41 protein-coding genes and 2 tRNA genes are annotated in these 45,529 nt (G+C 68.3%); 21 read left to right on the forward strand and 22 right to left on the reverse strand.

The window, feature by feature from the left end; translation table 11 throughout:
• From BFF76_RS26120 to pknB, 6 genes are all read left to right on the forward strand, one after another.
• The coding region (locus BFF76_RS26120) for an FHA domain-containing protein (protein ID WP_141695659.1) at nucleotides 1-318 on the forward strand (318 nt) is incomplete at its 5' end.
• A 10-nt stretch (nucleotides 319-328) separates the two neighbouring features.
• The gene (locus tag BFF76_RS26125) at nucleotides 329-844 is read left to right on the forward strand and encodes an FHA domain-containing protein FhaB/FipA (RefSeq protein ID WP_031090454.1); all 516 of its coding nucleotides are present in this window, start codon (nucleotides 329-331) and stop codon (nucleotides 842-844) included.
• Between the two features lie 129 nt (nucleotides 845-973).
• Entirely contained in the window at nucleotides 974-2,479 is a 1,506-nt protein-coding gene (locus tag BFF76_RS26130) for a Stp1/IreP family PP2C-type Ser/Thr phosphatase (protein ID WP_031090452.1), read from the forward strand.
• 21 nt (nucleotides 2,480-2,500) lie between these two features.
• A complete protein-coding gene (locus BFF76_RS26135; protein ID WP_065849183.1) occupies nucleotides 2,501-3,901 on the forward strand; it encodes an FtsW/RodA/SpoVE family cell cycle protein in 1,401 nt (466 codons plus the stop codon).
• Nucleotides 3,898-5,352 carry a peptidoglycan D,D-transpeptidase FtsI family protein gene (locus tag BFF76_RS26140; protein WP_031090447.1) on the forward strand — a complete coding sequence of 485 codons (1,455 nt, stop codon included), beginning with the start codon at nucleotides 3,898-3,900 and terminating at the stop codon, nucleotides 5,350-5,352. The genes BFF76_RS26135 and BFF76_RS26140 overlap by 4 nt, the downstream gene beginning before the upstream one ends.
• 171 nt (nucleotides 5,353-5,523) lie before the next feature.
• Nucleotides 5,524-7,512, forward strand: a complete 1,989-nt coding sequence (gene pknB / locus BFF76_RS26145) for a Stk1 family PASTA domain-containing Ser/Thr kinase (protein WP_053929542.1) — start codon at nucleotides 5,524-5,526, stop codon at nucleotides 7,510-7,512.
• 83 nt (nucleotides 7,513-7,595) lie between these two features.
• On the opposite strand, the gene BFF76_RS26150 is transcribed toward pknB, so the two are convergent.
• The 5 genes from BFF76_RS26150 to BFF76_RS26170 form a co-directional block, all read right to left on the reverse strand.
• The gene (locus tag BFF76_RS26150; protein WP_031090443.1) at nucleotides 7,596-8,324 is read right to left on the reverse strand and encodes a class E sortase; all 729 of its coding nucleotides are present in this window, start codon (nucleotides 8,322-8,324) and stop codon (nucleotides 7,596-7,598) included.
• Nucleotides 8,325-8,360: 36 nt separating this feature from the next.
• Nucleotides 8,361-9,731: a class E sortase gene (locus BFF76_RS26155; protein ID WP_065849184.1), complete on the reverse strand. Its 1,371-nt coding sequence runs from the start codon at nucleotides 9,729-9,731 to the stop codon at nucleotides 8,361-8,363.
• Nucleotides 9,728-10,366 (reverse strand): aminodeoxychorismate/anthranilate synthase component II, encoded by a 639-nt coding sequence (locus tag BFF76_RS26160; RefSeq protein ID WP_031090439.1) that lies wholly within the window; start codon nucleotides 10,364-10,366, stop codon nucleotides 9,728-9,730. The genes BFF76_RS26155 and BFF76_RS26160 overlap by 4 nt, the downstream gene beginning before the upstream one ends.
• Nucleotides 10,363-10,551, reverse strand: coding sequence for a hypothetical protein (locus tag BFF76_RS26165; RefSeq protein WP_031090437.1), 189 nt, complete (start codon nucleotides 10,549-10,551; stop codon nucleotides 10,363-10,365). The genes BFF76_RS26160 and BFF76_RS26165 overlap by 4 nt, the downstream gene beginning before the upstream one ends.
• A gap of 129 nt (nucleotides 10,552-10,680) precedes the next feature.
• Entirely contained in the window at nucleotides 10,681-11,406 is a 726-nt protein-coding gene (locus BFF76_RS26170) for a DUF881 domain-containing protein (protein WP_053929544.1), read from the reverse strand.
• Between the two features lie 179 nt (nucleotides 11,407-11,585).
• Here BFF76_RS26170 and crgA point away from each other — a divergent pair, with 179 nt between their 5' ends.
• The gene (gene crgA / locus BFF76_RS26175; RefSeq protein WP_031090433.1) at nucleotides 11,586-11,840 is read left to right on the forward strand and encodes a cell division protein CrgA; all 255 of its coding nucleotides are present in this window, start codon (nucleotides 11,586-11,588) and stop codon (nucleotides 11,838-11,840) included.
• Nucleotides 11,841-12,083: 243 nt separating this feature from the next.
• Here crgA and BFF76_RS26180 read toward each other — a convergent pair whose 3' ends face one another.
• Both BFF76_RS26180 and BFF76_RS26185 read right to left on the reverse strand, forming a co-directional pair.
• Entirely contained in the window at nucleotides 12,084-12,998 is a 915-nt protein-coding gene (locus tag BFF76_RS26180; protein ID WP_031090431.1) for a rhomboid family intramembrane serine protease, read from the reverse strand.
• 207 nt (nucleotides 12,999-13,205) lie between these two features.
• Nucleotides 13,206-13,733, reverse strand: coding sequence for a peptidylprolyl isomerase (locus BFF76_RS26185; protein WP_031090429.1), 528 nt, complete (start codon nucleotides 13,731-13,733; stop codon nucleotides 13,206-13,208).
• A 358-nt stretch (nucleotides 13,734-14,091) separates the two neighbouring features.
• On the opposite strand from BFF76_RS26185, the gene BFF76_RS26190 reads away from it, so the two are divergent.
• A complete protein-coding gene (locus BFF76_RS26190; protein ID WP_031090428.1) occupies nucleotides 14,092-14,811 on the forward strand; it encodes a DUF5324 family protein in 720 nt (239 codons plus the stop codon).
• Between the two features lie 172 nt (nucleotides 14,812-14,983).
• Here BFF76_RS26190 and bla read toward each other — a convergent pair whose 3' ends face one another.
• Nucleotides 14,984-15,919, reverse strand: a complete 936-nt coding sequence (gene bla / locus BFF76_RS26195) for a class A beta-lactamase (RefSeq protein ID WP_065849185.1) — start codon at nucleotides 15,917-15,919, stop codon at nucleotides 14,984-14,986.
• A 54-nt stretch (nucleotides 15,920-15,973) separates the two neighbouring features.
• Nucleotides 15,974-17,551 (reverse strand): penicillin-binding transpeptidase domain-containing protein, encoded by a 1,578-nt coding sequence (locus BFF76_RS26200; RefSeq protein ID WP_244167344.1) that lies wholly within the window; start codon nucleotides 17,549-17,551, stop codon nucleotides 15,974-15,976.
• 299 nt (nucleotides 17,552-17,850) lie between these two features.
• Here BFF76_RS26200 and BFF76_RS26205 point away from each other — a divergent pair, with 299 nt between their 5' ends.
• Together BFF76_RS26205 and BFF76_RS26210 are read left to right on the forward strand one after the other, a co-directional pair.
• Complete coding sequence (locus BFF76_RS26205; protein ID WP_065849186.1) at nucleotides 17,851-18,726, forward strand: LysR family transcriptional regulator; 876 nt, start codon at nucleotides 17,851-17,853, stop codon at nucleotides 18,724-18,726.
• A gap of 44 nt (nucleotides 18,727-18,770) precedes the next feature.
• Entirely contained in the window at nucleotides 18,771-19,637 is an 867-nt protein-coding gene (locus BFF76_RS26210; protein ID WP_079122492.1) for a serine hydrolase, read from the forward strand.
• A 113-nt stretch (nucleotides 19,638-19,750) separates the two neighbouring features.
• Here the strand turns inward: BFF76_RS26210 and BFF76_RS26215 are convergent.
• Nucleotides 19,751-19,823: transfer RNA gene (locus BFF76_RS26215), tRNA-Ala, on the reverse strand.
• A gap of 170 nt (nucleotides 19,824-19,993) precedes the next feature.
• Here BFF76_RS26215 and BFF76_RS26220 point away from each other — a divergent pair.
• Complete coding sequence (locus tag BFF76_RS26220) at nucleotides 19,994-20,542, forward strand: helix-turn-helix domain-containing protein (RefSeq protein ID WP_031090420.1); 549 nt, start codon at nucleotides 19,994-19,996, stop codon at nucleotides 20,540-20,542.
• A 97-nt stretch (nucleotides 20,543-20,639) separates the two neighbouring features.
• Nucleotides 20,640-22,037 (forward strand): serine/threonine protein kinase, encoded by a 1,398-nt coding sequence (locus BFF76_RS26225; protein ID WP_031090418.1) that lies wholly within the window; start codon nucleotides 20,640-20,642, stop codon nucleotides 22,035-22,037.
• Nucleotides 22,038-22,042: 5 nt separating this feature from the next.
• Here the strand turns inward: BFF76_RS26225 and BFF76_RS26230 are convergent, their stop codons facing one another.
• The 3 genes from BFF76_RS26230 to BFF76_RS34085 all read right to left on the reverse strand — a co-directional run bounded on the left by BFF76_RS26230 (nucleotide 22,043) and on the right by BFF76_RS34085 (nucleotide 25,629).
• Nucleotides 22,043-23,380, reverse strand: a complete 1,338-nt coding sequence (locus BFF76_RS26230; protein WP_031090416.1) for a hypothetical protein — start codon at nucleotides 23,378-23,380, stop codon at nucleotides 22,043-22,045.
• Complete coding sequence (locus BFF76_RS26235; protein ID WP_031090415.1) at nucleotides 23,377-25,257, reverse strand: vWA domain-containing protein; 1,881 nt, start codon at nucleotides 25,255-25,257, stop codon at nucleotides 23,377-23,379. Before BFF76_RS26235 ends, BFF76_RS26230 begins: the two co-directional genes overlap by 4 nt.
• 237 nt (nucleotides 25,258-25,494) lie before the next feature.
• Nucleotides 25,495-25,629: a DLW-39 family protein gene (locus BFF76_RS34085; RefSeq protein WP_003958712.1), complete on the reverse strand. Its 135-nt coding sequence runs from the start codon at nucleotides 25,627-25,629 to the stop codon at nucleotides 25,495-25,497.
• Nucleotides 25,630-25,912: 283 nt separating this feature from the next.
• On the opposite strand from BFF76_RS34085, the gene BFF76_RS26240 reads away from it, so the two are divergent.
• Nucleotides 25,913-26,272: a DUF6344 domain-containing protein gene (locus BFF76_RS26240; protein ID WP_031090413.1), complete on the forward strand. Its 360-nt coding sequence runs from the start codon at nucleotides 25,913-25,915 to the stop codon at nucleotides 26,270-26,272.
• Between the two features lie 221 nt (nucleotides 26,273-26,493).
• Here the strand turns inward: BFF76_RS26240 and BFF76_RS26245 are convergent.
• From BFF76_RS26245 to dnaA, 9 genes are all read right to left on the reverse strand, one after another.
• Nucleotides 26,494-26,570 (reverse strand) — tRNA-Ile (locus tag BFF76_RS26245).
• A 71-nt stretch (nucleotides 26,571-26,641) separates the two neighbouring features.
• Nucleotides 26,642-27,238 (reverse strand): DUF3566 domain-containing protein, encoded by a 597-nt coding sequence (locus BFF76_RS26250; protein ID WP_031090411.1) that lies wholly within the window; start codon nucleotides 27,236-27,238, stop codon nucleotides 26,642-26,644.
• 93 nt (nucleotides 27,239-27,331) lie between these two features.
• Nucleotides 27,332-29,959 (reverse strand): DNA gyrase subunit A, encoded by a 2,628-nt coding sequence (gyrA, locus tag BFF76_RS26255; protein ID WP_031090409.1) that lies wholly within the window; start codon nucleotides 29,957-29,959, stop codon nucleotides 27,332-27,334.
• A gap of 46 nt (nucleotides 29,960-30,005) precedes the next feature.
• On the reverse strand, nucleotides 30,006-32,075 hold the full coding sequence (gene gyrB / locus BFF76_RS26260; RefSeq protein WP_031090407.1) for a DNA topoisomerase (ATP-hydrolyzing) subunit B: 2,070 nt from the start codon (nucleotides 32,073-32,075) through the stop codon (nucleotides 30,006-30,008).
• Nucleotides 32,076-32,477: 402 nt separating this feature from the next.
• A complete protein-coding gene (locus tag BFF76_RS26265; protein WP_234316654.1) occupies nucleotides 32,478-33,038 on the reverse strand; it encodes a DciA family protein in 561 nt (186 codons plus the stop codon).
• Nucleotides 33,035-34,165, reverse strand: coding sequence for a DNA replication/repair protein RecF (gene recF, locus BFF76_RS26270; protein ID WP_031090403.1), 1,131 nt, complete (start codon nucleotides 34,163-34,165; stop codon nucleotides 33,035-33,037). The genes BFF76_RS26265 and recF overlap by 4 nt, the downstream gene beginning before the upstream one ends.
• A gap of 58 nt (nucleotides 34,166-34,223) precedes the next feature.
• Entirely contained in the window at nucleotides 34,224-35,102 is an 879-nt protein-coding gene (gene gnd, locus BFF76_RS26275) for a phosphogluconate dehydrogenase (NAD(+)-dependent, decarboxylating) (protein WP_031090401.1), read from the reverse strand.
• Nucleotides 35,103-35,247: 145 nt separating this feature from the next.
• The gene (gene dnaN / locus BFF76_RS26280) at nucleotides 35,248-36,378 is read right to left on the reverse strand and encodes a DNA polymerase III subunit beta (RefSeq protein WP_065849188.1); all 1,131 of its coding nucleotides are present in this window, start codon (nucleotides 36,376-36,378) and stop codon (nucleotides 35,248-35,250) included.
• A 974-nt stretch (nucleotides 36,379-37,352) separates the two neighbouring features.
• Nucleotides 37,353-39,134: a chromosomal replication initiator protein DnaA gene (gene dnaA / locus BFF76_RS26285; protein ID WP_079122491.1), complete on the reverse strand. Its 1,782-nt coding sequence runs from the start codon at nucleotides 39,132-39,134 to the stop codon at nucleotides 37,353-37,355.
• A gap of 381 nt (nucleotides 39,135-39,515) precedes the next feature.
• Between dnaA and rpmH the strand changes: the two genes are divergently transcribed.
• From rpmH to BFF76_RS26310, 8 genes are all read left to right on the forward strand, one after another.
• Nucleotides 39,516-39,653 (forward strand): 50S ribosomal protein L34, encoded by a 138-nt coding sequence (gene rpmH, locus BFF76_RS31725; RefSeq protein ID WP_078850492.1) that lies wholly within the window; start codon nucleotides 39,516-39,518, stop codon nucleotides 39,651-39,653.
• Between the two features lie 18 nt (nucleotides 39,654-39,671).
• The gene (gene rnpA / locus BFF76_RS31730) at nucleotides 39,672-40,043 is read left to right on the forward strand and encodes a ribonuclease P protein component (RefSeq protein ID WP_078850491.1); all 372 of its coding nucleotides are present in this window, start codon (nucleotides 39,672-39,674) and stop codon (nucleotides 40,041-40,043) included.
• A complete protein-coding gene (gene yidD / locus BFF76_RS31735; RefSeq protein ID WP_078850490.1) occupies nucleotides 40,040-40,399 on the forward strand; it encodes a membrane protein insertion efficiency factor YidD in 360 nt (119 codons plus the stop codon). The genes rnpA and yidD overlap by 4 nt, the downstream gene beginning before the upstream one ends.
• 3 nt (nucleotides 40,400-40,402) lie before the next feature.
• Nucleotides 40,403-41,665 (forward strand): membrane protein insertase YidC, encoded by a 1,263-nt coding sequence (gene yidC / locus BFF76_RS26290; protein ID WP_031090396.1) that lies wholly within the window; start codon nucleotides 40,403-40,405, stop codon nucleotides 41,663-41,665.
• 14 nt (nucleotides 41,666-41,679) lie between these two features.
• A complete protein-coding gene (locus tag BFF76_RS26295) occupies nucleotides 41,680-42,189 on the forward strand; it encodes a Jag family protein (RefSeq protein ID WP_031090395.1) in 510 nt (169 codons plus the stop codon).
• A 99-nt stretch (nucleotides 42,190-42,288) separates the two neighbouring features.
• Nucleotides 42,289-43,005, forward strand: a complete 717-nt coding sequence (gene rsmG, locus BFF76_RS26300; protein ID WP_031090394.1) for a 16S rRNA (guanine(527)-N(7))-methyltransferase RsmG — start codon at nucleotides 42,289-42,291, stop codon at nucleotides 43,003-43,005.
• A gap of 303 nt (nucleotides 43,006-43,308) precedes the next feature.
• On the forward strand, nucleotides 43,309-44,403 hold the full coding sequence (locus BFF76_RS26305) for a ParA family protein (RefSeq protein ID WP_078850489.1): 1,095 nt from the start codon (nucleotides 43,309-43,311) through the stop codon (nucleotides 44,401-44,403).
• A complete protein-coding gene (locus tag BFF76_RS26310) occupies nucleotides 44,400-45,500 on the forward strand; it encodes a ParB/RepB/Spo0J family partition protein (protein WP_078958834.1) in 1,101 nt (366 codons plus the stop codon). Before BFF76_RS26305 ends, BFF76_RS26310 begins: the two co-directional genes overlap by 4 nt.
• Nucleotides 45,501-45,529 lie beyond the last annotated feature (29 nt).

The following is a 45,529-nucleotide window of genomic DNA, read 5'->3' on the forward strand; positions in this document are numbered from 1 at the left end:
CGCCGTACCTGCGCGTCCGGCGCCATGCCGGACGCGCAGGTACGGCGCTGGATCGAGATCAACGGCACCCGCCATCAGATCTCCCGCCCGACGTTGGTGATGGGACGAAGCACCGACGCCGACGTGCGGATCGACGACCCCGGCGTATCGCGCCGGCACTGTGAGATCCGGACCGGAACGCCCTCGACGATCCAGGATCTCGGGTCTACCAACGGCATCGTGGTAGACGGGCAGCACACAACCCGCGCTACGCTCCGCGACGGCTCGCGGATCGTCGTGGGCAGCACCACCATCGTTTACCGGCAAGCCGAAGGGTGAAGCGGGGGCAATGTCAGAGCTGACCCTGACGGTCATGCGGCTAGGTTTCCTAGCTGTTCTGTGGCTATTCGTAATCGTGGCCGTCCAGGTCATTCGCAGCGACCTGTTCGGTACGCGCGTCACGCAGCGCGGCTCACGCCGCACTGCTGGTGACGCACGCCCGCAGCAGGGACGCCAACAGCAAGCAGCGCCGCCACAGCAGCGCCAGCAGTCCGGGCGCCAGCGCCGTGGGGCACCCACGAAGCTGGTCGTCTCCGAAGGCACGCTCACCGGCACCACCGTGGCCCTCCAGGGCCAGACCATCACCCTGGGCCGGGCGCACGACTCAACGATCGTGCTGGATGACGACTACGCGTCCAGCAGGCATGCCAGGATCTATCCGGACCGTGACGGCCAGTGGATCGTCGAGGATCTCGGGTCCACCAACGGCACCTATCTGGACCGGACCCGGCTCACCACCCCGACACCTGTTCCGCTGGGCGCGCCGATCCGCATCGGCAAGACCGTCATCGAGCTGCGGAAGTAGTACGACAATGAGCGAGCGGAGCGAGCGAGCCGCGGCGGTCCTGACGACGGACCCGGCCCGGCTCCCGACCGGAGGGTGGGCAGTGTGGCTCGAGACCGGCTGTACCCCGAGCCGACGGGCGAGGTGCGCATGAGCTTGTCCCTGCGCTTCGCCGCCGGATCGCACAAGGGCATGATCCGGGAAGGCAACGAGGACTCCGGCTACGCCGGTCCCCGTCTTCTCGCCATCGCCGACGGCATGGGCGGCCAGGCGGCCGGCGAGGTCGCCAGCTCCGAGGTGATCTCCACCCTCGTTCAGCTCGACGACGACGTCCCGGGCTCCGACATCCTCACCGCGCTGGGGACGGCGGTGCAGCGGGCCAACGACCAGCTGCGCGTCATGGTCGAGGAGGACCCCCAGCTGGAGGGCATGGGCACCACGCTCACCGCCCTGCTCTGGACCGGTCAGCGCCTCGGCCTCGTCCACGTCGGGGACTCCCGCGCCTACCTCCTGCGTGACGGCGTCCTGACGCAGATCACCCAGGACCACACCTGGGTGCAGCGGCTCGTCGACGAGGGCCGGATCACCGAGGAAGAGGCCACAACCCACCCGCAGCGTTCTCTGCTGATGCGAGCTCTGGGCAGCGGCGACCACGTGGAGCCGGATCTCTCTGTCCGGGAGGTCCGCGCCGGTGACCGCTATCTGATCTGCTCGGACGGACTCTCGGGCGTCGTCTCCCACCAGACGATGGAGGAGACCCTGGCCAGCTACCAGGGCCCGCAGGAGACCATCCAGGACCTCATCCAGCTCGCCCTGCGCGGTGGCGGCCCCGACAACATCACCTGCATCGTCGCCGACGTCCTGGACGTCGACAGCAACGACACCATGGCCGGGCAGCTCAACGACACCCCGGTCATCGTCGGCGCGGTCGCCGAGAACCAGGCCGCGCAGGCGAGCGACGGCCGGGCGATGGAGACGCCGGCGGGACGCGCGGCCGGCCTCGGCCGCCCCGTGCCGCCGCCGGCCGGAGGCTTCGGCCCCCCCGGCAGCGGCGACGACGTCGGCTACGGCTCCGGTCCCGACAACGCATTCGACTCGTACTCCGAAGACGACTTCGTCAAGCCCCGCGGCCGCCGCAGGTGGCTGAAGCGGTCGTTCTACACCGTGCTCGCCCTGGCCGTGATCGGCGGAGGCGTCTACGGCGGATACCGCTGGACCCAGACCCAGTTCTACGTGGGCGCGAAGGACGACAACGTCGCGCTGTACCGCGGAATCAGCCAGGATCTCGCCTGGGTGTCCCTCTCGAAGGTCGAGGAGGACACCAAGATCGAACTCAAGTACCTCCCGCCTTACTGGCGCAACGAGGTCGAGGCGACCATCTCCCAGGGCAGCCTCGCCGACGCCCGCAAGAAGATCAGCGAGCTCAACGCGCAGGCCTCCGCCTGCAAGAAGGACGCGCAGCGCCGCGCAGCCGAGGCGGACGCCAATGCCGCCGCGGACAGCAATGCCGCCAAGGACCAGGGCGAGGCCGGCACCGCCTCCGACAGCACGTCCGCCACGTCTCCCGCCAAGGGGACCAAGACCGCGACTCCCACTCCCGGCCCCAGCCTCTCGGAGGAAGAGAAAAAGCTGGCCCTGCAGTGCGGTAAGCAGTAAGCCGTAGGGGGCCTTCAGCACATGAGCGTTGTCACCAACACCACGACCATCGGCGCGATCGACGCGCCGAGCCGCCGTAACACCGAGCTGGCACTGGTCGCCTTCGCCGTCCTGATCTCGGTGTTCGCGTACGCCAACGTGGGCCTCGCCCTCCACGGCGAACTGCCCGCAGGCATGCTCGGCTACGGCCTGGGCCTCGCGCTGCTCGGCGGTGTGGCACACATCGCCGTACGGAGATTCGCCCCGTACGCCGACCCGCTGCTGCTTCCCCTGGCGATCCTGCTGAACGGGATGGGGCTGGCCCTCATCTGGCGGCTCGACCAGTCGGAGCGGTTCCAGGCGACCCGGGACTTCGCACCGGCGGCTTCCAAGCAGCTGCTGTTCTCGGCTGTGGGTGTGGCGTTCCTGGTCATCGTCCTGATCGTCCTCAAGGACCACCGCATCCTGCAGCGCTACACCTACATCTCCATGCTGGTGGCGCTGGTCCTTCTGATCCTCCCGATGTTCTTCCCTGCCGTGAACGGCGCCAAGATCTGGATCAAGATCCCCGGCGTCGGCACGATCCAGCCCGGGGAGTTCGCGAAGATCATCATCGCGGTGTTCTTCGCCGGCTACCTCATGGTCAAGCGTGATGCGCTGGCCCTGGCCAGCCGCCGTTTCATGGGCCTTTACCTGCCCCGCGGCCGTGACCTGGGACCCATCCTCATGGTCTGGGCCTTCTCGATCCTGATCCTCGTCTTCGAGACCGACCTCGGATCCTCGCTGCTGTTCTTCGGCATGTTCGTAGTCATGCTGTACGTCGCCACCGAGCGCACCAGCTGGATCGTCTTCGGCCTTCTGATGTCCGGCGCCGGCGCTGTAGGTGTGGCGACGTTCGAGCCCCACGTCCAGGACCGCGTCACCGCCTGGCTCGACCCGTTCGCCGGCTGGGACAAGATTGCCGCCAGTGAGCAGATGGCCAAGTCCCTCATGGCCTTCGGATCCGGCGGCACGCTCGGCACCGGTCTCGGTCAGGGCAACTCCGACCTGATCGGCTTCGCCGCCAACTCCGACTTCATCCTCGCCACCGTCGGCGAGGAGCTGGGCCTCGCCGGCATGATGGCCGTCCTGCTCATCTACGGTCTGATCGTCGAGCGCGGCGTCCGTACGGCGCTCGCCGCCCGGGACCCCTTCGGCAAGCTCCTGGCGATCGGCCTCTCCGGCTCCTTCGCCATCCAGGTCTTCGTCGTCGCCGGCGGTGTCATGGGGCTCATCCCGCTGACCGGTATGACCATGCCGTTCATGGCGGCCGGTGGTTCGTCCGTCATCGCCAACTGGGCCCTCATCGGGATCCTGATCAGGATCAGCGACACGGCCCGACGTCCCGCACCGGCCCCCGCACCGTCCCCGGACGCCGAGATGACCCAGGTGGTCCGACCGTGAACAAGCCGCTGCGCAGGATCGCGATGTTCTGCGGGATCCTGGTCCTGGCCCTGCTGATCCGCACCAACTACATCCAGTACGTACGGGCCGACGAGCTCAACGCGAACGAGCACAACCGCCGCGTCCAGATCGAGCGCTACGCCCACGAGCGCGGCAACATCATCGTCGACGGTGAACCCGTCACGGGCTCCGTCGAGACCACGGACGGGGACTTCAAGTACAAGCGCGTCTGGAAGGACGGCCCCATGTGGGCGCCCGTCACCGGATACTCCTCGCAGGCCTTCGACTCCTCGCAGCTGGAGAGCATCGAGGACGGGATCCTCACCGGCAACAGCGACCAGCTGTTCTTCGACCGCACCCTGTCGATGTTCACCGGCGAGAAGAAGACCGGCGGCAACATCGTGACCACCCTCAACGGCGCCGCCCAGAAGGCCGCCTTCAAGGGTCTGGGCGACAAGAAGGGCGCCGTCGCCGCCCTCGACCCTCAGACCGGCGCCGTCCTGGCACTGGCCAGCACTCCCTCGTACGACCCCTCGGTCTTCGCGGGCAACTCCATGAAGGACTCCGACGCCCGGCAGAAGCTCCTGGCCGACAAGGACAAGCCGATGCTGAACCGGGCCCTGCGGGAGACCTACCCGCCCGGCTCGACGTTCAAGGTCGTCACGGCGGCCGCGGCGCTGGAGAACGGCCTGTACAGCGACATCGACGAGGAGACGGACTCGCCGCTGCCCTGGCGGCTTCCCCTGTCGACCAACCTGCTGCAGAACGAGGGCGACATCCCCTGCGAGAACGCATCGCTCCGGGAGGCCCTGCGCTATTCCTGCAACACCGTATTCGGCAAGATGAGCAACGACCTCGGCAACGAGAAGATGATCGAACAGGCCGCCAAGTTCGGCTTCAACGAGGAAGTCTTCGCTCCGGTCCGGGCCGATGCCAGCATCTACCCGAAGGACAACCAGCCGCAGAACGCCATGGCGGGCATCGGACAGGCCTCCAACCGGGCCACTCCGCTCCAGATGGCCATGGTGGCGTCCGCGATCGCCAACGACGGCAAGCTCATGCAGCCGTACATGGTCGCCCAGCGCCAGGCACCCAACCTGGACGTCATCTACACGCATGAGAAGGAGCAGCTCGGCCGGCCGCTCTCGGCGGAGAACGCCCAGAAGGTGCAGCAGATGATGGAGACCGTGGTCGAGGACGGCACGGGAACCAACGCACAGATCGACGGCGTCACTGTCGGAGGCAAGACCGGTACCGCCCAGCACGGCCTCAACAACAGTGAGAAGCCGTACGCCTGGTTCATCTCGTACGCCAAGACCGACAGTGGCTCCCCGGTCGCCGTCGCCGTGGTGGTCGAGGACGGCAACGCCAACCGGGACGACATCTCCGGTGGCGGCCTGGCCGCTCCGATCGCCAAGAACGTGATGAAGGCAGTACTCGACGGAAAGTAGTGACACCCTTCACAACTTCTGTTCACACCAGCACATTGGGATACCGGTCGGATATCGGCTGACGGGTGCGGGCCGATCACGCCGGGCGTGCCCGGTAGCGTATGCGCGAGCAGCGCACCGCCGGACCACACACGGGTGCGGTCAGGACTGACGGAGAGGGCTGGATCAGTTATGGAAGAGCCGCGTCGCCTCGGCGGCCGGTACGAGCTGGGCTCGGTGCTCGGCCGTGGTGGCATGGCCGAGGTCTACCTCGCGCATGACACCCGGCTCGGCCGCACCGTCGCTGTGAAGACGCTGCGGGCCGACCTGGCCCGCGACCCGTCCTTCCAGGCACGGTTCCGCCGTGAAGCCCAGTCGGCCGCCTCGCTCAACCACCCCGCAATCGTCGCCGTCTACGACACCGGCGAGGACTACGTCGACGGTGTCTCCATCCCGTACATCGTGATGGAGTACGTCGACGGGTCGACACTCAGGGAGCTCCTGCACTCCGGCCGCAAGCTGCTGCCGGAGCGGACCCTCGAGATGACGGTCGGGATCCTGCAGGCCCTGGAGTACTCGCACCGCGCCCAGATCGTCCACCGCGACATCAAGCCGGCGAACGTCATGCTGACGCGCACCGGCCAGGTCAAGGTCATGGACTTCGGTATCGCCCGCGCCATGGGTGACTCGGGCATGACGATGACGCAGACCGCCGCGGTCATCGGCACCGCCCAGTACCTCTCCCCGGAGCAGGCCAAGGGCGAGCAGGTCGACGCGCGCTCCGACCTGTACTCCACCGGCTGCCTGCTCTACGAACTGCTGGCGGTCCGGCCACCGTTCGTGGGGGACTCGCCCGTCGCGGTCGCGTACCAGCACGTGCGCGAGGAGCCGCAGCCTCCGAGCAACTTCGACTCCGAGATCACGCCCGAGATGGACGCCATCGTCCTGAAGGCCCTGACCAAGGACCCCGACTACCGATACCAGTCGGCCGACGAGATGCGCGCCGACATCGAGGCCTGCCTCGACGGCCAGCCGGTCGCGGCCACGGCTGCCATGGGTGCGGCGGGCTACGGCGGCTACAACGCGTACAACAACGACCAGCCCACGACGGCCCTGCGCGCGGCCGACTCGAACGGCGCGCAGACGTCGATGCTGCCGCCGGTCAACCCGGACGACGGCGGCTACGGCTACGACGACCGCCCCGACCGGCGGCGTCAGAAGAAGAGCAACACCTCGACGATCCTCCTGATCGTGGCAGGCATCCTGGTGCTCATCGGCGCGATCCTGATCGGCCGCGCGGTCTTCACCGAAACCGAGGGCGACAGCGGCAAGATCGACGCCCCGAACATGATCGGGTCAACGGTCGAACAGGCGCAGAGACTCGCGGACAACGCCGACGTCCTCCTGAAGGTCGGTTCGAAGGAGCCCTGCGAGGCGCAGGAGAAGAACCAGATCTGCAGCCAGTCGCCGTCCGCGGACGCTCAGATGGAGACGGGCGAGACCGTGACCGTCGTCGTCTCCACAGGCGCCCCCAAGGTCGAGGTCCCGGACGTCCTGGAGAAGTCCGAGGACAGCGCCCGCAAGAAGCTTGAGGACGAGGGCTTCACGGTGAGCGTCACTTCGGTGGAGTCCGACGCGACCCCGGGCACAGTCACCAAGCAGGACCCCGAGGGCGGTTCGAAGGTCGAGAAGGACTCCGAGGTCACGATCACCGTCGCCAAGGAGGCGACCCAGGTGGTGCCGGGTGTGGTCGGCAGGTCCTACGCGGACGCCGAGGCCCAGCTGAAGGGCGTCGGCTTCGCCAACGTGTCCAGGACCGACGTCGAGTCGGATCAGCCCGTCGACACCGTGGTCGAACAGACCCCGGCGCCGAACAGCAAGCAGTCCAAGGACACCCAGATCGTCCTGAAGGTCTCCAAGGGCCCTGCCCAGCCGGAACAGGTCACCATCCCGGGTGACATCGCCGGCAAGCCGTACAAGGACGCGAAGGCGACGCTCGAAGGCCTGGGGCTCGTGGTGGCACTCGCCCCCAACTCGTCGGACAAGCCGAACGCCCTGGTGATGCAGGCGGACCCGGGGCCCAACTCTCAGGTCGCGAAGGGCAGCACGGTCACCCTCACCACGATCGGCGGCACGGACGGCGGCAACATCTTCGGCGGCCGTAACGGCGCGGACGACTGACCCGCGCAGCGCCGTAGGAACGGACGCAGGGCCCCGGTCACCTCAGCGGTGACCGGGGCCCTGCGCCTTTTCCTGGTCAGTGTCTACCGAAGCTCAGCCGGCTTCGTGCGGTCCCTGTCCACCTTCTCGGTCCGCACCAGCTCACCCCACACGATGTAGCGGTACTTCGACGTGTAGACGGGGGTGCACGTGGTCAGGGTGATGTAGCGGCCCGCCTTCTTCACACCCGACTCCTTGGGCACCGGGGCGATCGCGTCGACGTTGAACTTCGACGTCTCAGGCAGTTCCGCGTAGACCTTGTAGACGTACCAGGTGTCCCTGGTCTCGAAGACGACCGCGTCGCCCTTCTTCACCTTGTCGATGTTGTGGAACTTGGCGCCGTGCCCGTCCCGGTGCGCGGCGAGCGTGAAGTTGCCCTGCGCGTCCGAGGGGAGCGCCGACTTCACGGGGTCCGTGTAGTAGCCGGCGATGCCGTTGTTGAGCGTCCCGGTGTCGGTGCCCTTCTTGACGAGGACCTCGCCGTTCTTCATCGCGGGGACATGGAGGAAGCCGATGCCGTCCCTGGTGTCCAGGGCTCCCGGGCCGCCCGCCCAGCGGTCACGGACGCTGTTGCCCTGCTTGTCCGACTCACGGTCGGCAAGCACATTGGTCCACCACAGCGAGTAGACGACGAACAGACCCAGCACCAGCCCCGCCGTGATGAGCAGTTCGCCGAAGAGGCTCACCGCCGTCGCGACGGGATGGCGGCTCCTGCCCCGCGCCGGGGCCGCCGCCGCGTAGGTGCGCTCTTCGTCCTCGGTTCTCGCTGCCACCGCACCCGTCCCTGTCGTGATGTCGTCCAGCCCGCGTCAGCCGACGAGCGCGTCGGGCTTCCCCTTGCTGCGCGGCCGTTCGTCGACCATTTTGCCCCACACGATCATTCGGTACGTACTCGTGAATTCCGGCGTGCACGTCGTCAGCGTGACGTACCGGCCCGGGCCGGTGAAGCCGGAACCGGCCGGAACCTCGTCGATCACCGCCACGTTGGACGGCGACGTCTGCGGAAGGATGCTGGCCATCTCGTACGTGTAGTAGGCATCCTGCGTCTCGACCACGATCGGATCGCCCGGCTTCAGCTTGTTGATGTAGCGGAAGGGCTCACCGTGGGTGTTGCGGTGCCCCGCCACCGCGAAGTTCCCCTGCTCCGCCGAAGGCATCGCGGTCTTCAGCTTGCCCTCGCCGTAGTGACCGATCATGCCGCGGTCCAGGACCTTCTCCTTGCTGATGCCCTCGGCGATCGGCGCGACCACGTCCAGCTTGGGAATGTGCAGGATCGCGAAGCCCTGACCGGGTTCGAAGGCACCCGGGCTGCGATCCCCGTTCGCCCAGTCGTCCTGGATCTTGTTCGTCTCCCGGCCGGCGATCTGGTCGGCACGGATGTTGGTCCACCAAAGCTGATAGGTGACGAACAGGAGCATCAGCACACCGAAGGTGATGAACACCTCGCCGACGACCCGGCTGGCCACGACGGCGGGGCTGTCCTTGGCGGCGCGGGCCGCCCGCCGGGCTTCCAGTCGTGACATCGGAACCGCCGGCCCCGCCGACTCCGCCGACTCCGCCGACTCCGCCTCGACGGTGCGCCGGGGCTCACCCCTCCGGCCTCCGCGCCCTTTGGCCGCCCGTCTGCGCTCGGCCCGGCCTCCCGTCGGAGGCGGTTCGGGGGCGGGATCGGGGGCGCCGGACCGGGACGGCTGCGACGCACGCCGCGTGTCGGTGGTCCGCAGAGCCACCGTCTCGTCGTTCAGCACCGCACCGACCTCGCCGGCGGGCTGACCGGGGCCCGGGTCATGTACTGCGAGAACCGGCGCAGGCCCGGGCGCGGCCGACACCGGGGCGGGAGCCACCGGACCGGGTGTCACCGCCGTCCCCCGGACGGTGTTCGAGGCGGGAGCGGCCTCCGGTCCCTGGTGCCCGTACCAGTCCCTCTGGTATCCCTCCGGGTCGTACCACTCACCCGGGGGCTCCACGGGCCCCTGAGCCTCCGTCTGGGGCGTCTGCCGCGCCTCGCCGTCGGCCTGGGTGGTGTCCGTCCGGAACCAGGGCGAGGTGTGCTGCCCCGGCAGCGGATCGTTCAGTGGATCCGCGAGCTGCTCCACCGCCGCCTCGAACGTGCCGTCGGGCTCGTACGCTCCCTGCGCGTACGGTCCGTCCTGCCCGGCGTGGGGGCGGTGTGAGGTCACGCGGCGGCCTTGCCCACCACCGGGGCGAGCCCCGCCGATCTCCCGACGGCGCCCTGGTCACCACACCGCTCCAGCCAGTTGGCGAGCATCAGGTGACCGTACTCCGTGAGCACCGACTCCGGGTGGAACTGCACTCCCTCCACGGCTTGTTCGCGGTGGCGGAGCCCCATGATGATGCCGTCCGCGGTGCGTGCGGTGACCTCGAGCTCCGGCGGGACAGTGGCCGGCTCGGCGGCGAGCGAGTGGTATCGCGTCGCGGTGAACGGGGAAGGCAGACCGGCGAACACGCCCTTGCCCTCGTGCAGTACGGGGGAGGTCTTGCCGTGCAGCAGCTCCGGCGCCCTGTCCACCACACCGCCGTACGCCACGGCCATGGACTGCATCCCCAGGCAGACACCGAAGACCGGAACGCCGCTCCTCGCGCAGTGGTGCACCATCTCGATGCAGACACCGGCCTGTTCGGGTGTGCCGGGGCCGGGAGACAGCAGGACCCCGTCGAAACCGTCGTCGGCGTGCGCCGTGGTCACGGCGTCGTTCCGCACCACCTCGCACTCGGCCCCGAGCTGGTAGAGGTACTGGACGATGTTGAAGACAAAGCTGTCGTAGTTGTCGACGACGAGAATGCGTGCGCTCACTGACCGGCTCCCGCTCCGCTGGTGCCTTCGCCGTCCACCGTCACATCACCGAACGGGAGCAGTGGCTCCGCCCAGGGGAAGACGTACTGGAAGAGCGCGTAGACAACGGCCAGGGCCAGCACGAGCGAGATGAAGCCCCGCACCCATGCGTTGCCCGGCAGGTGCCGCCAGATCCAGCCGTACATGCTGTCGCCTCCATTCGGTACGGCACCAGACTAAACGGCCGCGGCACAGACGTGTGTCAGCTGTGGAAAGCCGCCCGCCGGGCGCCCCTCACAGTGCTGCGCGCACCTCGCGAAGGCCACTCCCGCGAACTACTCCACAGGCTGTGCGTAGTGCAGGTCCACGGTGCCCGAATAGCCGGGAAGCGTCAGCTTGTCGTCCTCCTCGACCTTCCACCCCAGCCCGTACGCCTTCACGTACAGCTGGTAGTTCTGGATCGCCGTGGAGCCGTCGAGCGCCTGCCTGAGATCCTCCCGGTCGCCGACGGCGGTGACCTTGTACGGAGGGGAGTAGACCCGCCCCTGCAGGATCAGGGTGTTGCCGACGCAGCGCACCGCGCTGGTGGAGATCAGCCGCTGGTCCATGACCTGGATGCCGCGGGCACCGCCCTGCCACAGGGCGTTGACGACGGCCTGCAGGTCCTGCTGGTGGATGACCAGGTCGTTGGGCTGCGGCTCGGGGTATCCCGGTTTGGCGGTGGCGTCCGGCGGCGCGTCGTTCAGCGTGACGGAGAGCGCCTCACCGGTCACCTTCGTCGTGCCCGCGGCCTTCTCCAGCGCGTCCAGCTCGGCGTCCTCGGCCCGGGTGCTCCCGTCGTCGCGCCGGGCGAGGGTGTCGATGTCCGCGCGTACGGAAGCGGTCGATTCGTCCAGCTCCGCGTTGTTATCGCTGCGCTGCTGAATGAGGTCGGAGAGCTTCAGCAGCGAGGAGTCGGTGCGGATATCGGTCCCTTTGGCCGTGTTGGCGCTGGTGACGAAGATCAGCCCGGCCAGTGCGAAAACGGCAGCGGTGAGGCCCTGGACCGGCCATCGGGACATGCGCCCGGCCGGTCCTCGAGGAGAGTCGGCAGAATTGCTCAACGTACCCTTATCTCCTTAGGCGCCACGGAAGCACTACGCTAACGGACGCCCCGGGGAGGCAGCATTCCCCCTCGCGCCCCGGCGCCAGCCCACAGATCCCTGCGCGGTCACGCAGCGCATCGACAGGAGAGTCCCTCGTGCCGAAGTCACGTATCCGCAAGAAGGCAGACTTCACGCCTCCGCCGGCGAAGCAGTCGACGAGCATAAAGCTGACCAACCGCAGTTGGGTGGCGCCTGTCATGCTGGCGCTCTTCCTCATCGGCCTGGCCTGGATCGTGGTCTTCTACGTCACCGAGGGCGACCTGCCGATCGACGCTCTCGGCAACTGGAACATCGTCGTGGGCTTCGGCTTCATCGCCGGCGGCTTCGGCGTCTCCACGCAGTGGAAGTAGCTCTGCCCTGAAGTTACCCACAAGGTTATCCACAGGTAGGGGAAAAGGTCAGACGATCTGTGGATAACCTCCTTCGAAGTTGACGCCGGTGTGACTACACACTTACGCATCGCGAGAAGGCACGCCCCTTGTCCTGACTGGTAAAACCCGGTTCAGCGACAAGGGGCACACCTGTTCCCCACGTCATGCACAAGATCCGGCACACTCTGTGGACAACCGCACCCCTGGAGCGATGGATTCCGCTCAGGTGAGCGCAGCCGTCCTGAGGAGGACGGCCATGACGACCACCACGAGGACCAACGCACAGGCGCCGTACTGCACAAGATTCCGGCGCTCGCGCGGCCCGTGGACCATGGCGATCGCGATCAGCGCGCCGGCGACCAGGCCGCCGACGTGCGCCTGCCAGGCGATGCCACCCCACGGGTTGAAGGTGAAGATCAGGTTCACCACGAGGAGTGCGATCACCGGGCGCATGTCGTAGTTCATCCGGCGCATCAGCACGGCAGTGGCACCCAGCAGGCCGAAAACGGCGCCCGAGGCACCGAGCGTTCCCTGTGCCGGGTCGGCGATCCAGTAGGTGAGCGCGCTGCCCGCCAAGCCTGAGAGCAGATAGAGCGCCAGGTAGCGTGCACGGCCCAGCGCGGCCTCGAGGGGCCCGCCGAGCCACCACAGCCCCAGCATGTTGAAAGCGATGTGCCACACCTCCTGGTGCAGGAACATCGATGTCACCAGCCGGTACCACTGGCCTTCCGCGACGCCTTCGGGACCGCCCGACGGATCGCCTGAGTAGGCACGGCCGAACAGCAGCAGATCGTCGAGCAGCGGATACCCGGACTGCTTGGCGATCAGGACCGCGACGAAGACGGCGAGATTGATGCCGAGCAGGATCTTGGTGATCAGCCTGGGGTCGGCGGCGACACTGCCGCCCGCCAGGGTCCGCGGCCGGCTGGCCGCCCTGTGGTGACCCCCACCAACCCCTTCACGGACGCATTCCGGGCAGTGGAAGCCCACCGAGGCTTCGATCATGCAGTCCGTACAGATCGGCCGTTCGCACCGCGTGCAGCGGATACCCGTCTCCCTGCCCGGGTGCCGGTAACACGTGAGCGGACCGCCCGCGGCCGCGGACCCGTCCTGGTCTTCCGGCGGCTGCTGGTCCATCGGTCACGGCCCTTCGGTCCTCGTTCGCGGAGGCCGCACACCTGCGACCGCCCCGCTCGCCCGTTATGTAACAGTACGGACGAACAGGGCGGTTGGTTCCCCACAGCGAGAGCAGGCTGCCAAGGGGCAGCGGCCCGTCAGGTCCGCGCTCGTGTCAGGTGACCGGCTCCCCGGGTCAGCGGCCCCGGGTGCCCGGCCGACCTCAGGTCAGCGGGTCTCGACGACGACCGACTCGATCACCACGTCCTGGAGCGGGCGGTCGGTGCGCGGGTTGGTCGGAGCCGCGGCGATGGTGTCCACGACCTTCTTGCCGGCCTCGCCGACGACCTCGCCGAAGATCGTGTGCTTCCCGGTCAGCCAGGCGGTGGGGGACACGGTCAGGAAGAACTGCGATCCGTTGGTGCCCGGACCGGCGTTTGCCATCGCCAGCAGGTACGGCTTGTCGAACGCGAGGTCGGGGTGGAACTCGTCACCGAACTCATATCCGGGCCCGCCGGTACCGTTGCCCAGCGGATCGCCCCCCTGGATCATGAAACCGCTGATGACACGGTGGAAGACAGTTCCGTCGTACAGCTTGTCCGTGGACTTCCTGCCGGTCTCGGGGTTGGTCCACTCACGCTCGCCCTTGGCGAGCTCCACGAAGTTCCTGACCGTCTTGGGCGCGTGGTTCGGCAGGAGCCGGATCTCGATGTCGCCCTGGCTGGTCCTCAAAGTGGCGTAGAGCTGCTCGGCCACGATCTGCCTTCCGTAAGTCTCCGCTGATGACCACCGATCCTTGCACGGAGCACCCCCTCCTCTGCCCGGCCATCGCCCTGGGGCGTGCGGCACTCACCTTGTTGCCCGCTTTCCTGCACCTTCCCCACACTTCCTGGCGGGATAAGCGGGATAAATGCGGCCACGTGCACGGTGGCATGGAGCGTCCCGACACGAAGCGTGGCATCGTCGTCCACACGCTCCCCCTGCACCGCATTGCCTGAGAATGACGTTCATGACCCGGATGCCCGTCTCGCATGGCGCTCATGGCCTCAGCGGGCATGATTTCCAATTGGGTGGACAGGCGGAGTACCTACCCGCCACCAAGGAGGAGGATCCCGTGACCCGCATCGACAGCGTGCGCGCCGCAACCTACTCGGCGAAGGACAGCGCGCAGCACGCCGCGGAAGTGGTGGCGCCATACGCCGACACGGCCAAGGAACAGGCCGCGCACTACGCGCAGGAGGCCCGCGCACTGCTCGCGCCCAAGGTGTCGAAGGCAGCCGCGCAGGCCCGCGTCCAGTACGGCGCGCATCTCGCCCCACGTATCGAACAGGCACTGACCCATGTGCCTCCAAAGGTCGACGAGGCCGCGCACAAGGCCGCCACCCGGACACGCAGCGCCGCTCGCACGGCGGCGGACTACACCGTGCCGCGTGTCGAGTACGCGGTGGCCGCGAGCCGGCCTGTCGCCGAGGAGGCCACGGCGCGCGGCACCGCAGCGCTGGCAGCACTCCGTGGCCACGTGACGGCCAAGGAGATCCAGAAGCTCGTCAGAAAGCACGAGCGGCGGGCCAAGGTGGGGCGAGCGGCCAAGGGGTTCCTGGTGCTGGGCCTCCTCTCCGGCGGAGCTTTCGCCGCCTGGAAGTGGTGGGACAAGCAGGCCAACCCGGACTGGCTGGTCGAGCCCCCGGCCCCCACCGAGGTGGGCGACGACCGCGCTCCACTGACCTCGGTCGACGGCAGCGGCCGGGACGTGCTCGATCCGGAGGTCCGCGTGAAGCAGGACGAGGCCGAAGGCGAGTCGGGCCCGAACGGCGACAACGACGGCCGCGCCTGAGGAGACCAGGGCCTGCCCGGCTCGACCGGGAAGGCCGGAAGGGGCGCCGGAAGACCTCGCGGTCTCTCCGGCGTCCCTTCTCTGTTTCACGTGAAACAGCGAAGGGCCCCACAGAGGCACGGACGACGCAGCAGACAGACGTCGTGGCAAGGCAGCCGCAGGACCGCGCGTTTTACCCGGCCAGAGCGCCGAAGGCGACTTCTGCCGCACGGGCGAGGAGTGCGTCATCGCTTTCAGCGTTCTTGGCGTCGCGACGGGAGAGGACGGCGAGGGCAATGGGCGCGGCGCCGGGCGGCCAGGCGATTGCGATGTCGTTGCGGGTGCCATAGCCGCCCGTACCCGTCTTGTCTCCGACCTGCCAGCCGTCAGGGGTGCCGGCGCGGATCGTGTGATCGCCGGTCGTGTTGCGCTTGAGCCAGTCAGTCAGGACGGCGCGCTTGTCCGCGGGAAGCGCGCTGCCGAGGACGTAGGCGCGCAGGTCGTCGACCAGGGCGCGGGGTGTGCTGGTGTCGCGGAGGTCACCGGGCACCGCGTCGCTGAGCGCGACCTCATAGCGGTCGCAGCGGGTGACATCGTCACCGAGTGCGCGCAGGGCGTCCTGCAGCCCACGAGGGCCTCCGAGTTCGCGGAAGAGGAGGTTCGCCGCGGCGTTGTCGCTGTAGCGGACGGCAGCATCACACAGTTCACGCAGGGTCAGGCCGGTGGCGACATGCCGCTCGGTGATCGGCGAGTTGCTGATGAGGTCGTCACGGCTGTAGCGCACGAGCCGGTCCAGCCGGCGGAGCGAGTTCCTGTCCAGCACAGCACCGGCGAGCAGTACTTTACAGGTGGAGGCGTAGGCGAAGCGTTCGTCGGACCTGTGGGTGACGGTCCGGCCGCTGCCGGTGTCGAGCGCGTAGACGCCGAGCCTCGCGCCGTACTTCCGCTCCAGCTCCACGAACGCGCCCTCGGTGCGGGGCTCGGCAGCCGTCGGGCTGGAGGGCGTGGCAGCGGTCGGTGGCGGGCCGGATGAAGCCGGGGAGTTGGTACACGCGGGAAGCGGCAGGGTGGCGATCCCCGCCAGCGTGATGAACACGGCACGGCGGGAGAGGGGGGTTCGGGTGCTCATGGAGGTGCGGGCTTTCCCTTCTGAGGTCTGCATGCGGCCCCGGCCGAGCGCTGCTCAGCGGGCCAGGTTGCCGAGGAACCGCTGGGCGACCGGACCGGCGTCGGCGCCGCCGGAACCGCCGTCTTCCAGGAGAACCGCCCAAGCGAGGTCGGAGTCACCCTGATACCCGATCATCCAGGCGTGGGTACGAGGCGGTTTGCCACTGCCGAACTCGGCGGTTCCCGTCTTGGCGTGAGGTGCACCGGACAGATTCTTGAGCGCATGGGCGGAACCGGAGGTCACGGTGGCACGCATCAGTTCACGGAGCTCACCAGCGACACCGGCATCCAGTTCTGCCGGTGCTTCGTACTTCTCCTTCACCGCGTCCGGCACCAGCACGGGCTGACTGAACGTCCCGCTCTTGACGGTGGCCGCGACGGACGCCATCACGAGCGGGGACGCCTGGACGCGTGCCTGGCCGATGGTGGCGGCGGCCTTGTCGTTGTCGCTCGTGGTGACGGGGACACTGCCGTCGTACGTGGTCGTGCCCACGTCCCAGCTGCCTCCGATACCGAAGGCCTGGGCGGTGTCACGCAGGTCGGTGTCGGAGAGCCGGTTCCGGGCGTCGACGAAGTAGGTGTTGCAGGACTGCGTGAAAGCGTCGGCGAAGGTCGAGCCGGTCGGCAGCTCGAACTGTTTCTGGTTCTCGAAACGCTGTCCGTCGACCCGTGCGAACTTCGGGCAGGGTGCGGGGGTTTCCGCCTTCATGCCACCCTTCAGGAGTGCCGCTGCGGTGACGACCTTGAAGACGGAGCCGGGCGGGTAGCGTCCTTCGAGGGCGCGGTTGAAGCCGCCGGGCCGGTTGGCCGCGGCAAGGATGTGGCCGTTCCGCGGATCTATGGCGACGATGGCCGCGTGTACGTCGGACCCGGTCAGAGCATCTGCCGCCGCCTCCTGGACGCGGGGGTCGATGGTGGTGCGCACCGGACGGCCTTCGGCTGCCGGCGCCTCGTCGAGCTCCTTGACCGCGCGACCGCTCTGCCGGTCCGCGACCACCAGGGATTTACCCGCCTTCCTGCCCCCGGACAGGATGTCGTCGTACCGGGCCTCCAGGCCTGATGCGCCCTTGCCGCTGACCGGGTCGACGGTTCCGACGAGGCTTTCCGCTCGGAGCGGTTCTCCCTCGGCGTCGAGGACCTGCGCCCTGTTTCCGGCGCTCTTGAGCGCGAGCGTCCGCCCCGACGACAGCTCCGGATGGATCATCGACGAAGTGAACTCGACCTTCCATGTCCCCGAGGTGTCGCTCACCTGCGCGTGGGAACGCCAGGTGACGGCGCCGGCGCCCGGTATCTGCATGGTCACGCTGAAGGGAAAGCGCGCCTTCCCCTCCCCTTGCTTCCGGCCCTCACCGTCTTCGATCGCGGTTCTGGACGGCTTGAGGTTGGTCAGTACGGACGTGAGAAGTGATGCTGCCTCGTCAGGCGTGTCCGTGTAGCCGGCCGCCTTCCGCGCGTCGTGCCGAGCCCACGCGGCGAGAAATGCCGTCAGGGGCTCGCGAGCGGCGACGACTTCCGCGTCCTCTTCATCGACGTCGCCGCCCACGATGCCGAAGGCGGCGTAGCCCCCTCCCGCCAGCAGCAGAAGGGCCGCCACGATGCCCAGCGGTCGCCGCACGCGCCGCGACCGCCCCCGCCGCGAGGTGGATCTGTTCCGGCTGTCGGTACGCGCCACAGTGTTCTCCGTTCCGGGTCGGGCCTGGTCAGCTCGCCGGAAGCGGTCCCGGCGTTCGTAGGAAAGTGCATACGCTCGAAAGCGGCCTGGCTTCGGCTTCACGAAGTCGGCTCGGCTTCCGCACCCTGTCGGGAGTCAAGCCCGCATTCCTGCGGTATGTCGAATATGCTCTCGGCATCACACCGATTCGCAAGCTGTATCGCTGCACTTCAGGAGGAAGAGTGCTGACGGAACGGCATCTGGAAATCTTTGTCGCGCTTGCGGAGGAAGAGCACTTCGGGACCGCCGCACAACGGGTGGGCATCACCCAGCCGCCGCTGTCGCAGGGCCTGCGACGGTTGGAAGCCCTGCTCGGGGTCCGCCTGTTCGACCGTGAGAGGGGAGTCTCCCTGACCGAGGAGGGGACTCTGCTCCTCCCGCACGCCCGCAGGGCACTGGCCGCACTCGCGGAACTCCGCGAGACCGGTGCCCGCGAGCACGCCGACGGCAGACGCCTGCAGCTCGGGCTGGCTCCCGAGGTCCCGACGAACTTCGCGGCCGACGTGGCGGCCTCGCCGGTCCGCGCCGGCGAACACACACGGATCGGCGTCGTGACGGCCTCGACCGCGGTGCTCCTCAAGGATCTGGCGGCCGGCCGGCTCGACATCGCCGTGATCCGTCATCCCTCCGTGCTGCACGGCCTTGCCGCGGGCCGGGTGATCCTGCTGCCGACCTGGATCCTCGCTCCGGCCGGGAGCGGTGATGCCGGGGCGGCACCCCTCACGTCACGTCTGCCCGTTGCCGTGCGGCCCCGTGCCGAAGCGCCCGCGGCCCACGACCTCTTCGTCGACACCCTGGCCGGCCGCGGCCACAGGGTGGAAACCGTCGTGGTGTCCGATGAACGCGCCGGACTCGCTCTGGTGGCGGCGGGCCAGGCGGTGCTGGTCACGGCGGATTCCACGTTGACGGCGACGGAGGTCGAGCGGCGGACGACCACGGACCCGCCGCTCCCCCTGCGCCTGCGCGTGGCCTGGGACCCGCGACGTCCCGGTTCGGAGGGGACCGCTGAGACGGTGCGGCTGATCGAGGAGGCCCTGACCCGGATGGTGGCGAAGTGAGCCGGAAGAGGAACGACGGCGGTGCGGAGCGGGTCATCCGGGGCATGTTCGACGACGCGGGTGTCCGAGGCTGGCTGCACGTGGCGGAACTGCACCGGCCGTCGGCCCGGGTGACCATCGATCCCGACGAGCGGCTGCCCATGGGGTCGGTCTACAAGGTGCCGCTGATGGTCGCCTTCTGCCGCCTCGTGGACGCGGGGCTGATCGACCCGGGGCGCAGGCTGACGCTGGCACCCGACGATCGCGTGCCCGGCCCCACCGGCATCTCGATCCTGCACGACCCCGTCACCATGTCGCTGCGCGACCTGGTGGTGCTGATGATGACGATCTCCGACAACACCGCGGCCGACGCCGTTCTCCGGGTCGTCGGTCCGGACGTGGTCGACGCCATGTGCAGGGACCTGGGCATGCCAGACACCCATATCCACGGGGGAGTCGTCACCACGTTCAGCAGGCTGGTCGCCGAAATGAGCGCCCCCTCCCTGGACGCCGCCCTGGCACACGTGGCGGACAACGACACCGTCGTGCCCCCCGGGGTGTACGACCCGGCGTTCAAGGCCTCCACCACACCGGCGGACATGGCGCGGCTCCTGCGAGCGATCTGGACCGGACAGGCCGCATCCGACGAGCGCTGCGCCTTCATGCGCGACGTGATGCGCAGGCAGCCGTGGACGCACCGGCTCGCATCCGGCTTCCCCTACGACGATGTCACCGTCTACGGGAAGACCGGCAGTTTCGGGTCCATGCGCCACGAGGCGGGCGTCGTCGAACTCGCCGACGGCAGCACCTACACCGCCGCGGTCTTCACCCAGGCCGCCCGGTCCGACGCCAAGCTGCCGCGCGCCGACGCGGTGATCGGCGCCGCGGCCCGGACCGCTGTGGAGGAACTGCGGGGACGTACGGGCACCTGACCCCCGAGGTCCCCCGGTCCTCGCGGCCCCCCGGCTCGTGGGGCGCAGGTTCCGCGCAGGGACGTGAAAAATGCCCTCCGCCCCGCGTTCTGCGGGTCGGAGGGCATTTGATGTGGAGCCTAGGAGATTCGAACTCCTGACATCTGCCTTGCAAAGGCAGCGCTCTACCAACTGAGCTAAGGCCCCGAAAAGCGGACACCGCGGGACATATCTTCGCCCTGACGTCCGTCGCAGAACAGAGTACCGGGTGACCCCCCGAATCCTGCAAAAGGATTGGGGCTCCCGGCCCGCAACGGCTCTCCGTAAGATGCACGACGAGGTTCGCAGCAGCGAAGCCGCAGCGAAGGGGAGACGCAATGGACGCAGCGCAGCAAGAGGCGACGGCTAGAGCCCGGGAGCTCCAGCGCAGCTGGTACGGAGAGCCGCTGGGAGCGCTCTTCCGCAGGCTGATAGATGACCTCGGCCTCAACCAGGCACGCCTCGCGGCGGTGCTCGGGCTGTCCGCCCCCATGCTCTCCCAGCTGATGAGCGGGCAGCGGGCCAAGATCGGCAATCCAGCGGTCGTCCAGCGGGTCCAGGCACTCCAGGAGCTCGCCGGTCTGGTGGCGGACGGCAGTACCAGCGCGGGAGAGGCCACCGACCGGATGGAGGAGATCAAGAAGTCGCAGGGCGGCTCGGTCCTGACGAACACCGGCCAGACCTCCACCACCGGTGGAGCCCCCACCGTGCGGCGTGTGGTCCGCGAGATCCAGTCGTTGCTGCGGTCGGTCGCGGCGGCAGGCGACATCATCGATGCCGCGGACTCCCTCGCCCCCGCCCACCCCGAGCTGGCAGAGTTCCTCCGGGTGTACGGGGCGGGACGCACCGCGGACGCGGTCGCGCACTACGAAGGTCACCAGAACTAGGGCGAATCCCAGGCCCCGGGGCCGCCCCGGGGCGATGGAGCCGTGGCAGTATCCCGGCGGCCGGGACACGAACCGAAACGGGAGCGGGCGCAGCGCAATGGGTGAGGTCTTCGCTGGTCGGTACGAGCTGGTCGATCCGATCGGACGGGGTGGGGTCGGCGCCGTCTGGCGCGCGTGGGACCACCGGCGCCGCCGGTACGTGGCGGCCAAGGTCCTGCAGCAGAGCGATGCGCACACGCTGCTGCGCTTCGTCCGCGAACAGGCGCTGCGGATCGAGCACCCGCATGTTCTCGCCCCGGCGAGCTGGGCCGCAGACGACGACAAGGTCCTTTTCACCATGGATCTGGTCAGCGGCGGTTCGCTGGCCCATGTCATCGGCGACTACGGCCCACTGCCCCCGCGGTTCGTCTGTCTTCTGCTCGATCAGCTGCTGTCCGGACTGTCCACGGTGCACGCCGAAGGGGTCGTGCACCGTGACATCAAACCGGCCAACATCCTGATGGAGGCCACCGGCACGGGCCGGCCGCACCTGCGGCTCTCCGACTTCGGCATCTCGATGCGCAAGGGCGAGCCGCGGCTCACGGAGACCAACTACGTCGTGGGCACGCCCGGTTACTTCGCGCCCGAGCAGATGATGGGAGCCGAGCCCGATTTCCCGGCGGACCTGTTCGCCGTAGGTCTCGTCGCGCTCTATCTGCTCGAGGGGAAGAAGCCGGACTCCAAGGCGTTGATCGAGTACTTCGCCGCGCACGGCACCCCGGGCGCGCCCCAGGGCGTGCCGGAGCCCTTGTGGCAGGTCCTCGCCGGCCTGCTGCAGCCGGATCCGCACGCCCGTTTCCGGACGGCCACGGGTGCGCGCAAGGCACTGACGGCCGCAGCCGAGATGCTGTCGGAAGCCGGCCCGGACGAGGAGCCTGTGGAGGTTTTCGACCAGATCGGCCCCCTGCCCGCGGGATACGGTCCCGAGGGCCCCGCGGGTTCCGGCCGAGGAACACCCGGCAGCGGGCCACAGACGCCCGCACAGGCCGTCGGCGGCGCATCGCCCGCACCACAGCCGCCGCAGCAGCCGCACGGGCCACAGAGCCCGGGCCAGGCGCCGTACGCGCCGCAGCGGAGTGCGCAGGGACAACAGCCTTACGCGGCACCGTCGATGTCGGAGACGGGAAGCTTCCACCTCGCTCCGCCCCCGCAGCACCCGGCGCCCCTGCCGGGCCCCGCGCAGCCGCGACCATCGTCTCCCCCGGTCCCGGCCCACTCGTCGTCCCCCTACGCCGCCGATGCCGCCGGGGCCGTGACGGCCCCCGTGTCGTACGGGGCGGCACCCACCCGCCCCTACACCGCCCAGAACGTGCACGCTCCCCAGGGCGTCGCACCGTCCGCGCCGCGGCCGTTGTCCGCGAAGCGGCCGGGACCGCCCCCGAAGGTGGCGGTCCCGGTCCTGCTGGTGGCGCTGATCTGCTTCGCGGTGGGCATCTGGGCACTCACCCAGTCCTGAGCGTCCTACCAGGTCCGCGGCGGGCCGCCGGGCGGCGGCTGTACGCCCGCACCCGGCGGCACAGCGGCGGGAACGGTCCTGCGCCTGGCCAGCAGGGTCCACGCACCGAGCCCCAGCACCAGGACGGAACCCGCGCCGATGCCTGCCGCGGCCACCGTCCTCATCGTGTCGCTCGCACCGGCCTCGGGCGCGCTCAGGCCGCTCCTGGCCATGTCCCTGTCGTCGTCCGTGACTCCGAAGACCCCGGCATCCCCCTGATAGGGCGAGGGCTTCCTGTCGTTGACGACCTTCACCCTGAGCGTCAGCCCGAGGGCCTCGTCCCCGTAGTGCTCGGCGACCTCGGGCGAGAGCGTCACCGACAGGTAGTACCAGCCCGCGAATCGCATGGCACTGATGTCGGACGCCGCGTCGTAGCGGTTCTCGTAAGCCACCGGGGGCAGCGGGTCCAGGGCCACCGAGCTGGGCGTCCCGGAGTACGACAGCGTCGCGTCGTCCACATGGCCGCGTGCCGGATTGTCCAGCGCAAGCGCCAGGGCGTTGCCGAGGTACTCCGTCGACTTTCCGCTGTTGCTCAGCGCGGCCGTGGCGAAGATCTGCTGGCCCCAGTCCACGGGCACCCGGTAGAAGCGGGTCTGTCCTGGAGCGATGGCGTCCACCCATTCGCCGGACGCCAGGCCGGTGGCATCGTGGAAACCGCTGCCACCGGCCCGTTTCTGCTGCCCCGTGGGCGGGGTGGGGGAAGCGGAGGGCCAGTTCTCCGGCGCCTCGGTCGGTAGTGGCTTCCCGGCTTTCAGCGCCGGCTCCGTCTCGTGGCGCAGCTCCAGGTCCCATGCCCCGGGGGACGAAGTCGCCTTGCTCTCACGCTCGATCAGGACGTTGTACGTGCCGCCCGCCGCACAGGTGGTGCTGCCCTCCTCCACGGTCCGATGGGCGTACGCGGCGATGGGGCGCGGGAACTCGGCCGATTCGAAGGCCGCGTCCTCGGAGCTGCACCGGGTGTCGTCGAGATCCCTGATGCTGATCGTGATGCCGTCCCCGTAGGCGACCTTTCCGCCCGCCTTCGGCACGGCTACGGCGGAGACGTACGCATCGGTCCTGTCGCCGAGCTCCAGACGGTAATAGAGCTTCTGTCCGTTCTTGATGGAGCTCCTGTAGACCGACCCTGCCTTCAGCTCCGCCGCGTCCGCGTTCGTCTCCGCTCCCCGGACAGATGCCGCGGCAGGGTCGAAGGTGTACGCCGCTGGGCCGTCGGCCGCGTGCGCCTGGCCCGGCAGCGCCGCCACCGCGCACCCCGCCGCGATCGCCGCCAGCGCCACCCGGCCCCTGTTGCCCTGCCTGTTCACGCGCTTCCCCTCGTCGTCTGCGTGCCCGTCCCGCGCCGGCTGCGTACGAGCAGGATCCCGGCGGTCAGAAGTGCCGCGGCACCCGCTCCCGCGACGGCCGCGATGCCGGTCCATCCTGCCCCGCCCGGACCACTGCTGTCTGCGGCCCCCGCTCTACCGCCGTCAGCACCCGCCTCGGAGCCGCCGGGCCGCTCCGCCAGGACCGAGGCTCCGTGCTGGGGACCCGCCAGCTCTTCCCCCGGGACCGCCACCCTCAGTACGACGCCGATACGCGGGTTCTCGGCGATCTCGGCCGCCTTCGCCCCGAGGGTCACCGCGATGTAGAAGTCGCCGTCCGCGTGCACCGGACGTACAGCGGAACGGGACTCGTAGCGGTTGGTCCACGCGACCGGGACGGATCCCATCCGCAGCGCGGCGGGCCGCCCGCTGTACATCACGGTCTCGCGGAACCCGCCCCCGCTGCCGACCGGAGAGCGCGCAGGGGTGAACAGCTGCGTCCTGCCGTACGAATGGGCGGCGGAGCTGTCCACCGTGGGCTCGTTGGCGAACTCCACGTCGTAGCGCACCTGCTGGCCCCAGCCGGCCGGAACCTTGTACCAGAGGGTCTGCGACGGCAGGATCCTGTCCCGCCACACGCCCCGGCCGAGTTCTCCGGCGTCGTTGAAGCCGGTCCCGCCCCGCACGTCCCGCGGATCACCCGTCGGCAGCTCGGCGTCTTCTCCGCCCTCCCCGTACTCCGGCCGGGACTGCGCGGGGGTGACGCCGTCGGGCAGCGGCTCCTCCACGCCGTACAACAGCTCCAGGGGCCAACGGGCGCTGTCGGATCCCTTCTTGCTCTGCCGTTCGACCACCAGCCAGTAGCGGCCCGCCTTGTCGCAGCTGCGGTTCCCGTCCTCCGAACGGATACGGGACACGGCCGAGGTCAGCGGAGTCGCACCCTCCTGCTGGAGGAACCGCGCGGTGGCCGACTCGCAGGTGGCGTCGCCGTCGCCGTATGCCAGACCGGTGCTCAGGGCGTCGAGGCTGTCGACGGCCGCACCGGGCTGCGGGACCGCGGTGGCCGCGAAGTCCGCTGTCGAGAACGCGTCGAGACCGACGGCGTAGTACCGCTTCTCGCCTGGCCCGATGGTGTCCAGATACTGTCCGGGAGTCATGGCTGGAGCCTCGGCCGCGGTGGCCGCTCCTTCTGTCCGCTCGCCCTTCAACCGGTAGCCGTCCACGGATAGTTGCGCGGACCTCTGCAGCTGTCGGGCGAGCGCGTCCGCGTCCGGTGCGTCGTAGTAACGCCCGTTGCCCGCTTCCGCGATGCACTCCAGCTGCTTCCGGGCCGCCCCTCGGACCTGGAAACCCACGGTGTCGATCCGCAGACCGACACCCTGCCCGCCGAGCCGCTCGGCGACCTCACAGGGCTGCGGCGTACCGCAGTTGTCCTCGCCGTCGGAGATCAGAAGGATCGTGCGCGTCCCGACGGCGCCGTCCGTGGGCGCGGGAAGGTCCTCGGCGGCCTTCTGCAGGGACAGCCCGATCGGGGTGTCCCCCCGCGGCTGTACGCCCGCGACGGCCTGCTTCACGGCCGCCCGGTCCAGCGGAAGCACAGGACGTACGAGCCGGGTGTCCGCGCAGCCCTGCGTCCGGTCGGCCCCGTACACCCGCAGACCCGTCGGATGCCCTTCGGGCAGCGCGTCGACCACGGTCCCCACGGCCGTACGGGCGCTCTCCATCCGGGTACGGCCGGTGCCGTCGTCGCCGCCCATGGAGCCCGAGGAGTCGAGCACCATGACGAGGCTGCCTCCGCCCGTGGTGTCCCTGTCGGCGGCCCCCGGCGCCGCCCGTACGGACGCCACGGCGTGTGACGCCCCCACCAGCAGCGCGAACAGTGCTCCACCGGCAACGGCCGCCGTCCTCGCCCTACGGCTGCGTGTCCCCGCCCTCGTCCCTGCACCCACCGAATCCCCCTCGGCCACCCGCACATCACGAACACTTTGCTCTTGCAAGCTAATGATTTGCTTGGGTGAACTCAAGGGTGCGCCCGTCACGGTCCGGCAACAACGGACCCCGGACAGCAGAAAGCCCCGGCCGCTCGGCGGCCGGGGCTCTTAGCAGACTGTTCCGTCTCACACACCTGAACCTGCGGGCACGGAGTCGGTCGCCTCCGTCCACAGATCCTGCTCGGCGCGATCCGCCTGGATCTGGCGGTACACGAGGAGCCCGCCGATGGCGGCCAGTGCGACCAGGAGAAGCTTCTTCACCGCGCGACCTCGTCTTTCCTTGACGTAAGGGGACTTCTGGCGCCCGACTATACACACCGGCCGATACCGATCGGTGACCTCCCCGGAACCCTGCCGCCACCGGTTCCAGACCCCCGTCGAGGCCTCTCCGGCGCCCCCGGAGCAGCTCCTCCGGGCCGGTTGAACCATAAGAGTGGTGTTCATCAGAAGATCGGCGCACCGGGGGCGTCGGTCCCGGTTTCGACGGGCCGGATCCACATCATCGGAAAGGTAAGCAAACCGGACCACCTGAAAGCGAGGGGCCATGAGCACCTTCAGGGCCAAGAGCATCTGGACCGCCTTCATCACCGCCTTCTTCGCACTTCTCGCGTCGCTGGGCCTCGCCACCGCCCAGGCCACGGCCGCGGAGCCGACCGTCACGAGCCACGAGCACACGGGTGCGAACCCGGCAACCGCGGCCGCTCCCTCCGTCCGATGGACCCTTCCGCGTGACAGGGCGCTGCCACCCACGATGAAGCAGCGCATCCGCGCCGAGGCGCACGGCTCCTCGCCGGCCACCCGCCAGCTGTCCGCGGACACCACGGACGCCGCTCAGGCGTCGAGCAGCTCCCGCACCGCCCACAGCGCCACACCTGCCGGGGACTCGGCCCCGCTGCCACCCTGAGGGCGCCGCGAACGCCACCCAGGCCCCTGGTCCGGTTCACACCGGCGGGGGCCTTTTCCATGCCCCCGTACGTCCCCTGTCCTCACGGGCGGGCGCCCCGGCCCGCACCTGCGGAAGGGCACCCGGCACCTCCGGCGGATTCACTGACCGGCCGGTGCGGGCGAACTCGGCGCCGTACATGCGAAAGGCCCCCCACCGTTACCGGTGAGGGGCCTTCGTGCTGGTGGGGCTAACAGGATTTGAACCTGTGGCCTCATCCTTATCAGGGATGCGCTCTAACCAACTGAGCTATAGCCCCGCCGCGCTGCTGCGCTGACTTCTGAAGATTAGCGCACGTCGGGGCCAGTCCCAAAATCGATACCCGGCGTCCTACTCGTCCTCGGCGAGAGTGAGCTCCACGCCACCCACGAAGCCGGCCGACAGGTTGTAGATGAACGCGCCCAGCGTCGCCAGCGCCGTGGCCAGCACCACATCGATCACCGCGATGACCGAGGTGAAGATGAGGACGCGGGGCAGCGAGAGGAACGACTGCAGATCGAAGCCGTTGCTCTCGTTCGAGCCGGTGGCCTCGCTGATCGTGCCGCCCACGGTGGAGAAGACCCCCATCGCGTCCATCACCATCCACAGAACGGCGGCCGCGACCACCGTGCAGATGCCGAGGGCGATGGAGAGCAGGAAACTGACCTTCATCACCGACCACGGATCGGCCTTCGCCACCCGCAGACGCGCCTTACGGGTACGCGGAGTGGTCCGCGCCCCTGTACGGGGCAGCCGGGTCGCCTGCGCGCCGCCCACGCCCTGTACACCGCCCTGTGTGCCTTCGCCCCGCGTACCGCCCGCAGGCGACTGGTACGCCTGGGGCGGGTGGTAGGGCCCCGCCTTGCCCGGTGCGGGCTCCCGCTCGCCGGGCAACGGCCCGGTCGCGTACCCCTCGTACTGCGGCTGAGGTCCCCGAGTGTCCGTCACAGTGCCCCCTTGGGAGTCCGTGGCAGGGCCACGGACGCCGTTCGCGCCTGCTCCGGAAGCGGCCGAACCGGCGCCCGTGGCTCCACTCACGCTCTACTCCTCGTGCTCCCCGGCCGAGGGCGCCGTGCCCTCGGCTGTGCCCTCGACCACGTTCGCGGCATGGGCCTCGACCGTGGCGCCTTCGGCCTCATCGGTCCCGTCGACCTCTTCGGCCTCACGACCGGCCTCGGCGTTGCGCGCGATACCGACTACGGCATCGCGCTTGCCCAGATTGATCAGTTGGACGCCCATGGTGTCACGGCCCGTCTCCCTGACTTCATTGACTCGCGTACGGATCACGCCGCCGCCGAGCGTGATGGCGAGGATCTCGTCCGCTTCCTCCACCACCAGCGCACCGACGAGCGACCCGCGGTCCTCCACGATCTTGGCGGCCTTGATGCCCAGACCACCACGGCCCTGGACGCGGTACTCGTCCACAGCGGTCCGCTTCGCGTACCCGCCGTCGGTGGCAGTGAACACGAACGTACCGGGCCGGACAACATTCATCGAGAGCAGTTCGTCGCCCTCGCGGAAACTCATGCCCTTCACGCCGGAGGTGGCACGGCCCATCGGTCGCAGCGCGTCGTCCGTCGCCGTGAACCTGATCGACTGTGCCTTCCTGCTGACGAGCAGCAGATCGTCCTCGGCCGAGACCAGCTCAGCACCGATCAGCTCGTCGTCCGCGCCGCTCTCCGTCTCCCGGAGGTTGATCGCGATGACGCCACCGGACCGCGGTGAGTCGTAGTCCTTCAGCGACGTCTTCTTCACCAGGCCACCCTTGGTCGCCAGGATCAGATAGGGCGCCGCCTCGTAGTCGCGGATCGCCAGGATCTGCGCGATCTGCTCGTCCGGCTGGAAGGCCAGGAGGTTCGCGACGTGCTGGCCACGCGCGTCGCGGCCGGCGTCAGGCAGCTCGTACGCCTTGGCCCGGTAGACCCGCCCCTTGTTCGTGAAGAAGAGCAGCCAGTGGTGCGTCGTGGACACGAAGAAGTGGTCGACGATGTCGTCTTCCCTGAGCTTCGTGCCGCGGACGCCCTTGCCGCCGCGCTTCTGCGAACGGTAGTCGTCCGTCTTCGTGCGCTTGACGTAGCCGCCGCGCGAGATGGTGACGACGATGTCTTCCTCGGCGATGAGGTCCTCGATGGACATGTCACCGTCGAAGGGCACCAGCTTGGAGCGCCGGTCGTCACCGAACTTGTCGACGATCGCCGCCAGTTCCTCGCTGACGATCTGACGCTGCCGCGCCGGCGACTCGAGGATCTCGTTGTACTCGTTGATCTTCGCCTGGAGCTCGTCGTGCTCGGCGGTGATCTTCTGGTGCTCCAGCGCGGCCAGGCGGCGCAGCTGCATCTCCAGGATCGCGTTCGCCTGGATCTCGTCGATCTCCAGCAGGCCCATCAGGCCCTCGCGCGCGATCTCGACCGTGTTGCTGCGACGGATGAGTGCGATGACCTCTTCGATCGCGTTCAGCGCCTTGAGCAGGCCGCGCAGGATGTGCGCCCGCTCCTCGGCCTTGCGCAGCCGGAACCTCGTGCGCCGGACGATGACCTCGATCTGGTGCGTCACCCAGTGGCGGATGAACGCGTCGATCGACAGTGTGCGCGGCACCCCGTCGACGAGCGCCAGCATGTTCGCGCCGAAGTTCGACTGCAGATCGGTGTGCTTGTAGAGGTTGTTGAGCACGACCTTGGCGACCGCGTCACGCTTCAGCACGACGACCAGTCGCTGCCCCGTGCGCGAGGACGTCTCGTCACGGACGTCCGCGATGCCGCCGACCTTGCCGTCCTTCACCAGGTCGGCGATCTTCTGCGCGAGGTTGTCGGGGTTGGTCTGGTACGGGAGCTCCGTGACGACCAGGCACTGCCGGCCCTGGATCTCCTCGACCGCCACCACCGCACGCATCGTGATCGAGCCGCGTCCGGTCCGGTACGCCTCCTCGATGCCCTTGCGGCCGACGACGAGCGCGCCCGTCGGGAAGTCCGGGCCCTTGATCCGCTCGAGCAGGGCGTCCAGGAGTTCCTCGGGCGTGGCCTCCGGGTTCTCCAGGTACCACTGCGCACCGGCCGCGACCTCGCGCAGGTTGTGCGGCGGGATGTTGGTGGCCATGCCCACCGCGATGCCTGCGGAGCCGTTGATCAGCAGGTTCGGGAACCGGGCCGGCAGAACGACCGGCTCCTGGTTACGGCCGTCGTAGTTGTCCTTGAAGTCGACGGTCTCCTCGTCGATGTCCCGGACCATCTCCATGGACAGCGGCATCATCTTGCACTCGGTGTACCGCATGGCGGCGGCCGGGTCGTTGCCCGGGGAACCGAAGTTGCCGTTGGAGTCCACGAGCGGCATACGCATCGACCAGTGCTGTGCCAGTCGCACGAGTGCGTCGTAGATGGAGGAGTCGCCGTGCGGGTGGTACGTACCCATGACGTCACCGACGACGCGGGCGCACTTGTAGAAGCCCTTCTCCGGCCGGTAACCACCGTCGTACATCGCGTACAGCACCCGGCGGTGGACGGGCTTCAGACCGTCCCTCACGTCGGGCAGCGCACGCGACACGATGACGGACATCGCGTAGTCGAGGTAGGAGCGCTGCATCTCCGTCTCGAGCCCCACGGGCTCGACACGCATGCCCACGCCCGGGACGGCGGGCTCCTGTTCGGGCATCACAGGGGTGTTCTCGTCGGCCATTGCTGGTCAAAGTCCTTTCGCGCTGCGGCTTGCTTGTACGGCCGACTCAGATGTCGAGGAAGCGGACGTCCTTGGCGTTGCGCTGGATGAACGAGCGCCGTGCCTCGACGTCCTCACCCATCAGCACCGAGAAGAGGTCGTCGGCCTGCGCCGCGTCGTCCAGCGTGACCTGGCCCAGCACACGGTGGTCGATGTCCATCGTGGTGATGCGGAGCTCCTCGGCGTTCATCTCGCCGAGACCCTTGAAGCGCTGGATCGAGTCTTCCTTGATCCGCTTGCCGTTCTGCTTGCCGAGCGCCACCAGGGCGTCGCGCTCACGGTCCGAGTACGCGTACTCGAAGTCGTCGCGGCCCCACTTGATCTTGTAGAGCGGCGGGCGCGACAGATAGACGTGCCCGGACTCGACCAGCGGACGCATGAAGCGGAACAGGAAGGTCAGCAGCAGGGTGTTGATGTGCTGGCCGTCGACGTCGGCGTCCGCCATCAGAATGATCTTGTGATAGCGGAGCTTCTCGATGTCGAAGTCCTCGTGGACCCCGGTGCCGAAGGCCGAGATCAGCGCCTGGACCTCGGTGTTCTGCAGGATCTTGTCGATGCGGGCCTTCTCGACGTTCAGGATCTTGCCGCGGATCGGCAGGATGGCCTGGTACATCGGGTTACGGCCGGACTTCGCCGAACCACCGGCGGAGTCACCCTCGACGATGAAGATCTCGCACTTCGTCGGGTCGTTCGACTGGCAGTCACTCAGCTTGCCGGGTAGCGAGGCGCTCTCCAGGAGCCCCTTGCGCCGGGTCAGGTCACGGGCCTTGCGCGCCGCGACCCGGGCCGTGGACGCCGCGATCCCCTTGCGGATGATGTCCGCGGCCTCGTTGGGGTTCCGGTCGAACCAGTCCGTCAACTGCTCGTGGACGACCTTCTGCACGAAGGTCTTCGCCTCGGTGTTGCCCAGCTTGGTCTTCGTCTGGCCCTCGAACTGCGGCTCGCCCAGCTTCACCGAGATGATCGCCGTCAGACCCTCGCGGACGTCCTCACCGGTGAGGTTGTCGTCCTTCTCACGCAGCAGCTTCTTGTCGCGCGCGTAGCGGTTGACCAGCGAGGTCAGCGCCGCACGGAAGCCCTCCTCGTGCGTACCGCCCTCGTGCGTGTGGATCGCGTTGGCGAAGGAGTAGACACCCTCGGTGTACTGCGTGTTCCACTGCATGGCGATCTCGGCCGACAGGAGCCGGTCCTTGTCCTCGGCCTCGATGTCGATCACCGACTGGTGAATGAGGTCGCCCTTGCGGGAGTTGAGGTACTTGACGAAGTCGACGATGCCGTCCTCGTAGTGGTACTTGACCGTCCGGGTCGGCTCCTCCTCGGGGACGTCGACGGCCTCGGCGCTGTCCGCGCCGGCCGTGGCCCTCGCCGCCTCGCGCTCGTCGGTCAGCTTGAGGGTGAGTCCCTTGTTGAGGAACGCCATCTCCTGGAAGCGGCGCGAGAGGGTCTCGAAGGAGTAGTCGGTGGTCTCGAAGACGTCTCCGTCTGCCCAGAAGGTGACGGTCGTCCCCGACTCCTCGGTGGCCTCGTGACGGGCCAGCGGGGCTGTCGGGACACCGAGCTTGTAGTCCTGGGTCCAGCGGTAGCCGTCCGTCTTGACCTCCACGGCCACCCGCGTGGACAGGGCGTTGACGACGGACACGCCGACGCCGTGCAGACCACCGGAGACGGCGTAACCGCCGCCGCCGAACTTGCCGCCCGCGTGCAGCACGGTGAGGACGACCTCGACGGCCGGCTTGCCCTCGGACGGCACGATGCCGACCGGGATACCGCGGCCGTTGTCGATCACACGCACCCCGCCGTCGGCGAGGATCGTGACGTCGATGGTGTCCGCGTGCCCGGCCATCGCCTCGTCGACCGAGTTGTCGACAACCTCTTGCACGAGGTGGTGGAGACCGCGCTCACCTGTCGACCCGATGTACATACCGGGTCGCTTGCGGACCGCGTCCAGGCCTTCGAGCACGGTGATCGCGCTGGCGTCGTACGAGGCGGTGACCTCGCCGTGCTCACCGGCTGTGGACGGGATGTTCTCGTTGGGGTTGCCGGAATCGGCCACGAAGCGCCCTTTCTGGCACAGCACAGGCCGTTCTCCGGCAGGCGGGAGCGGCTGCGTCGTTCGGCTTGTATCGACGACTCCCGCGAGGAAGCGGGATTGTCCATCAGTCTACCGGTAGCTCTGACATGAATGGGGGTTTGCCGGTGCCTGAGTACGCATGTGCCGCCCTGAATGAGCGGCTGACGACTCCCCATATTCGGGAAGGGTCCCCGGGAGGCTCACGAGGGCTTTGTGCGCTTCGGGCTGTCAACCTCCCGCTACGGTGAGGGACGCTCCACGCTCTCCACGCGAACCGAATCGCCACATAGCAGCACAGACCGGAAACACCGGACCGTCGGCAAATCGTCACAGAAGGAGGAAATCCGCCCTCCAGGCCGGTCGCGGCACGAGCCGGGAACCGAAGACTCCCGATAAGGAAAGCCCTGCTCAGCCGTAGGTGTCGCCGGGCCCTTTGCTCCCCGGAGCCCGGAGAGGGCCGAATCTGCGCTGCGGGCCGCCCGGACCGAGCACTTTGATCATCCGCACCGTGCCCTGGCCCAGATCCGTGTTCAGCCGGGCCACCAGCTGCGGCGCCAGCAGCCGGAGCTGCGTCGCCCATGCCGTCGAATCGCACTGCACGGTCAGAACCCGCTCGGCCGGATCCTCGTCGTACCGCACCGGCACACAGTGATTGGCCAGATCTCCACCGACGATCTGCGGCCAGCGGCCCATCACGCCGCCGACAGCCGCCGGGGTCTCCCAGCCCCGCTCCGTGATGAGCCGGTTGATCGCCGATCCCAGGGCCAGCGGATCACGGCCGTCGGACCGGGCGCCCGACCGCAGACCGCCGCCCCGCCTCGCCTGGTTTTTCTGCTGTGCCGCCGCGCCCCGGGCACGGGCCTGCTCCTTCGCCGCGCGGAGGGCCACGCGCGCCAGATCCACGCCCGACACCTCGGGCTGCTTCACCGGGCCCTGCGTGGGCCCTCCCTGCTCGTCCGGGCCGCTCACAGCCGCTCCACCGCTCCGGCGGACACCGCGTACCGCGCTCCGGCCAGCGCTCCCGGGACGTCGTCCTCCACAGCGGCGGTCACCAGCACCTGTTCACCGGGGGCCACCAGCTCCGCCAGCCGCTCGCGACGCCGCGCGTCCAGCTCGGCGAACACGTCGTCGAGCACCAGCACCGGCTCGTTGCCCTCGGCGCGCAGGAGGTCGTACGAGGCGAGCCGCAGCGCCAGCGCGTACGACCAGGACTCGCCGTGGCTCGCGTAGCCCTTCGCCGGCATACCGCGCAGGCCCAGCACCAGGTCGTCCCGGTGCGGGCCGACCAGGGTCACCCCGCGCTCGATCTCCTGCTTGCGTGCCTCCACCAGCGCCGCCATCACCTGCTCGTACAGCTCCTCGCGGGTGCGCGCGGGCTCCACATCGGCACCGACCGAGCTGCGGTACTCCAGCGTCACGGGTCCACCGCCCGGGGCGACGTCCCCGTACGCCTTGTCCGCCAGCGGCTGCAGGGTAGCGATCAGGTCCAGCCGCTGCGCCAGCAGCTCCGCCCCCACCCGGCCCAGGTGCTGGTCCCACACGTCGAGCGTGGACAGATCCATCGACCTGCCCCCGTGCCTGCGGGCCATGGCCGCGGACTTCAGCAGGGTGTTGCGCTGCTTCAGGACCCGTTCGTAGTCGGAGCGCACTCCGGCCATCCGGGGGGAGCGCGCCGTGATCAACTCGTCCAGGAAGCGCCGGCGCTCGCCGGGATCGCCCTTCACCAGAGCCAGATCCTCGGGAGCGAAAAGCACCGTCCGCACTATCCCCAGGACGTCGCGCGGCCTGACCTGCGAGGACCTGTTGATGCGGGCCCTGTTGGCGCGGCCCGGATTGAGCTCGAGCTCGATCAGCTGCGAGCGCTCGCCCTGGGTGACCGCGGCACGCACGACGGCGCGCTCCGCGCCCATCCGCACCAGGGGGGCATCGGACGACACCCGGTGGCTGCCGAGCGTGGCGAGATAGCCGACCGCCTCCACCAGATTGGTCTTGCCCTGGCCGTTGGCCCCCACGAACGCGGTGACGCCCGGATCGAGAGGCACCTCGACCCGGGCGTACGAGCGGAAGTCGGCCAGCGAGAGATGCGTGACGTGCATGGTCGCCGACCTTTCCGACTGCTCTGCTGTGTGCTGCTGTACCGCCTGCTGCCGACGGCTACTTCTTGTTCTCCACCGCGTGGCCGCCGAACTGGTTGCGCAGCGCGGCGATCATCTTCATCTGCGGGGAGTCGTCCTGGCGCGAGGCGAAGCGCGCGAACAGGGACGCGGTGATCGCCGGCAGCGGCACCGCGTTGTCGATGGCGGCCTCGACCGTCCACCGGCCCTCGCCGGAGTCCGCCGCGAAACCACGGAGCTGGTCGAGGTGCTCGTCGTCGTCCAGCGCGTTGACCGCCAGGTCGAGCAGCCAGGAACGGATGACCGTGCCCTCCTGCCAGGAGCGGAAGACCTCGCGCACGTCCGTGACCGAGTCGACCTTCTCCAGGAGCTCCCAGCCCTCGGCGTACGCCTGCATCATGGCGTACTCGATGCCGTTGTGGACCATCTTGGCGAAGTGGCCGGCGCCGACCTTGCCCGCGTGGACGGAGCCGAACTCGCCCTCGGGCTTGAGCGCGTCGAAGATCGGCTGGACCTTCTCCACATCGGCCGTGTCGCCGCCGTACATCAGGGCGTAGCCGTTCTCGAGGCCCCAGACACCACCGGACACGCCGCAGTCGACGAAGCCGATTCCCTTGATGCCCAGCTCGACCGCGTGCTTCTCGTCGTCGGTCCAGCGCGAGTTCCCGCCGTCCACGACCACGTCGCCCGGGGAGAGGAGCTCGGCCAGCTCGTCGACGGTGGACTGGGTCGCCGCACCCGCCGGAACCATCACCCACACGACGCGCGGACCCTTGAGCTTGCCCACAAGCTCTTCGAGGCTGTGGACGTCGGCGACGTCCGGGTTGCGGTCGTAACCGATGACGGTGTGGCCTGCGCGGCGGATGCGCTCGCGCATGTTGCCGCCCATCTTGCCGAGGCCGACGAGACCGAGCTCCATCAGAGATTCCTTAAGCGTTGTGCCGATTCGTACCCGGGTCCGAGCCTACGCCCGGCCGGGACGGCACGGCGGGGTGCAGCAGGGTGGGCACGCTCTGCGCTGAGCCTGCCCGCCGGAAGCCGCGATTACGGGAACGACCCCCGGATCAGCCGGAGAGGCGGACCGGCATGATCAGGTACTTGTACGCGTCGTCCGCCTCCGCGTCGACGGCCGGACGGCCGCTGAGCAGCGCGGGCTTGGTGGACGTCGTGAAGGAGAGCTGGGCGACCGGGGAGTCGATCGCGCTGAGCCCGTCCAGCAGGAACGTCGGGTTGAAGGCGATCGAGATGTCGTCGCCCTCCAGCACGGCGTCGACACGCTCCACAGCCTGTGCGTCGTCGCTGGAGCCGGCCTCGAGGATCAGCACGCCCTGCTCGAAGCTGAGCCGAACCGGGGTGTTGCGCTCGGCGACGAGGGCCACACGCTTGACCGCCTCGACGAACGGGGCGGTCTCGATGACCGCCACCGAGTTGAACTCGGTGGGGAAGAGCGTCCGGTACTTCGGCAGATCGCCCTCGAGCAGCCGCGTGGTCGTACGCCGGCCCGCGCCCTCGAAACCGATCAGTCCTTCGCCTGCCCCTGACCCGGACAGCGCCAGCGTCACCGTGTCGCCGCTGGTCAGCGCCTTGGCCGTGTCCAGGAGCGTCTTGGCCGGCACCAGGGCCACGGCCGAGGCGTCGGGATTCTCCGGCTTCCAGAGGAACTCACGGACCGCGAAGCGGTAGCGGTCGGTCGAGGCGAGGGTGACGGTGTCGCCCTCGATCTCGATCCGGACGCCGGTCAGGACGGGAAGGGTGTCGTCACGGCCGGCGGCGATGGCGACCTGAGCTGCCGCGGATGCGAAGACCTCGCCGGGGACGGTGCCCGTGGCGGTCGGCATCTGCGGAAGGGCCGGGTACTCCTCCACAGGCAGGGTGTGGAGTGTGAACCGCGAGGAACCACAGACCACCGTGGCCCGCACACCGTCTGTGGAGATCTCCACCGGACGGTTCGGCAGGGCGCGGCAGATGTCGGCGAGCAGCCGGCCGGAGACGAGCACCGTGCCGTCCTCCTCGATCTCCGCGTCCACCGAGACCTTGGCCGAGACCTCGTAGTCGAAGCTCGAGAAGCTGAGGGCGCCGTCCTCCGCCTTCAGCAGAAGGCCCGCGAGAACGGGCGCCGGCGGACGGGCCGGGAGGCTGCGTGCCACCCAGGCCACCGCCTCCGCGAGTAGATCGCGCTCCACCCGGATCTTCACCGGAACCGCCTCCTGCTGTTGCTCGCTCGCCCTACTGGCCTTCGTCGGTTGACCGGGGCTCCCTGCCGAAGGGCTGGGGACGCCGCCGGGGTCCAGTCTGACGTACGGCACCGACACTCGTTGCTGCTCGGGGTCAAGTCGCACCAAGAGGTTCGCCGAGCTCGTCGCTCGAGTTGTGCACAGGCCCCACTTCGAAGCTGATTCCTGGCTAACTCTGAGTGGTAGTAGTAGTAGGCCCTGTGGAAACCGTGGATAACGCCATTTTCCCAGCTCAGAGGCTGTTTTTTGTCCACCGACCCTGTGGGTGGCACCGGTGGACAACCAGGCGTTTCTGTGGACACACGAAAGTTCTGCACACCCGATGCACAGGGCGGGGTGACTTCTCCCCAGGCCTGTCCCCAGCTTTACCCACGTTCCCCACAGCCCAACCCGGCACCCTCGTGTGACGCCTTTCACTCTCGGCAGTGAAAGCGGGTGTTGGGTTGCCGAACAGTGGACAGGGGTGTGGAGAAGCTGGGGACAACAGGGACTCGCCTGTGGGCCGCCGGTGGACAACATCATCCAGACCCTGTGGACAAAATTTCTGTCCACAGGCTGTGGATCACGGTTGACCACAAATCCCCAGCCACGTGACCTGGCCTGATGGAGTATCGGCAGCAAGCCCTGTGGACGCAATCTGGACAACTTCACAGTCCCCAGGCTGTGGACGCCGGATTCCCCGCTCTTCTGTGGAGAAGGGGGCTTCTGCGGACCGTATTCGAACACTCAAGAGGCGTGCGGCCGTCGCACCGGCCGCGGCCCCGTGCGGGAACAGGTGCCTGGAGTTGGTCCAGGAGCGCCCGTGGCCGCGCCTGGAGGTGGTCCCGCAGCTATCTGTGAGGCCTTCTGACGACAGAAGGGCGCCCCGGCGAGGACGTCGTGCGGTCCTCGCCGGGGCGCCCCTGGTGCGCGGTGCGGCCGGGTGTTCCGGCCCGTCAGCCGTTCTTGATGCGGTTGGTGAGCTCGGTGACCTGGTTGTAGATGGAGCGCCGCTCCGCCATCAGGGCACGGATCTTCCGGTCCGCGTGCATCACCGTGGTGTGGTCGCGCCCGCCGAACTGGGCGCCGATCTTGGGAAGGGACAGATCCGTCAGCTCGCGGCACAGATACATCGCGATCTGGCGAGCCGTCACCAGGACGCGGCTGCGGGAGGACCCGCAGAGATCCTCCACAGTCAGACCGAAGTAGTCCGCGGTCGCTGCCATGATGGCCGGCGCGGTGATCTCCGGAGCGGAGTCCTCGCCGCCGGGGATCAGGTCCTTGAGCACGATCTCGGTCAGACCCAGATCCACGGGCTGGCGGTTCAGGCTCGCGAAGGCGGTCACCCGGATGAGAGCGCCCTCCAGCTCGCGGATGTTGCGAGAGATGCGGGAGGCGATGAACTCGAGCACCTCCGGCGGGGCGTTGAGCTGCTCCTGCACGGCCTTCTTCCGGAGGATGGCGATACGCGTCTCGAGCTCCGGCGGCTGCACATCGGTGGTGAGGCCCCACTCGAACCGGTTGCGCAGCCGGTCCTCGAGGGTCACCAGTTGCTTGGGCGGACGGTCCGAGGACAGCACGATCTGCTTGTTGGCGTTGTGGAGCGTGTTGAAGGTGTGGAAGAACTCCTCCTGCGTCGACTCCTTGCTCGCCAGGAACTGGATGTCGTCGACCAGGAGGATGTCCACGTCCCGGTAGCGCTTCCGGAAGGTGTCGCCCTTGCCGTCACGGATCGAGTTGATGAACTCGTTGGTGAACTCCTCGGAGCTCACGTACCGCACCCGGGTGCCCGGATAGAGGCTTCGTGCGTAGTGCCCGATGGCGTGCAGCAGGTGAGTCTTGCCGAGCCCCGACTCCCCGTAGATGAAGAGGGGGTTGTACGCCTTCGCGGGGGCTTCGGCTACGGCGACCGCCGCCGCGTGTGCGAAGCGGTTGGACGCCCCGATCACGAACGTGTCGAAGAGGTACTTCGGATTCAGCCGGGCGTGCGGCTCACCGGTCCCCGCCGGGGGCGCGGACTGCGTGCCCATGGGGCCGCCGCCGGTCCTTCCCGTTCCATGGCCGCCCTGCCGGTGCTGGGGCGGCTGGTCCTGCAGATCGTGGCGGTCGCGGTCCCGCTGCTGCTCGTAACCCTGGTGCTCGGGCGGCTGCGGGCGGTAGTCGTGCTGGGGCTGCTGCGGGCGCGGGCTCGCGTACGGGTCGCGGTCCTGGTATCCGCCGTGGCGGGGCTGCCAGGAGAGGTCCTCCTGGGTGCGTGGCCAGGCGCCGGGTTCGGGCCGGTGCTGCTGGTAGTCCGGGTATGCCGGGCGGGCGGTGGGCATACCGTCGTCGGAGGGCCTGGCGCCATAGCTGTCGTACCCGTCGCCGCGCGGGGGTTCGTCGTGCTGCGGACCCTGGTAGCGATGGGACTGCTGCCCTTGGCGGGGCTGGTGCATCGGGGGCGCGGGAGGAGCGGGGGGCTCTCCCGCGGAGTCGTCGACGGTGATCGCGATGCGGATCGGACGTCCGCACTCACGAGTGAGCGTCTCGCTGATCAGCGGTGCGAGCCGGCCCTCGAGGACCCGCTTGCCCCACTCGTTGGGTACGGCCAGCAGCGCTGTGTCAGCGACGAGCGCGAGGGGCTGGCAGCGCTCGATCCACTGCTTGTCCTTCGGCTCGATGCCCTGCTGGCCCTCCCCGAGGAGTTGTTCCAGCACTCGTGGCCACACTGCGGCAAGATCGGCAGGTACGTCAGCCACAAGGCACGCTCTCTCGCATGTCCCACGAATGTGTGCTTCTCGGGACGGGATGGGTCGGGTCGGGTGAGGCCCGGCAGGCAGGAAGGAAAAGAACCCGAGTTCAGCCACGGTAGTCAGGCCGACCCGCGCGGTTCAAGTTGTTGTCCACAGGCTGTGTACAGAAGTGGGTGGCGAGGAGCTGGTTTGACCGGATGGCGCAGCCGCGCGTACCGTGACCAGGTCGAGTTGTCGATGGCTGCTGCCGCCTGCCTCCGATGGGCAAAGATCACGATCTGTGATTGTGAAGCGGTGCACTAAGGCGTTTACGCGAGTTCCTCGTGGGCGCACGGTGACAGCCAGGCGATGTCCCGCCAACACACGAATCATTTCTGGAGCCCCCGAGTGAGCAAGCGCACCTTCCAGCCGAACAATCGTCGTCGCGCCAAGACCCATGGCTTCCGACTGCGCATGCGTACCCGTGCCGGCCGCGCGATTCTCGCGAACCGCCGTGGCAAGGGTCGCACCAACCTGTCCGCCTGATCGCGGTCAGGTCATGACGTGCTGCCTACCGAGAATCGGCTGAGGCGGCGCGAGGACTTCGCGGTCGCTGTACGCCGAGGACGTCGGGCCGGACGCCCGCTACTCGTCGTACATCTACGCAGCGGTGCTACGGACCCGCACGTGACAGGGGAGAGTGCTCCCCCGCCACGTGCGGGTTTCGTTGTCAGCAAAGCTGTGGGTGGAGCCGTCGTTCGCACCGCGGTGAAGCGGAAGCTTCGCCATCTGGTCCGCGATCGGCTTGCTCAGCTGCCCCCCGGTAGCCTTGTTGTCGTACGAGCGCTACCCGGATCGGGTGACGCCGACCATGCACAGCTGGCCCGAGACCTGGACGCCGCACTTCAGCGGCTGCTGGGAGGGGGCGCGCGATGAAGTACCCGCTGCTGGCTCTTATCAAGCTGTATCAGTGGACGATCAGCCCGCTACTCGGGCCTGTCTGCCGTTACTACCCGTCGTGTTCCCACTATGGATATACGGCGATCGACCGGCACGGAGCGATCAAGGGAACAGCGCTGACCGCTTGGCGCATCCTGCGTTGCAACCCGTGGTCACCCGGCGGCGTGGATCACGTACCGCCACGCAAACGTCCGCGTTGGCACGAAATGCTGCGCAGCTGTGTGCGTGGTGGCAAGGGCGGGGACTCCGCCGCCGATGTGCCTTCCGGGGGGTCGGTCTCCGAACCCCTGAGCCCGGCCACAGAGACCTCGCCCAAAGCTCAAGGAGCCTGATTAGTGGACACGATTGCCAGTCTGTTCAGCTTTATCACCACACCTGTTTCGTGGGTCATCGTCCAGTTCCACAAGCTGTACGGCGCGCTCTTCGGCGACGACACGGGGTGGGCCTGGGGCCTGTCCATCGTGTCCCTGGTGGTCCTGATCCGGATCTGTCTGATCCCGCTTTTCGTGAAGCAGATCAAGTCCACCCGGAACATGCAGGTGCTCCAGCCGAAGATGAAGGCGATCCAGGAGCGCTACAAGAACGACAAACAGCGTCAGTCCGAAGAGATGATGAAGCTGTACAAGGAGACGGGTACCAATCCGCTCTCCTCGTGCCTCCCCATCCTGGCGCAGTCCCCGTTCTTCTTCGCCCTGTACCACGTGCTCTCGTCCATCGCCTCGGGCAAGACGATCGGTGTCATCGACCAGTCCCTGCTGGACAGTGCCCGTCAGGCGCACATCTTCGGTGCCCCGCTGGCCGCGAAGTTCATGGACAGCGAAGAGAAGGTCCAGGCGCTCGGCGCCTCGCTGACTGACGTCCGTGTCGTGACCGCGATCATGATCGTGATGATGTCCGCGTCCCAGTTCTTCACACAGCGCCAGCTGATGACGAAGAACGTCGACCTGACGGTCAAGACCCCGTACATGCAGCAGCAGAAGATGCTGATGTACATCTTCCCCGTCATCTTCGCCGTCATGGGTATCAACTTCCCCGTCGGCGTCCTCGTGTACTGGCTGACCACGAACGTCTGGACCATGGGTCAGCAGATGTATGTGATCAACCAGAACCCGACACCGGGCAGCAAGGCGCAGGACCAGTATCTGGGCCGCCTCCTGAAGAGCGTCACCTCTCATGGGCAGGTTCGTGGCAGGACCCGGCGCAACACCGTCAAGCGAATCGTTGCCAAGGGAACCGACCGCAACGACATCGAGCGCAAGTTCATCACCGGCCTGAGCAAGCTCGGGCTCGCCGCCCAGGAGGACGGGACTGTCGCCAAGAGCGACGCCGCCGTTCTGGAGGCCGAGGGCGGTGCTGCGGCCAAGCGGCAGCAGCCCAAGCGCCAGTCCAAGTCGAAGCGGCACACCGCAGCCACGCACCCCGGCACGTCGAAGGGTTCGGAGTCCGGCTCCACCGGCTCGGAAACCAAGACCTCGCTGGAGAAGCGGGACGATACGCCGAAGCCGGCGGACAAGCCCGCTGCATCCGGCTCCTCACGCCAAGCCAAGTCCGGACAGCGCAAGGGCCCGCAGCGGCCCAAGCACCCGTCCAAGAAGTAAGAAGGAGTCCATCCGTGACGGAAGGCACCACCACCACGGCCGCTGAGGGCAGCGACACTCTGACCCGCCTCGAGCAGGAGGGGGAGATCGCGGCTGACTACCTCGAAGGCCTGCTCGACATCGCCGACCTCGACGGCGACATCGACATGGACGTGGAGGCGGACCGGGCCGCGGTCTCGATCATCAGCGACTCGGCGCGTGACCTGCAGAAGCTCGTTGGGCGCGACGGTGAGGTGCTGGAGGCGCTTCAGGAGCTGACGCGTCTGGCCGTCAACCGTGAGACCGGTGACCGCAGCCGTCTGATGCTGGACATCGGCGGTTTCCGTGCCAAGAAGCGTGAGGTTCTCGCGGCTCTGGGTGCCAAGGCCGCGGACGAGGTCAAGAGCTCTGGCGAGCCGGTGAAGCTGGAGCCGATGACGCCGTTCGAGCGCAAGGTCGTGCACGACGCGATCGCGGCAGCAGGTCTGCGCAGTGAGTCCGAGGGCGAGGAGCCGCAGCGCTTCGTCGTCGTACTCCCGGCCTGACCGGATCCTTGTACTGTCGGCCCCGTCTGTTCGCAGGCGGGGCCGATCTTTGTCAGCCTGATAGTCAGCGTGCTAGTGCGGTACGGAAGGACGGTCCCCGTGACGGAGGAAGCAGAGCTCCCTCAGGCGCCCCAGGAGGCGCAGGCGGTATTCGGTGAGTTCTTTCCAGAGGCTGTCAGGTATGCGGAGCTGCTCGCGGACGCGGGCGTCAAGCGCGGACTGATCGGCCCTCGCGAGGTTCCCCGCCTGTGGGAACGACACCTTCTGAACTGTGCGGTGCTCTCCGAGGTAGTTCCCGAAGGTGTCACGGTGTGCGATGTGGGGTCGGGGGCGGGGCTTCCTGGTATCCCGCTGGCGTTGGTGCGCCCCGACCTGAAGATCACTCTGCTTGAGCCGTTGCTGCGGCGCACGAACTTTCTTCAGGAGGTCGTCGAGCTGCTGGGGCTGGATCATGTGACGGTCGTCCGCGGCCGGGCCGAAGAGGTACTCGGTACGCTGCAGCCCGTTCATGTGGTGACAGCCCGAGCAGTTGCCCCGCTCGACCGCCTCGCTGGATGGGGTGTGCCTCTGCTCCGCCCGTACGGCGAGATGCTGGCGCTCAAGGGCGGCACCGCTGAGGAAGAGATTCAGGGAGCTCGTGCTGCTCTGAGCAAGCTAGGAGTGGTGGAAACCGAGGTGCTGCACGTCGGTGAGGGGCTGGTTGATCCTGCGGCCACCGTGGTGCGTGTGGTGGTCGGGGAGAGTCCGGGCGGTGTGAGGTTCGCCGCAAAGCGGGCGAAGGCCGCCAGGGTGGGCCGGACGCGCAGGCGCCGATAGACGTCGCTGGACGAGAGCTTGGTGCGCCCTTGTTCGGCGTTTTGATGCACTGGTGAGCGCTTTTTTCTGATGCTCCATGCATGCAGCCATATGCGCCGCCTGCGGAGTGTCGGGAGCCCCTCGCTGGGCTGCGAAGGCATCGTGTTTCACGTGAAACGTCGCTCTCTGCTGCAGGGAATCATCGGCCGCGGTCGTGCGGCTGCCACGCCGCGCGACCGCAAGTCCGTGCGGGCTACGAAGTTGTCCACAGAACCGGATTCATCCACAGAACAGTCGGCCTCGCTGGTTCACGACCCCGAAACCATGGCAGGCTCTGTTCATTGCGAGCCTGAAGTCGAGGAGAGTGAATCCTTGCGGTCCGACGCCAACATCGCGGGACCGATGACCGACCCGGTCCCCGGTCCCCGTACCGAGTCCCTGGGGGACGGTGTTTCACGTGAAACACCGCCACCGATGGACGACACACCTATCGGTCGTGCCGCTCAACTGGCGGTAGAGGCCCTCGGCCGCGCCGGCGAGGGGTTGCCGCGGCCTGACCGGACACGCGTCATGGTAGTTGCCAACCAGAAGGGCGGTGTGGGTAAGACGACGTCGACGGTCAATCTCGCAGCATCGCTCGCACTGCATGGTGCGCGCGTCCTGGTGGTGGACCTCGACCCGCAGGGGAACGCCTCCACGGCTCTGGGGATCGACCATCACGCGGAAGTCCCCTCCATCTACGACGTACTGGTGGAGAGCATGCCGCTCTCCGAAGTAGTGCAGCCTGTCCCGGACGTCGAAGGCCTCTTCTGTGCGCCGGCGACCATTGACCTCGCCGGTGCGGAGATCGAACTGGTGTCGCTGGTTGCGCGGGAGAGTCGGCTGCAGCGAGCGATCCAGGCGTATGACCAGCCGCTGGACTACATCCTTATCGACTGTCCGCCTTCGCTCGGCTTGCTGACGGTCAACGCCCTCGTAGCCGGGGCAGAGGTGCTCATCCCGATTCAGTGTGAGTACTACGCACTGGAGGGGCTCGGCCAGCTACTTCGCAACGTCGACCTGGTCCGGGGGCATCTGAACCCGGACCTTCACGTGTCGACGATCCTGCTCACCATGTACGACGGCAGGACCAGGCTCGCGTCACAGGTCGCGGAGGAGGTGCGCACCCACTTCGGCAAGGAAGTGCTGCGGACCAGCATTCCGCGTTCCGTACGCATCTCGGAGGCCCCGAGCTACGGGCAGACCGTCCTGACGTACGATCCGGGCTCCAGCGGTTCCCTGTCCTATCTTGAGGCAGCCCGCGAGATCGCGCTGAGAGGCGTCGGAGTGCATTACGAGGCCCAGCACGCTCCTGCGAGCGAGGGTGCCCGCGCGGGCGTTCAGAAGAGTCAGCAGAGTCATTCGGAGGGCATGCAGTGAGCGAGCGTCGTAGAGGGCTGGGGCGTGGACTCGGTGCACTGATCCCCGCAGCTCCGCAGGAGAAGCAGGTCCCGGGCCCCTCGTCCGGGACGAGCGCGGGGAGCGCATCACCAGTAATGACCGCCGAGCGTGGGGTGGCCGCTGCAAAATTGGCAGCGCTCCCGTCCGGCGTGTTGGTCCCGGAGCCGAGTTCTCCAGTAGGAGGCCAGGAGCCCACCGCCGGGGAGACCGATTCCGTAGGGGCGTATTTCGCTGAGATTCCCCTCGCTTCGATCACGCCCAACCCCAGGCAGCCCCGCGAGGTCTTCGACGAAGACGCCCTGGCAGAGCTGGTCACATCCATCAAGGAGGTCGGTCTCCTCCAGCCCGTCGTCGTACGCAAGGTCGCAGAGGACCGCTACGAGCTCATCATGGGTGAGCGTCGCTGGAGGGCGTGCGGCGAAGCCGGTCTGGAACGCATCCCGGCGATCGTCCGTGCGACCGACGACGAGAAGCTTCTTCTCGACGCGCTTCTGGAGAACCTGCACCGGGCTCAGCTGAATCCCCTTGAGGAGGCGGCGGCGTACGACCAGTTGCTGAAGGACTTCAAGTGCACGCATGATCAGCTGGCGGACCGGATCGGCCGGTCCCGTCCGCAGGTGTCGAACACGCTGCGTCTGCTGCGGCTCTCCCCGCCCGTACAGCGACGGGTTGCGGCAGGAGTCCTCTCAGCCGGGCATGCGAGGGCCTTGCTGTCGGTGGACGACTCCGATGAACAAGACCGGCTTGCCCACCGCATCGTGGCCGAAGGACTGTCGGTGCGTGCCGTCGAGGAGATCGTGAATCTGCTCGGATCCGAGCCGACGAGTTCTGCCAAGCCGCGGGGCCCCAGGGCCGGCGGCCGCGTCTCTCCGGCCTTGACCGATCTCGCTTCGCGCCTCTCGGATCGCTTCGAGACGCGAGTGAAGGTCGATCTCGGACAGAAGAAGGGAAAGATCGTCGTCGAGTTCGCCTCGATGGAGGATCTGGACCGCATTCTCGGGAGCCTCGCTCCGGGTGAAGGACGCGTCCTGGAACGGAGTACCGAGGAGGAGCAGGCTGAGAGCGACGAGGCCTGAGCGAGCTGGACGGCAAAGGGCGGGCCGAG

The organism is Streptomyces mutomycini (genome assembly GCF_001700505.1).
In the GTDB taxonomy this organism is placed as follows: Bacteria; Actinomycetota; Actinomycetes; order Streptomycetales; family Streptomycetaceae; genus Streptomyces; species Streptomyces mutomycini.

Bases quoted from the DNA above. Each gene is read 5' to 3' on its own strand.
- recF (WP_031090403.1), bottom strand. From the start codon at position 34,165: ATGCACGTCACGCATCTCTCGCTGGCCGACTTCCGCTCGTACGCCCGG.
- BFF76_RS26170 (WP_053929544.1), bottom strand. From the start codon at position 11,406: ATGTCCCGATGGCCGGTCCAGGGCCTCACCGCTGCCGTTTTCGCACTG.
- BFF76_RS26210 (WP_079122492.1), top strand. From the start codon at position 18,771: ATGTTCGACGACGCGGGTGTCCGAGGCTGGCTGCACGTGGCGGAACTG.
- BFF76_RS26220 (WP_031090420.1), top strand. From the start codon at position 19,994: ATGGACGCAGCGCAGCAAGAGGCGACGGCTAGAGCCCGGGAGCTCCAG.
- BFF76_RS26225 (WP_031090418.1), top strand. From the start codon at position 20,640: ATGGGTGAGGTCTTCGCTGGTCGGTACGAGCTGGTCGATCCGATCGGA.
- gnd (WP_031090401.1), bottom strand. From the start codon at position 35,102: ATGGAGCTCGGTCTCGTCGGCCTCGGCAAGATGGGCGGCAACATGCGC.
- BFF76_RS26240 (WP_031090413.1), top strand. From the start codon at position 25,913: ATGAGCACCTTCAGGGCCAAGAGCATCTGGACCGCCTTCATCACCGCC.
- gyrA (WP_031090409.1), bottom strand. From the start codon at position 29,959: ATGGCCGACGAGAACACCCCTGTGATGCCCGAACAGGAGCCCGCCGTC.
- pknB (WP_053929542.1), top strand. From the start codon at position 5,524: ATGGAAGAGCCGCGTCGCCTCGGCGGCCGGTACGAGCTGGGCTCGGTG.
- BFF76_RS26135 (WP_065849183.1), top strand. From the start codon at position 2,501: ATGAGCGTTGTCACCAACACCACGACCATCGGCGCGATCGACGCGCCG.
- BFF76_RS26165 (WP_031090437.1), bottom strand. From the start codon at position 10,551: ATGTACGGCTGGATCTGGCGGCACCTGCCGGGCAACGCATGGGTGCGG.
- yidD (WP_078850490.1), top strand. From the start codon at position 40,040: ATGAAGTACCCGCTGCTGGCTCTTATCAAGCTGTATCAGTGGACGATC.
- BFF76_RS26180 (WP_031090431.1), bottom strand. From the start codon at position 12,998: ATGGACCAGCAGCCGCCGGAAGACCAGGACGGGTCCGCGGCCGCGGGC.
- BFF76_RS26130 (WP_031090452.1), top strand. From the start codon at position 974: ATGAGCTTGTCCCTGCGCTTCGCCGCCGGATCGCACAAGGGCATGATC.
- BFF76_RS26305 (WP_078850489.1), top strand. From the start codon at position 43,309: ATGGCAGGCTCTGTTCATTGCGAGCCTGAAGTCGAGGAGAGTGAATCC.
- BFF76_RS26125 (WP_031090454.1), top strand. From the start codon at position 329: ATGTCAGAGCTGACCCTGACGGTCATGCGGCTAGGTTTCCTAGCTGTT.
- bla (WP_065849185.1), bottom strand. From the start codon at position 15,919: ATGAGCACCCGAACCCCCCTCTCCCGCCGTGCCGTGTTCATCACGCTG.